The organism is Pseudomonas sivasensis, assembly GCF_013778505.1.
Taxonomy (GTDB): Bacteria; Pseudomonadota; Gammaproteobacteria; order Pseudomonadales; family Pseudomonadaceae; genus Aquipseudomonas; species Aquipseudomonas sivasensis.
Genome location: NZ_JAAOWU010000007.1, coordinates 57,672 through 113,031, shown reverse-complemented (window position 1 = coordinate 113,031; position 55,360 = coordinate 57,672). Strand labels below are relative to the sequence as shown.

The following is a 55,360-nucleotide window of genomic DNA, read 5'->3' as shown; positions in this document are numbered from 1 at the left end:
GAACAATGGCTGATGCAAACCGTGGAGCAGTTGTCTCAAGAAGCAGGTATCAAAATGCCCGAAGTCGGGATTTTCCCTGCTTATGAGGCCAATGCCTTTGCGACGGGCTGGAATAAGAACGACGCGCTCGTGGCCGTCAGTCAGGGCTTGCTCGAACGCTTCTCACCCGATGAAGTAAAGGCAGTACTCGCGCACGAAATTGGTCACGTAGCCAACGGCGACATGATTACCCTTGCGCTGGTACAGGGTGTGGTCAACACCTTCGTGATGTTCTTTGCGCGGATTATCGGTAACTTTGTGGACAAAGTAATCTTCAAGAACGAAGGCGGTCGCGGTATCGCCTACTTCGTGGCGACCATCTTTGCCGAAGTGGTGCTGGGCTTCCTGGCCAGTGCGATCGTGATGTGGTTCTCGCGCAAACGAGAGTTCCGCGCAGACGAAGCCGGCGCGCGCCTGGCAGGCACCAATGCAATGATCAGCGCGCTGCAACGCTTGCGTTCCGAACAGAGCCTGCCAGTGCATATGCCTGACAGCCTGACCGCCTTTGGCATCAACGGCGGCATCAAACAGGGTTTGGCTCGTATGTTCATGAGCCACCCACCACTGGAAGAGCGTATTGACGCGCTTCGTCGTCGGGGCTGATACCTGGTAATGCAAAAAAGGGGCGATCTGATCGCCCCTTTTTTTGTGGGCACAGTTTTATGCCCGCGCGACTCTGTAGACCCGCTCGTCCAAGCCCGTGACGCCGTCCTGCACGAACTTCCAGCTCTCACCCAGAATGTCTTGCTTCTCGATCACCTGCAGGCTCCAGTGTGCTCCCAACAGCACCTTTACCTCTTCATCCGTCACCGCAAACGGTGGGCCTGCCTTTTGCGTCTGGTCGTAGTCGAGGGTGATCAGCAAACCCTGGCAGCCTGGACGTAGCATGTTGTTCAACTGCTCGGTGTATTGCGAGCGCATCAACGGCGGCAAGGCGATCAGAGCGGCACGGTCATAGACCGCAGTGCAATCAGCCAGAACCTCAGCGTCGAGAGCGAAGAAATCGCCGCACCACACTTCGATCAAATCAGCCTGATACACCGTGAACACACCCCGCTGAGTGATTCGCGGCGTCAGGCTCTGCTCGCTGAAGAAGGCTTCAACCGCCTGCTCTGATAGCTCAACGCCGAGTACCCGATGACCCTGGGTGGCCAGCCACATCAGGTCCAGGCTTTTGCCACACAGCGGCACCAGTACCTTGGCGCCCTCCGCGAGCGCCAACGAAGGCCAATGCCGTTCTAAATAAGGATTAACCTCAGGCAAATGAAAGCCGAGCTGGTTTCTCGCCCAGCGCTCCTGCCAAAACTTGGGCTCCATGGAATCACCTCCGATAATTCGATCAAAACGCGCTAAAACTTATATTAGATTTAGATCAATGATCTGACTGAAGATGGCTACATGTTAACGCTCAGGACTCTTCTTATGTTCCCCAGCCTGTTTATCTCCCACGGTTCGCCCATGCTTGCCCTTCAACCCGGCGCCAGCGGACCGGCTTTGCAACGCCTGGCTGCCGAAATGCCCCGCCCTAAGGCGATAGTGGTGGTATCGGCACACTGGGAAAGCCACGATTTACTGGTCAGCGGCAGCGCCGCACCCGAAACCTGGCACGACTTCGGCGGCTTCCCCCGCGAGCTGTTTGCCGTGCAATACCCCGCACCGGGCAACCCACAGTTGGCGGGAGAGATCGTCGGGCTGCTGCGCGCCGACGGCCTGAATGCACGCATCGACGACCAGCGCCCCTTCGACCATGGCACCTGGGTGCCTCTGTCGCTGATGTACCCCGCGGCGGATATCCCAGTCGTGCAGGTATCCTTGCCCAGCCGCATGGGCCCTGCCCTGCAGACGCGAGTCGGGCATGCCTTGACCAGTTTGCGCGAGGAAGGCGTACTGCTGATCGGTTCCGGCAGCATCACGCATAATCTGGGCGAACTGGACTGGCACGCAGGGCCTGAAAGCATCGAACCTTGGGCGCGGGGCTTCCGGGATTGGGTGGTGGATAAGCTCGCTGCCAACGATGAAGCCGCGTTGCACGACTATCGGCGCCAAGCGCCCCACGCCGTGCGCAGCCATCCGAGCGATGAACATCTGTTGCCGCTGTACTTTGCGCGTGGCGCTGGTGGGGACTTCAGCATCGCGCACCAAGGCTTCACCATGGGCGCCTTGGGCATGGACATTTACCGCTTCGGCTAACTCTTTATTGTTAAAACAGCGACGCAAAAAAAATCCCCGAACCAGTCGGGGATTTTTTATGTGTGATCAATCAGCCCAAGGGCGGATCAATCTTCGCGGTAGCGACGCAGCTTCAACTGCTTACCGGCAACGCGAGTGTCTTTCAGCTTGGTCAGCAGCTTCTCCAGACCGTCTTCCGGCAGCTCCACCAGGGAGAAACTGTCACGGACCTGGATACGGCCGATCGCTTCACGTGCCAGGCCACCCTCATTCAGGATAGCGCCCAGCAGGTTCTTGGCAGCGATACCATCACGCGCGCCCAGCGCGGTACGGCAACGAGCACGACCTTCAGCCAATGGAACCGGAGCACGACGCTCACGATCACCACGGTCTGGACGGTCGCCGGTACGCTCTGGACGATCACCGCGTGGCGCGTTGTTCGGTACCAGTGGGCGCTCTTTCTCGATAGCTGCCAGGGTCAGGGCCTGACCGTTTGTAGCCTTGCGCAGCAGGGCAGCAGCCAGGGCACGTGGAGTGCAACCGATATCGGCGGTCAGGCGGTCCAGCAGGTCGCCGTGAGTCGATTCAGCGTCAGCCACCAGAGGCGACAGGCTGTTGGTCAGTTTCTTGATGCGGGCATCGAGAACGGCCTGGGCATCCGGCAGGCGGACTTCGGCAACTTTCTGACCGGTTACGCGCTCGATCACTTGCAGCATGCGGCGCTCACGTGGAGTCACCAGCAGCAGCGCACGACCTTCGCGACCGGCACGGCCTGTACGGCCGATACGGTGAACGTAGGATTCTGGATCGTAAGGCATGTCAACGTTGAACACGTGGGTGATACGCGGAACGTCGAGACCACGAGCCGCTACGTCGGTCGCAACAACGATGTCCAGACGGCCATCCTTGAGGGAGTCGATCACGCGCTCACGCTGGTTCTGGGCAATGTCACCGTTCAGCGCAGCGGCTTTATAGCCTTTGGCTTCCAGGGCACTGGCCAAGTCCAGGGTCGCTTGCTTGGTGCGCACGAACATGATCAAGGCGTCGAAGTCTTCGACTTCCAGCAGGCTCAATACAGCCGAGGTCTTCTGGTCAGCGTGAACCAACAGGTGAGCCTGTTCGATCGCGGTAACGGTCTGAGTCTTGGTCTGGATCTTCACGTGTTGCGGATCGCGCAGATGGCGCTCGGCAATGGCACGGATCGACTGTGGCAGGGTGGCCGAGAACAGTACGGTCTGACGGGTCGGTGGCAGTGCCTTGAAGATGACTTCCAGGTCATCCATGAAGCCCAGCTTCAACATTTCGTCAGCTTCGTCGAGAACCAGGTGGTTCACGGTCGACAGTACTTTTTCGTCGCGACGCAGGTGGTCGCACAGACGGCCTGGGGTAGCCACGACGATCTGAGCGCCATTACGGATGGCTTTCAGTTGCGGGCCCATCGGCGCGCCGCCGTAAACGGCAACAACGGTAACGCCCGGCATTTGCTTGGCGTAGGTTTCAAAAGCGGTTGCTACTTGCAGCGCCAACTCACGGGTTGGCGCCAGGATCAGGGCTTGCGGCTCGCGCTTGGCAGGATCGATGCAGTGCAGGATAGGCAGGGCGAACGCGGCGGTTTTACCGGTACCGGTTTGCGCCTGGCCAATCATGTCTTGGCCGGCCATGATGATCGGGATCGATTGCTGCTGAATCGCCGAAGGTTCTTCGTAGCCGGTCGCAATGACGGCAGCAAGAATGTTCGGGTTAAGATTAAAAGCGGCGAAGCCGCCGGTTTCCTGGGTCATGGGTCTGCCTCTAAGTGCATCCGCAAAGACCCATGCTCCAAAGCTGCGCATGCCGTGTTGAGACTCAAGAGTCGCCCTGGCTGCTTTGTCGGCGGGGATTTGCGAAAACGAATGAATGAAAAAGATTCGTTAAGGAAGAGTCCGCTGTGCGGACATGCAGCCGAAGCTGACTTCGGGGAATTGCGCTACCTAAACGCGGCCCGGTTAAAGGCCGGCGCGTACTATACCGGAAATACTTGAAAAAGGGAGCTTTTTTTATCGCAAAGCACCGATAAACCGTGGTGCGTCACAGTCTTTGCAGATAACCCTGCCAGGGTCTATTTTTCAAAGGCCCGGCCCTGTTGGTCATAAGGCTTAAACGATTCACCCTTAGACCAAGACCTTTGGTCTGAAACCCTTCTCTCCACCCGAGGGCACACCCAATGAATCACGCCAGCAGCAGCCGCGTCAGCCGTGAACTCCAGGGCCATGTCCTGCTGTTGGGCCTGGACCGGGTGGCCAAGCGCAACGCCTTCGACCTGGATTTGCTCAATGAGCTGAGCTTGGCTTATGGCGAATTTGATCGAAACGATGACGCACGAGTGGCCGTAGTATTTGCCCATGGCGACCACTTCACCGCCGGCTTGGACCTGGCCAATGTCAGCGGGGTAATGGCGGGCGGCTGGCAACCGCCGCTGGGAGGCTGTGATCCCTGGGGCGTTTTCGCAGGCCCCAGGGTCAGTAAACCGGTGATCGTCGCCGCCCAGGGCTACTGCCTCACCATTGGTATCGAGTTGATGCTCGCGGCGGATATCAACCTGTGTGCGAGCAATACCCGCTTTGCGCAGATGGAAGTACAGCGCGGGATCTTTCCGTTTGGCGGTGCGACATTGCGCTTTCATCAGATCGCCGGCTGGGGCAACGCCATGCGCTGGCTGCTGACCGGCGACGAGTTCGACGCCCATGAAGCCCTGCGCCTGGGTTTGGTGCAGGAAGTAATGGCCAGTGAAGACCTGCTGCCCCGCGCCATCGAACTGGCCAGTCGCATCGCGCGCCAGGCGCCGCTTGGCGTCCAGGCCACCTTGATGTCGGCCCGCCTGGCGCGTGTGGAAGGCGAAACCGTTGCGGCCGCCGCGCTGCCGCCGATGGTGGATAAATTGCTGAACAGCGAGGATGCCAAGGAAGGCCTGCGCGCGATGGTCGAGAAGCGGCCGGGGCTATTCAAGGGCATTTGAGTCGCCTATACCGACGCCATCGGGGCAAGCTCCCTCCCACATTTGAAATGAGTTCCAAGTGTGGGACGTGCGGTGCGACGATTCGACTCGCCCCCGATGGCGCCGGTACAGGCGACTACGTAGCCGGCCGAATCGCCTTGATCAAGGGCTGCAACGAATACCCCAGACGCGGCGCCAACAACTCAGCCCGAGTAGAAAGGGCATCAAGATCCAGCTCCTGATCCAGCTCCGAAGGTACCAGCAAAATCACATTGCCCTCCTTCACCGGCAGTTCCCAGTAGTGCCGGTGATACAACCCACGCAACAACGCCGCGCCCAGCGGTTTGCCGTCGTCAGTCGCCCACTGATTGATCACCAGCCAGCCGCCGGGGTTGAGTTTCTTCTGGCAGTTTTCCAGGAAGGTCCACGCCAGGTGCCCAACGCCGGGGCCGACATCGGTATAGAGGTCGACGAAAATCAAGTCCGCCGATTCAGCGGTCTCCAGCAACTCCAGGGCGTCGCCGATGCGGATGTACAGGCGCGGATCATCGTCCAGCCCCAGGTACTCAATGGCCAGGCGCGGCACATCGGGGCGCAGCTCGATGGCTTCGACGTCTTCCAGCGGGAGGAACTTGAGGCACGCCTGGGTCAACGTACCGGCGCCCAGACCGAGGAACAAGGCGCTCTCCGGCTGTTCATGGCACAACGCGCCGATCAGCATCGCGCGGGTGTAGTCGTACTCCAGCCAGCTCGGATCTGCAGTGAACACGCAGCTTTGCTCAATGGCATCGCCGAATTCGAGAAACCGGTAATCGGCCACTTCGAGCACACGGATCATGCCGAAGTCATCATGAACTTCGGCGAGCAGGCGCTCGACACGCTCCTCTGTCATCACTACTCCTAACGGGTTTGCTGTACGGCAAAGGCGCGATTGTCGGCCAACCGGCAGCAGCAGGTCACGCACTAATTGCTGATAACATTGGCGCCCGACCGTCAATCAGCCAATCGAGTTCATGATGAGCCAACCCTGGAGCCCCGACAGCTGGCGCGCCCTGCCGATCCAGCAACAACCCCAGTACCCGGACGCTGCACACCTGTTGCGGGTGGAGCAGAGTCTGGCCAGCTACCCGCCGCTGGTGTTTGCCGGGGAAGCCCGCGAGTTGCGTCGCCAGTTTGCCGAAGTGACCCAGGGTCGCGCCTTCCTGTTACAAGGCGGCGACTGCGCCGAGAGTTTCGTCGAGTTTTCCGCCGCGAAAATCCGCGACACCTTCAAGGTGTTGTTGCAGATGGCGATTGTGATGACCTTCGCCGCCGGCTGCCCAGTGGTGAAAGTCGGGCGCATGGCCGGCCAGTTCGCCAAGCCGCGCTCGGCCAACGATGAGACCATCGACGGCATCACCCTGCCCGCCTACCGTGGCGATATCGTCAACGGCATCGGCTTCGACGAAAAAAGCCGTGTACCCGATCCGGACCGCCTGCTGCAGTCGTATCACCAATCCACCGCTACCCTCAACCTGCTGCGCGCCTTCGCCCAGGGCGGTTTCGCCGACCTGCATCAGGTGCACCAGTGGAACCTGGACTTTATCGCCAACTCCGCCCTGGCCGAGAAGTACAGCCAACTGGCAAACCGCATCGACGAGACCCTGGCCTTTATGCGCGCCTGCGGCATGGACAGCTCGCCGCAGTTGCGCGAAACGAGCTTTTTCACCGCCCATGAAGCGCTGCTGCTCAACTACGAACAAGCCTTCGTGCGTCGCGACAGTCTGACCAACGACTATTACGACTGCTCGGCCCACATGCTGTGGATCGGCGACCGCACACGTCAGTTGGATGGCGCTCACGTCGAATTCCTGCGCGGGGTGAACAACCCGATAGGCGTCAAGGTCGGCCCGAGCATGAACCCGGAGGATCTTATCCGCCTGATCGACATCCTCAATCCGAACAACGATCCGGGCCGCCTGAACCTGATCGCGCGCATGGGCGCAGGCAAGGTCGGCGACCATCTACCCAACCTGATCCGCGCCGTGCAGCGCGAGGGCAAGCAGGTACTGTGGAGCTCGGACCCGATGCACGGGAACACCATCAAGGCCAGCAGCGGCTACAAGACCCGCGACTTTGCGCAGATCCTCGGCGAAGTGAAGGAGTTCTTCCAGGTGCACCAGGCCGAGGGCAGCTATGCCGGCGGGATTCATATCGAGATGACCGGGCAGAACGTCACCGAGTGCATCGGCGGCGCGCGCCCGATCACCGAAGATGGCTTGTCGGACCGCTACCACACCCATTGCGATCCTAGGATGAATGCCGATCAGTCGCTGGAGTTGGCATTCCTGATTGCCGAGACGCTAAAGCAAGTCAAACGCTGAAATTTTAGTTGGCAGAATTGACGCCATCGGGAGCAAGCCCCCTCCCACAGGGAAACGTATTCCAAGTGTGGGAGGGGGCTTGCTCCCGATGGCGCCCTAGAAACCAGCGCCGCCATTGAGCATCGCAAGCCGCAACCGAGCGGCGCTCGGGCGCTGGCAATTGAGCTGTACCTGTTCCAGCCCCAACCAATCGGCCATCTGCCGCAGGCTCAGCGCAAGCGCAAGCATCCCTTCATCATTCAACCCCGGCTCTTCCTCGTGCACCGCATGCACCGCCAAACGCCCGTTGGCGCGCTCCGCTCGCAGGTCCACCCGCGCGGCAATACGTTCGTTGTGCATAAACGGCAGCACGTAATAGCCATACACCCGTTTGTCTTGCGGGGTGTAGATCTCAAGCCGGTAACGGAAATCGAACAGGCGCTCTGTGCGGCTGCGCTCCCAAATCAGCGAATCGAACGGCGACAGCAGCGCACTCACCGATACTTTGCGCGGCACTTTCGGTTCTGGCAGGCAGTAAGCCGGTTGCTTCCAGCCTTGCACCTGGCACACCAGCAATAGCCCCTCTTCGACCAATTCGGCCAGACGTCTGCGACTGTCGGCAGGGTCGAGGCGGAAGTAATCACGCAGGTCTTTTTCGGTGCCCACCCCCAAGGCGGTGGCGCTGTGCAACAACAAGCCGCGTTGGGCCTCGGCTTCAGTCAACGGGGCTTGCTTAAGGATGTCGCCAGGGATGACGCGCTCGGGCAAGTCGTAAAGGCGCTCGAAACCACGACGACCGGCAACGGTCACCAGGCCGGCGGCGAACAACCATTCAAGCGCGTGCTTTTCATTACTCCAGTCCCATCAGGGACCTGCGCGCTCTTCGCGGGTGGACAGGCTACCGGCACCGAGGGCGCCCTGTTGTTCGACGGTCTTCAGCACACGCTGAATGATGGACTGCTGCTCCCTTCCGAAACGCGCCATCTGCGAATAAATGCCTTGCCCCTGCTGCGCCCGCGCCATGCGCCAACCCATCAAGGGGTACATCGCCATGGGCAACAGCGAGGCTTCATGCCCCCAATATTCGAAGAGCGAACGCCGCCGGCCCTGGCTCCAAGCGGCCTGCTCAAGCAGTAAAGGAGAATAGCGACCCAGACGGGAAAACAGCGGAAGGTAATGGGAACGCACCACAGCGTTGACCGAATCAATCTGCAATACACCGAGGCGTTCGATCAGTCGATTGAGGTGCGCGGACTTGATCTCTGCAGGCGGCTGGCGCCCGGAAAAACCTTGGGCCGCCAGCGCCATGCGTCGAGCTTGCTTGAGGGAAAAAGACTGGTCGGCGGGCATGGGAATCTCCTTGAAGGCGCGCGACCTACCCTACTGCATCCGGAGTCATTTTCGCAGCGGGTCTTCCCAGAAGTGCAGATGGCTCTCCTGCTCCACATCGGCGCGGCTGAGGCCGATGTCCTTGAGCGCTTCATCGCTCATGCTCGCCAGCATTCGGCGCTCTTCGTGCAATGCTTGCCAACGGGCTACGGTTTGAAACAACCCGGCAAACGGCCACTTCGCCATCAACGCAAAACCATTCTGACCTTTCATCTTCTCGCCCTCCCTTGGGGATGACGTCAGTGTGTGCGTGGCACTATGATCAATCCAACGAATGTTTCTTATGCAATACATCTCTGGGATTGATCAATGTCCAGCTACCCAAGCATCGACACTGAAGTGCTGCGCACCTTCGTCGCCATCGCCGACCAAGGCGGTTTTACCCGCGCTGGCGAACTGGTCAACCGCACTCAATCGGCGGTGAGCATGCAGATGAAGCGCCTCGAAGAAGACGTGTTGCAGCGCAAACTATTCGAGCGCGACGGCAGGCAGGTGCGTCTAACGCCCGAGGGCCAAGTACTGTTGGGATATGCGCGGCGAATTCTGAAACTGCATAGCGAGGTGTTCAACACCCTGCGCGAGCCGCATATGGTGGGGCTGGTACGGATCGGCACGCCGGACGACTACGTAATGCGCTTCCTTCCGGGAATCCTCAAGCAATTTTCCAAAGCGTACCCGCTGATCCAAATCGAACTGCATTGCGAGTCGTCAACGGTGCTGATGCAGCGACGCGACCTGGCACTGACGGTAATCAGCCGCGAACCTGGCAAAGAAATCGGCGAACTGTTACGCACTGAACGGATGGTCTGGGCAGCAGCGCCCTGCTTTTGCGTGGAGGACCACGATGCCGTGCCCCTGGCAGTCTCCGGCGCCGACTGCCTGTACACACAGTGGACCCGCGCCGCTCTGGATGCTTCCGGCCGAGACTATCGCCTGGCGTACCACAGCACCAACGTGGCGGCGATCCAGGCGGTGGTGAGTGCCGGCCTGGCCGCGATGATCTGCATGGAAAGCCTGGTGACTGAAGACTTGCGCGTACTCGGCAGCGACGAGGGTTTCCCACCGCTGCCCTCGATGAATCTGCACTTGCTGCGCAACCCGCAAATCACCTCGCCAATCACCGAGTGCCTGGCCGAGTACATCCTGGAAGGCTTCAGACTTTAAAGGTCAGCATCACCGCACACACCACCAGGAACCCGCAGAACAGGCCACGCAACAGGCGTTCGGGTAATGCGTGGGCAACTTTCACGCCCCAACTGATACTGAGCAGGCCACCGACCGCCAGGGGTATGCCGATCATCCAGTCCACTTCGTGGTGCCAGGCGTAGGTGACGAGGGTCACGCCCGTGCTGGGCAAAGCCAAGGCCAGGGACAAGCCTTGAGCGACTACTTGGGTGGTGCCGAACACACTGGTCAGCACCGGAGTGGCGACCACCGCGCCGCCGACACCAAACAGGCCGCCCATGGAGCCGGATACGGCGCCCAGCACCCCGAGCCAGGGCCAGGAATAACGCATTTGCGCGGTCGGCGGCGCGTTGCGGGTGAACATGCGCAGCAGGTTGTAGCCCGACAACGCCACCAGAAAGGCAATAAAGCCAATCCGCATCGCGCCGGCATCAAGGCCTACCGCCCAGATCGAGCCCAGCCAGGCAAAGCTGAAACCCATAATCCCAAGCGGCAGCGCGTGACGCAGTTCAATTCGGTTGCGCTGGTGGTAACGCCACAGGGCGAGCATCACATTTGGCACTACCATCACCAGCGCGGTGCCCTGAGCAATTTGTTGATCCAGGCCAAACAATACGCCGAGCACCGGGATCGCAATCAGCCCACCGCCAATGCCAAACAACCCGCCCACCGTGCCCAAGGCAGCGCCCAGCACCAGGTACATCGCTAAATCCCACACCGCTTATTACTCCACAATCCCAGGCTCTGCATGCTACGCAGTCGGCCCTGGCGCGGAAACGCACAGCAACGCACAATGGCTGTGCCAATTTTGCACAAGCACTCAGCCATGAACCCCAATACCCTCACTGATCAGTTGAGCCTGTTTCTAGATGTGCTCGAAACCGGCAGCTTTTCCGCAGCTGCACGCCGCCACCCACTGACGCCCTCCGCGGTGGCGCGGCGCATCGACAGCCTGGAAAGCTCAGTGGGTAGCCGCTTGTTCCAACGCAGCACTCATGCGGTAGTGCCGACGCCCGCTGGCCTGGCGTTTGCCGAGCGGGCGCGGCGGATTGTCAGCGAATTGCAACTGGCGCGCGCCGAAGCGGTGTCCCTGAGCCATGCGCCGGAAGGCTTGATCCGCGTGGATGCGCCCGCGGCGTTTGGTCGACGGCATCTGGCACCGGTGATTGCGGACTTTCTGAAGGTCTACCCCGGCCTGGACGTGCACCTGCATCTGATCGACAGTTTTGTGGATATGCAGGGTGCGCACTTGGGCAAGGTCGATCTGGTACTGCGGGCCGGGCATATCGTCGACACCCGGTTGATCGCCACGCCCTTGGCCAGCATCGTGCGCATCGCCTGCGCCAGTCCCGCCTACCTCAAAAGCCGCGGCACGCCGACACATCCCCGAGAGTTGAGTGACCATGACGGCTTGGACTGGGATGGCCTGGCGCCGATGTTCGCGTGGCGCTTCGAGTTGGACGGGCGCCGCGCAACCTATCGCCCGCGGCGCATCCGAATGAGCGCCAACAATGCCGAAGCGCTGCTCTCAGGCGCGTTGGCCGGGTTGGGCATCGCCCACCTGCCCACTTGGCTGGCCAGCGAATACCTGGTGCGCGGCGAGTTGCTGCCGCTGTTTTGCGAAGATGGCCTACCCAGCCCGGAAACCACCGGAATCTATGCGCTGCGACTGGAACAGCAGGCCAACGCGCGCAGCCGCTTGCTGCTGGAGTACCTCAAATCCCGTTTCAGTCCAGTGCCGCCATGGGATCTGGCGCTACAGAGCGGCCTGGTCTGAGCGCCTGGACCGAATTATCTGGCGCATTAAAGATTTGCCCGCTAGATTTCAGCCCATACACGTTTTTAAGGCACCGCCATGAGCAAAAACCCTGATCCGTGCGAATCCCTGATGCTGAATAACCAGCTGTGTTTCGCCTTGCACTCCACTTCATTGCTTATGACCAAGGTCTACAAGCCTCTGCTGCAAGCTCTCGGCCTGACGTACCCGCAGTACTTAGCCATGATGGTGCTGTGGGAAGAGGACGGTTTGACTGTCGGCGAAATCAGCAGCCGCCTGCTGACGGACCCTGGCTCACTGACGCCACTGCTCAAGCGCCTGGAGGCCGAAGGCCTTCTCAGCCGCACCCGCAGCCGCGAAGATGAACGGGTGGTGGTGGTGGAATTGACTGCCGCGGGACGTGCCTTGCAGGACAAGGCAATGGGTATTCCGCAGTGCATCCTCAGGGCCAGCGGTTTGGAACTGGAGCAGTTGCGCAAGCTGCAAGCTGATCTGATTACGTTGCGCAGTAACCTGCAAAGCACCGTTTAGCCACCTTCACGCATTGACTTGCAGCACTCCCCGGAAAACATTTCAAAAATTATCTTGCGCACTAAATATTAGCGCTATACATTTGCCTCACAAACTAATTAGCGCGCAAATATTTTGCGAAACACTAGACCGAGGACGACACCATGCAAACTCTCTACACCGCAGTAGCCACCGCCACCGGCGGACGTGATGGTCGCGCTGTTTCCAGCGATAACATTCTCGACGTTAAGCTCTCCACGCCTAAAGAGCTGGGCGGCGCCGGTGGCCAAGCCACTAACCCGGAACAACTGTTCGCTGCTGGCTACTCGGCCTGCTTTATCGGCGCGCTGAAATTCGTTGCCAGCCAGACCAAACGCAAAATCCCGGACGACGCCTCGATCACTGCCCACGTAGGCATCGGCCAGATCCCCGGCGGTTTCGGCTTGGACATCGACCTGCACATCAGCCTGCCAGGCCTGGCCCAGGATGACGCGCAAAGCCTGGTCGATGCGGCTCACCAAGTCTGCCCGTACTCCAACGCCACCCGTGGCAACGTCGATGTGCGCCTGCATGTAACCGTATGAAAAACACCCGCCCATAAAAAAACCCGACGTGAAGTCGGGTTTTTTTATGGGCGGAGCCAGAATTACTTCTTGGCGCGGCCTTTGTACGAACCGCCTTCGCGGGTGTCGATCTCGATCAGGTCGTCGATTTCGATGAAATCAGCTACTTGCAGCTCGGTACCGTTAGCCAGCTTGGCAGGCTTCATCACCTTGCCCGAAGTGTCGCCGCGAGCGGAGCCTTCGGTGTAGGCAACTTTACGCACGATAGTGGTTGGCAGTTCAACGGAAACCAAACGCTCTTCGAAGAAGATCGCTTCGCAGATATCTTCCATACCTTCTTCCACGAACGGCAGAACGGCTTCAATGTCTTCAGCGTTCAGCTCGTACATGGTGTAGTCAGTGGTGTCCATGAACGTGTAGGTGTCGCCGCTGATGAAGGACAGGGTCGCTTCTTTGCGGTCGAGGATTACGTCGTCCAGTTTGTCATCGGCGCTGTAGACGATCTCGGTCTTGTAACCGGTCAGCAGGTTCTTCAGCTTGGTCTTCATGATTGCGCTGTTACGACCAGACTTGGTGAACTCAGCTTTCTGAACCAGCCAAGGGTCGTTTTCGAGACGGATCACTGTACCGGGTTTCAGTTCTTTACCAGTTTTCATTGCATATATCCGAAATTTGGATGGGATTTACAAAAATCAAGGTGGCGTATCATATCCAACTTTCATAAAACTGTACCAGCGCCGTCGCAAGATCAGCCTGCAAGCCCTGTTCCAGACACCACGTTTCGGCGCGTTGAGTGACTTCCGGCCAGTGCTCCAACAATTTTTTCCACGGCTGTGCCATGTCACCCTCGGTGTTCCAAGCCTGCCAAAGCGCGACCAATGCCGCCTTCGCGGCCGGTGATAAGGCGGCGGTGTACAAATCCAGGAAGGCATCTAGCTTGTCGAGGTGTATGTCTTCGTCCTGGCGGTAGATGTGCCACAGCAACGGGCGCCCCGCCCATTGGGCGCGGACGAACGAGTCTTCACCGCGCACTGCGTTAAAGTCACAGCACCACAGCAGGTGGTCATATTGCTCCTGACGCACGAACGGCAGCACCTGCACGGTCAGAGACTTACGTTGATGAATATCGCCCGCGACGAGCCCTCCTACACCGAGCCAGCGCTGTACGTCACCGAGGATGCGGCCCTCCGGCACCAGTAGATGAGTGGCACGCCCGTCCGTCGATAAGACGTCCAGCCATCCGGCGAGACCAGCGTTTTCGTAGGCAAACAGTGAGAACAGCCGCGCACCATCATGCGGAATCACACCTAAGGTTTGCAGGAATTGTCGCTGCGCAGCGACATCCAGTTGAAAAGCGTGACGCTTTTCCAGCAACCCCGCCTCACGGAGCAAACCGCCAGTACCAGGTCGGAAGCCGGGGAAAAAGAAGTACTTCTGTACTCCCTTGAACTTCACCGACGGCAGGCGATGGCAGCCCACCACCCAGTCCTCGGCACTGAGGTAATCCAGGTTCATCCACAACGGCGTGCGCTCACGCTCGGCCATGGCTTCCATATACTCAGGCGGTAACTGGCAGGCGAAAGCGGCAATCACCACATCTCCGGCAGGAGTTGGCGACCATTGGGCTGGCCAGTGGTGTACATCAACGCCCTCCTGCCACTGTTGCTCCCGCTGCACATCCACCTCGGGGCACATGCGTTCGAAGGCCCGCAGGTCATCAACCCACAAGCGCACCTCGCAGCCATGCTCCACCACCAATTGCCGGGCCAGCCGCCAAGTCACGCCGATGTCGCCGAAGTTATCGACAACGCTGCAAAAAATATCCCAGCGGGCTTTCATTCCGGGCTCCAACGCTCAAAGGCTCGATTGTCCGCATAAATGCGCCGATGCAGAAGGCTTGATCGCGATTATTCTGCACAGTGGCTGTGCGACAATCGCCGCTACGCCGCAAATGCCCGCCAGGAGGCCATCATGTCGGATCAATCGTTGTCGCTGCTCAAGCTGTGCATCGCTATCGCCGTGGGTGTATGGCTGGGGTTTATCGCCATTGCGCTGACCACCTGGCTGGCGTCGAGCTACCTGTTCCCGCAAAGCCTTGCGCCGGTGGCGCAGGCAGTCCAGCAATTAGGCAAGCCGACCGTTGTCGCGCCTGAACCCCCCAACCGTATGTTCGAGCAGTACCAGCAGAACCTGCACAAGCAGGAACAGCAACAAGCCCTGGACCAGGCACGTAACAACGCACGTAACCTGTCCAACCCCAAATGCCAGTTCTGGCTGCAACAGGACCAGAACGCGCCCAATGAAAAGAGCCGGGCCAATGTCCTGCAATTCTGCGAATGATCAAGCACAACCATGAATAAGCACGCCGTCCTCCAGTTGATCCTGGAAAAACTCACTGTCGATCTCGATATCGCCCAGCGCGCCGCGCAGACCGCCTACGAAACCGCGACTCACGAAGAGAACATCGCGGAAAACAAATACGACACCCTGGGGTTGGAGGCTTCGTATCTCGCGGCCGGGCAGGCCAAACGGGTCGAGGAAATCAAGCAAGCGCTCGCGCTGTGCCAGAACCTGCAGTTGCGTGCCTACGATGATCAACGAGGCATAGAAGTCGGCGCGCTATTGGGCCTGGAGGACGAGAACGGTCGCCAGCAATGGCTATTCCTGGCGCCTGATGCTGCAGGCTTGAAGGTGGATGTGGTCGGGCAACCGGTGACTGTCATCACCCCGCGCTCGCCCATGGGCAAAAGCCTGCTGGGCAAGTTCGAAGGCGATGAGGTAGAGATTCTGGTGGCAGGCGCCCGGCAACTGTTTACGGTTACCGAGGCCCGATAAACCACTCAGTGGACGGGCAATTCAACGCCGTCGAACAGCTCTTCCAGCTCCTGTTTGTTATGGCACTGGATCGCCTTGGCCATCACTTCGCGGGTCAGGTGCGGCGCAAACTTCTCGATGAAGTCGCACATGAACCCACGCAGGAACGTGCCACGCCGGAAGCCGATCTTGGTCACGCTGGATTCGAACAACTCGCTGGCGTCGAGAACCACCAGGTCTTTGTCGAGGTTGGTGTCGACGGCCATCTTGGCGACGATACCCACGCCCAGGCCCAGACGCACGTAAGTCTTGATCACGTCGGCGTCGGCGGCGGTGAACACCACTTTCGGTGTGAGGCCGCGATGGCTGAAAGCTTCGTCGAGCTTGGAGCGGCCAGTGAAACCGAATACGTAGGTCACGATCGGGTATTCAGCCAGGGCTTCGAGGGTCAGCTTCGGCAGTTTGGCCAACGGGTGCCCCTGCGGTACCACAACGCAACGGTTCCAGCGGTAGCACGGCATCATCACCAGGTCACCGAAAAGCTCCAGGGCTTCGGTGGCGATTGCAAAATCGACGGTGCCATCAGCAGCCATCTCGGCGATTTGCATCGGCGAGCCCTGGTGCATGTGCAAGGCCACGTCCGGGTATTGCTTGATGAAATCGCGGATCACCGGAGGCAATGCATAACGCGCCTGGGTGTGGGTGGTGGCGATCGATAGAGTGCCTTTTTTCTCGTTGGAAAATTCCTGAGCGATCTGCTTGATGCTTTCGACTTTACGCAGGATCTCGCCGGCAGTAGTGATGATGCGCTCACCAGCCGGGGTGACACGGGTTAGATGCTTGCCGCTGCGCGCGAACACTTCGACGCCCAGCTCGTCTTCGAGCAGGCGTATCTGCTTGCTGATACCGGGTTGCGAGGTGTACAGGCTTTGAGCGGTAGCGGAAACGTTGAGGTCGTGGTGCGCCACTTCCCAGATGTAGCGCAGTTGTTGAAGCTTCATATGTGTCCCTCAAAGCAGATAGACGCCACGGGTATCAGCGACGGTATATAACTATATTAAAGGTTAGACGGATAAATCTAGAACTTTTTATCGTTTTCTACCGGTCATACGTCATCAATGCGTCGACCTTGTAAGGACGGCACCAAGTAAACCGGCACCGTAGACAGCTGCAGCACCCGTGCCGCGGTACGCCCAAGCGGCGCTGTCGTGCCGGTTGCATGGCTGTGGCTACCGACGATCAACAGGTCGACGGACAGCTTGCACAGTTGGTCAAGAATCACCTCGCACGGGTCGCCCTGAATCACACGTACCGAGCGGATCAACTTCAAGTCCTGCTCACCCTCCCCCAACTCCTCGCGGAAACTGTCGAGCACCCGCTGCTCGATGGTCGCCATCACCGTGCTAAGCCCTTGGGTCTGCCATTCACTCAACGCCGCTTCATCAAGGTAGCTCTGCAGCACCGATTCGGCGAACAGCCCAATAGGCTCGACCGCGTGAATCACATACAGGTCAGCCTTGAACGTTCGCGCCAGCGCCAGTGCATGCTGCATCACATAGGGCGCGTACAGACCGAGGTCCGTGGCGTACAGCATCGAACGAATCATAAAACCTCCTGGACTGCCAGGGTGGAGGAGATTGAATGAGCTTAGCAGCGGCCCTAACTCTCGGCCTGAATCCTCACCTCATTACTGATGCCATGGGGCACGTGCCCCGTGGCCACCACCTCCCTGGCTTTCTCGCAATGACCGGCTTGGTCATCGAAAAATACATCAGCGGCAAACGCTTCCAGGAACGCGGACTTCTCCAGACCGCCAAGAAACAAGGATTCGTCCAAGCGAATATCCCACTCACGCAACGTGCGAATCACCCGCTCGTGAGACGGCGCCGAACGGGCGGTTACCAAAGCTGTGCGGATCGGACAGGCCTCTTCAGGAAACTCACGCTGCAATACGTTCAGCGCGGCCAGAAACCCCTTGAACGGACCGCCGTGCAAGGGCTGGCGCGCCGATTCGCGCTCGCTGGCCTGGAACGCGGCTAACCCGCCGGCCTGATACACGCGCTCCGACTCATCGGAAAACAACACCGCGTCGCCGTCAAAGGCGATGTGCAGTTCCTCGCTGGAAGCCCGTCTCGGGCCGCCCGACAAAATCGTCGCCGCTGCAAAGCCGGCATCAAGGGCACTGCGCACATCCTCAGCATGGGTCGAAAGAAACAGATGGCAACCAAAGGCGGCCAAATAAGGATAAGGGCTACGCCCTCCTACGAAAGCGGCGCGGGAGATATCCAGGCCGTAGTGCTGAATAGAGTTAAATACACGCAGGCCAGTGTCGGCACTGTTGCGCGATACGAGCACCACTTCAACCCGGGCACGACCCAGGCTGGCGTTGAGGCTCAACAGCTTTTTGACCAGAGGGAAGGCGTCGCCGGGCTCAAGGATTTCTTCCTCGTGTTCGATCTGGTATTTGCGGTAGGCCTCCACCCCTTGAGCGAGATAGACCTTGTGGCTGTCGCTCAGGTCGAACAAGGCCCGCGACGAAATCGCCAGCACCAGTTTGTCGCCTAATCCCTTCGCCATGCATTTACCCCCCGAATCAGCGGTTATGCCGATCAATAAAACTCAAGGCCTGATACAGCGCCTGCATACGCGGTAATTCGCAGCCCGCGGCTTTGGCGGCTGCCAGAGGGCGAGCATAGATGGCCTCCAGCTCCAGCGGGCGCTTATGTACGTGGTCGTGGTACATGCTCGGCAAGTAATCGTCCATGGTTTCGGTCATGGCAAACATCTGCTCAGCGTAACTCTTGGGGATTTCCTGGCCACAGGCATGGGCACCCTGCACCACTTCAGCCATCAGCGCCTGGATCAGTTGGCGACTGGATTCGTCGGCCATCAGGGCCGTGGTGCCAGTCCCCAACACTACCGAAAGGCCGTTGTAAGGCACGTTCCACACCAGCTTGTGCCAGCGCGCCTGATGCACATTGGCCATGGCCTGGGACTCGATACCAGCCTTATGAAACAACGCGGCGCCTGCCTCGACAATTGCTTTCTGACGAACCTCATCGTTAGCAGCAGAACCGCTGTGATAGCCCAGATTGACCCGGCCCAAGGCTTGATGCTCAACCACACCCGGACCAGAACGGTGCACGCCGATATAGCACAGGCCGCCGAGCAGATGCAGCGACAGCGGCAGGTGTTCTCGCAGGCTGTCTTCTACATCCAGGCCGTTTTGAAGCAGCACCACTTTGGCATCCGGCGCCGCGATTTGGGCAATGGTCGGCGCCAACTCAACATTGCCCGTGGACTTGGTGCCCACCAGCAACCAGTCACACGGCGGCATATCGGCGGCGCGCGCGTAGGCCTGAACCGGGTACAGGTGCAACTTGCCGTGCACCGTGCTGTTGATGTGCAAGCCGTGCTCGCTGACCGCGGCATATTCGCTGCGCAGCAGAAAGTGCACATCGAACCCGGCGCGCGCCAGCATCACACCGTAGAATCCCCCGATGGCACCGGTTCCGATAATGCCAACGCGTGGCGACTGTACTGTCATGGCAAATCCTCTGGAGTACGGATCAACGCTTGATTGATCGCGTCGGCAAGGTCGGCAGATGTAAGACGTGTCTGTAATTGTCCGAGGAATTGACCCTCGCACACGACGAACAACGCGGGCAAATGAAAGATCTGATAGCGTTCAACCGCGCCACCGTTGTGCCCGGCATCCACCCAGCACACACGGTCCACCGGCAAGTGCCACCCGGGCAGTTGCTGGCGCGCCCAACGGCAGCTGGAGCATCCTACGCTGGTGAACACCACGAGCGAAATCCCTGGCAATCCCAGCAATTGCTGGTCAATATCCAGGTCGGTCAATTCCAGTTCCTTCACTATACTGCTGCCACCGCCGTCTACAGAACGGTGCTCGGAGTCCGTGTACATGGGTCGTTTTTTACCTCACCCTGATGATGTCGCTGTCGAGTTAATCCAACGCCCCTCTCCCGCCATACCCCGCCAACGCCTGCTCTCTAACGGCCTGGGTGGCATTGCCTGCAATTGGCCGCGCGCCTGGCGCCAGGGCACGGCCGTTGACTTGCACATTCCATCCCTGGGTGCCACCGCCCGCTACCCAGGCTACGTGGCGTGGTGTCGCAAGGTGGAAAACGGCTACCGCGTCGGCATTTCGTTTACCGATGAACATGCGTTGTTCGGTGCGCGCATGGGCGAACAAGCATGCCGGATAGAGCGCTACTGCCGCCAGCACGAAGATGCTGAGCCTAGCCCTGCGAAAGTCGAAGCCCTGGCCCGCGAGTGGGTGGCGCGACACGCCAGTGACTTCTCCCATGAGGCGTTTGTGCGGCCAGCAGGGGATTAAAGGGGGCTTTGCCCATTGTCGCGGGCCCGTGTTACGCGCTAAGGTTCCTCCCCCCTGCATCCAAATCATGCTGTGCTCCGCCGCACGGGGATAGCTGGCGGCCGGCACCCGTGACCCTGACGAGTAACACGATGGCTGATTTACCGATCAATGACCTAAACGTCGAATCCAACGAGACGCTGATCACGCCCGATCAGCTCAAGCGCGAAATCCCCCTGAGCGACGCTGCCCTGCAGACCGTCACCAAGGGTCGCGAAGTCATCCGTGAGATTCTCGACGGCACCGACCACCGCCTCTTTGTGGTAATCGGCCCATGCTCGATCCATGACCTCAAGGCCGCACACGAATATGCTGAGCGCCTCAAGGTACTGGCGGCAGAAGTGTCCGACACCTTGTACTTGGTGATGCGCGTCTATTTCGAAAAGCCGCGTACCACCGTCGGCTGGAAAGGCTTGATCAACGACCCGTACCTGGACGACTCGTTCAAGATCCAGGACGGTTTGCACATTGGTCGTCAGTTGCTGCTGGACCTGGCCGAAATGGGCCTGCCCACTGCCACCGAAGCGCTTGACCCGATCTCCCCGCAATACCTGCAGGACCTGATCAGCTGGTCGGCCATCGGCGCGCGTACCACCGAGTCCCAGACCCACCGTGAAATGGCGTCCGGTCTGTCATCGGCCGTGGGCTTCAAGAACGGCACCGACGGCGGCCTGACTGTGGCGATCAACGCGCTGCAATCAGTTTCCAGCCCCCACCGTTTCCTGGGTATCAATCAGGAAGGCGGCGTCTCCATCGTCACCACCAAGGGCAATGCCTACGGTCACGTGGTACTGCGCGGCGGCAACGGCAAGCCCAACTATGATTCAGTCAGCGTTGCGTTGTGCGAGCAAGCGTTGAACAAGGCCAAGATCAAGCCAAACATTATGGTCGATTGCAGCCACGCCAACTCCAACAAGGATCCGGCCCTACAGCCGTTGGTGATGGAAAACGTTGCCAACCAGATCCTCGAAGGCAATCAGTCGATCATCGGCCTGATGGTCGAGAGCCATTTGAACTGGGGATGCCAGGCGATTCCAAAAGACCTGGCCGACTTGCAGTACGGCGTGTCGATCACCGATGCCTGCATCGACTGGGCCGCCACCGAAAACACCCTACGCAGCATGCACGCCAAGCTCAAGGACGTATTGCCAACACGCAAACGCACCTGAGCCGCAACTGCACACACAAAAACGCCGGGCTAAGCCCGGCGTTTTTTATTGTCTGCTGATCACTCACAGCTTCGCGGCATGACGCTGATGGCGCTCCATGTAGCGTTCGACATAGGAGCAGGAAGGGATCACCGTGTAGCCAGCCTCTTCGGCAAACTTTAAGGCCTCTTCGGTCAACGCCGCCGCAATGCCGCGGCCCCGCAGTGCGTTGGGCACGAAGGTCCGATAGATATCCAGGGTCTGCTTCCCGAGGTCCATATAGGTCAGATAGGCACGATGACCGTCCACATTGGTCTCGAACTGATGACCAGCCTGGTCATGGTGGATGGACAACGCCTCGCTCATCACTACTCCTCGCGGGTCTTGAATTCTGACCCCTACCTTACCGATGTTTTTCCGGCGAAGGAACATCTACGCCACCCCGTGCCGGTTTCGACAACGAGAAAACCTTGAGCGCTAACAACCAGCACGTAGGGAATAGTAGGCACCAATCCTGAAATTGCTCAAGGCGCACTCGTCATCCCCTGCTGCTGGTGGATATAGAAGGGGCCTCGACCAAACACTGGTCGAAAGCCTGAACATTGCCGGCAGTTGAACCTTGAGACGAACAGGCGCTCTTAAAGTCACCTGTACATGAGTAAAAGATGCCCGGCCAAGCAACGCCAAACGCAACGTAAGTGTCGGCCCGAATATATAAATTTTCATCTATATACAAAGCTTAACGCATGCAGGCCGGCCCTTTCAGCCTGGATCCAATCTTCACCCGTATGAAAAAAATTGGACGGTTTTTATACAAACCTCCAAAAGATTAGCCAAAATAGATTAGGTGCGAGAATTTTTTTTGCTTCTTGCGCTACGTCAGTTTACTTACTACAAGTAATGGGTAGTATGTACGCCGGCTATTAGCTCACTCTGAGAAAGTAGCCATTTAATAGAAAGTCCTTGAAGGGGAACACGATGAACAACGTTCTGAAATTCTCTGCTCTGGCTCTGGCCGCAGTTCTGGCTACCGGTTGCAGCAGCGTCTCCAAAGAAACCGAAGCTCGTCTGACTGCAACTGAAGACGCAGCAGCTCGCTCCCAGGCCCGTGCAGACGAAGCCTACCGTAAAGCTGATGAAGCTCTGGCTGCTGCTCAAAAAGCACAACAGACTGCTGACGAAGCTAACGAGCGCGCTCTGCGTATGCTTGAAAAAGCTAGCCGCAAGTAATAATCCCTCGGGATTGTTATCAAGCCGATCCATTTATGGATCGGCTTTTTTACTGTCTGCGATTCGCACCTGAACGCAGGCAATAAAAAGCCCGCCGCAGCGCAAGGCTGTGGGCGGGCTTTTGATCGAGCAGAGTCACTGCTGAAGATCGATCAGCGAGCTGGACGCTATAGGCGCCCCACCTGGCACGCCGATTTCAGTCGGCAAACCATCTTCCGCGGCCACCACATCACGCACCTGATCCCAATTGACCCGCAGGTTATTGGCCAAGTCTTCACGCTTGAGCAAAGCGTTGATCACCGCCGTGTGCTTGTCGACCACCGATGGCGTTCCATCATCATTCAAAGGCGTATGCGCTTCCAGATAGACCTTGCCGCCGCTGCTGCCGAACTTGTAGGCATCGTTGATGATGCGCACCGACGTACCTACCGGCACCATGCCCGCCATCTCCAGCACATTATTGTTGAACATGCGGAAACAGCCATGACTGGTACGTGTGCCAATACCGAACTTCATGTTGGAGCCGTGGATCAGGTAACCCGGTGTGCCCAGGGTGAACTTGAACGGGCCCAGCGGATTATCTGGGCCAGCAGGCACCACGTTAGGCAAAGGATCACCGTTGGCGGCGTGTTCGGCCTTGATCGAAGCCGGCGGCGTCCATGTCGGGTTCGGCGTCTTGGCGATAATACTGGTGTGGGCAATGGGCGAGCCCCAGCCCTCACGACCAATCCCCAACGGGAAGGTGTAGACCACGTTCTGGCCCTTGGGGAAATAATAGAGCCGGTATTCCGCCAGGTTGATCACGATGCCCTCGCGAGGCCCCGGCGGCAGGATAAAACTCGTCGGCAGCACGATCTCGGTGCCCGCTCCCGGCAACCAGGCATCAACACCTGGGTTGGCCGCGACCATTTCCGAATAGCCCAGGTCGTAAGTGGTGCCCAGGTCGGCAAAGGTGTCTTCGTACTTGGCCTTGATCACCTGGACCTGGCCGACGATGTCTTCACCCGGAGGTGGCAAGGGCAACTGCAAAGCAGATGCAGAACCCGCCGCACAGAGTGCAGCGAGAGACAGGCAGCAGGTGACGACGGAAAGGCGCGACAACATCCGAAAAATCCTTCGCAGAACGACGTGTAGGTAAAAATCGATTGTATACGTGATGTGAGCTTCTAGCTGCAAGCGTGTCGCGGCCCCTAGAGTTCGAAACGCAGCTCAGGCCAGATCGGCGGTGTGCCGCGCTTTTGAGACTCCAAGATGGCCCGGCACAAGGGGCAAAGGCGCTGGTCCTGGAAAATCGAGCGATCAACCCGCGACCAACGTGGCTGCGCTGGCAGTAACGTGCCGCACAGCGTGCGATCAATGGAGCCGCCCAGTTCCAATTGACGCGCCACTAAATGCACCCGCACTTCCTGGCAGGCGAAGAGATCCAACTGCTCGTCCGGCTCGATCAGTTGGTAGTTAAACAGTGACCAGGCAGGACGCGACATCGGGGGCTCCAGATCGGGGGGGCGCCACCTTAGCCGAAAGCCTGCCAGTAGAAAAGCGTCATAGCAGCGGTTTTAGCGTAGGCCAGACATTTTCCAGCAACTTGCCCTGAGCAGCGACAGCCGGGTGCAGCCCGTCAGCCTGCATCAATTGCGAATTGCCGCCGATTCCTTCAAGGAAAAACGGTACCAAAGGCACCTTTTTCTGCTGGGCGACATCGGCAAATACTTTGGCGAAGGCGTCGACATAACGCTTCCCATAGTTAGGTGGAATCTGCATGCCCAGCAACAGCACCTTCGCGCCGCTGTCCTGGGACTTCTGAATCATCGACGCAAGATTTTGTTGCAATTGCGTAGGGGGCATACCGCGCAGGCCGTCATTGCCACCCAGTTCGATAATCACTACCTCAGGCTTATGCTCTGCAAGGGCCGCCGGCAGCCGCGCGAGACCTCCAGCACTGGTATCACCACTGATGGAGGCGTTGACCACTTTATCGTCGAAACCTTCCTTCTTGAGCCGTTGCTCCAACAAGGCAACCCACCCTTTGCGTGTATCCAGGCCGAAACCGGCACTGATACTATCGCCAACGATCAGGACTGTACCCGCCGCTGCGTTCTGGGCCATGCACATCAAGGCCAGGCCAGCACTCAAAAACCACATTCGCATCGGATTCTCCATGGGCGCAAGCATTCTCACCGCGCGGAACCTTAGCAAAGTGGTTCCCAGCGCGGAAGGTGAACTGACTATCCTGCACGAACTGAGCCTCGAACTGAACAAGGGCGATAGCCTGGCTATCGTCGGCAGCTCCGGCTCCGGTAAATCCACCCTCCTCGGCCTGCTGGCCGGACTCGACCTGCCCAGCAGCGGCGAAGTCACCCTCGCCGGACAAGCCCTCAGCCGCCTCGACGAAGACCAGCGCGCACGAATCCGCGCCGAACACGTAGGCTTTGTGTTCCAGTCGTTCCAACTGCTCGACAGCCTCAACGCGCTGGAGAACGTCATGCTGCCGCTGGAGCTGGATGGCCGCAAAGACGCCCGTGAGCGCGCCAAACACCTGCTGGAACGCGTGGGCCTCGGCCAGCGCCTCACACACTCGCCACGCCAACTTTCCGGTGGCGAGCAGCAGCGTGTAGCCATTGCCCGCGCCTTTGCCGCCGAACCGGACGTGCTGTTTGCCGATGAACCCACCGGCAACCTCGACAGCCACACCGGCGAGCGCATCAGCGACCTGCTGTTCGAGCTCAATAAAGAGAGCGGCACGACCCTGGTGCTGGTCACCCACGACGAGCGCCTGGCCCACCGTTGCCGACGCCTGATCCGCCTTGAAGCCGGCCTGATGGTCGCGCCCCTGGAGCCTTGATGGCACGTTTGCCGCTGTTGCGCCTGTTCAGCCTTGCCATGCGTCAATTGCTGCGCGATGCCCGCGCTGGCGAATTGCGCGTGTTGTTCTTTGCCCTGCTGGTGGCCGTGGCCGCCAGCACTGCTATCGGTTACTTCGGTGCACGTCTCAACGGCGCCATGATGTTGCGCGCCACCGAGTTCCTAGGCGCCGACCTGGTACTTGAAGGAAGCTCACCAGCCCGGTCCGAGCAAATCCGCTCCGGGACCGAACTGGGTCTGGATCACGCGCGAGTCGTGGAGTTCTCCAGTGTTATCGCCACAGATAACGGTATCCAGCTTTCCAGTATCAAGGCGGTCAACGAGCAATATCCGCTGCGAGGCGAACTGAAGAGCGCTGCTGCGCCCTTTGGCGATGAAACCCCTGGCGGCGGCCCCAAACCCGGCGAAGCCTGGGTGGAGGCGCGGCTGCTGACGGCACTGGACCTCAAAATCGGCGACAGCGTCGATGTCGGCATGAAAACCCTGCGTCTGGCCCGCGTACTCACCTACGAACCAGATCGCGCCGGCAACTTCTACAGCCTCACGCCAAGGGTGATGATCAACCTGGCAGACCTGGACGCCACCGGCGTGGTCCAACCCGGCAGCCGCGTCAGCTACCGCGAATTATGGCGCGGGCCGCCGGAAAGCACGGTGCTGCAAACCTATCGCGACCTGCTCAAGCCGGGGCTCGCCGCCAACCAGCGACTGCAGGACTCACGCGACGGCAATCAACAGATTGGCGGCGCCTTGGGCAAAGCCGAGCGCTACCTGAACATGGCCAGCCTGGTAGCCGTGCTGCTGGCCGGCGTGGCCGTGGCTTTGTCGGCCAACCGCTTTGCCACCCGACGCTTCGACGCCAGTGCATTGCTGCGCTGCCTGGGACTGTCACGACGCGAAGCCATGTTGCTGTTCAGCCTGCAACTGACCGTACTGGGTTTGCTCGCAAGCCTGGCCGGCGCCCTGCTCGGTTGGCTGGCACAGTTCGGCTTGTTCTATTTCCTGCACGACCTGCTGCCCGCGGATGTTCCCCCCGGGGGACTGTTGCCGGCCGTTGCCGGGATCGGCACCGGGCTGGTGGCTCTCGCCGGTTTCGCCCTGCCGCCGTTGGCAGCACTCGGTCGGGTACCGCCGTTGCGGGTGTTGCGCCGCGACCTGCTGCCAATTCCGTCCAGCACCTGGATGGTTTACGGCGCTGCGCTGTTCGCACTGGGCCTGATCATGTGGCGCCTGAGCCTGGATCTGGTGCTGACCTTCGCCCTGCTGGGCGGTGGCGTGGTGGCTGCGCTGGTCCTCGGCGGCTTGCTTTTGCTGCTGTTGCAAAGCCTGCGGCGCCTGCTGGCTCGCGCCTCCCTGCCCTGGCGCCTGGGCTTGGGCCAACTGCTGCGCCACCCATTGGCGGCGGCGGGCCAGTCACTGGCGTTTGGCTTGATCTTATTGTCCATGGGTTTGATCGCCCTGCTGCGCGGCGAATTGCTGGACACTTGGCAAAACCAGTTGCCCAAGGACGCGCCTAACTACTTTGCGCTGAACATCCTGCCGGCCGACAAGGACGCCTTTAGCGCCCGTCTGCTGGAAGTGCAGGCGCAATCAGCGCCGCTGTACCCCGTGGTGCCGGGCCGGTTGATTAGCATTAATGGCGACCCGGTACAGGACATAGTCAGCAAGGACTCCAGCGGCGACCGCGCAGTACAACGCGACCTGAGCCTGACCTGGGCCGCCGACCTGCCACCGGGCAATACGCTGACTGCAGGCTCATGGTGGTCGCAACGACCCACCGAGGATATTCCTGGCGTCTCGGTAGAAGCCAAAGTTGCTGAAAGCCTCAAGCTCAAGTTGAACGATCACCTGGTGTTCACCATTGCCGGGGAAAATCGTGAAGCGCGGGTCACCAGCCTCCGAACCATCAACTGGGATAACTTCCAGCCGAACTTCTTCATGATTTTTCAGCCCGGCACGTTGAAGGACCTGCCGGCCACCTACCTGACCAGCTTCTACCTGGCGCCAGGGCATGACCAACAAATCGTCGATCTGTCGCGAGCATTTCCGGCGGTTACGATCCTCCAGGTTGAGGCCCTGCTGGAGCAATTGCGCAGCATCCTCGCCCAAGTGACCCTGGCGGTGGAATACGTGCTGTTGTTTGTACTGGCTGCCGGGATGGCCGTGTTGTTCTCCGGTTTACAGGCCACGCTGGACGAGCGCATCCGCCAAGGCGCACTGCTACGAGCGCTGGGCGCGGAACGCAAGCTGCTGGTCAAGGCACGGCGTATCGAGTTTGGCTTGCTGGGCGCCGTCAGCGGTTTGTTGGCGGCATTGGGTACCGAACTGGTGACCTGGGTGCTGTACCGTTATGCCTTTGACCTGGTCTGGCACCCGCACCCATGGCTGTTGCTGCTGCCGATCATCGGCGCCGTACTGATCGGTGCCGCAGGAGTATTCGGCACACGCCGCGCGTTGAATGCCAGCCCACTGACGATATTGCGCGAAGGCTGAAACGCCGATGGCCCGCACTCTTCAAAGACTGCGGGCCATCATTGCCTATTTCACATATTCGATCCCGGTGATCCACCAGCACACTTCGCCACCGGGAGTCTGCACGATGGCCTCATCGTCGACCTCCTTGCGCAACAAGGCACGAGCCATCGGTGAGTCGATAGAAATGTAATCCATCCGGTCATAAATCTCGTCATAGCCGACTATGCGAAAACGCTTGGTCTCTCCCTGCTCGTTTTCAATATTGACCCAAGCACCAAAAAAAACCCTACCTTCCTGCTCGGGCATGTACTCCACCACGCGCATGTCTTCCAGACGCTTGCGCAGGTAACGCACCCGTCGGTCGATTTCTCGCAGCAGCTTCTTGTTGTACTGGTAGTCGGCATTCTCACTGCGATCCCCCAGTGAGGCGGCCCACGTCACCTTGCGCGTGGTATCTGGACGTTTTTCGCGCCACAGATAATCCAGCTCTTTCTTCAGCGCCTCATGACCTTCTTTGGTAATCAGCTTGGTACTCAAACGCATGCATCCCCAGGCAATGTCCATAGATGCCGATAGGCCAGGCAATAACTCCCTGACGTCGGTTCGCTGGGGTTGATGATAAATGAACCCGGGAAAGTAGCCAGGGCAGTCTAACCATCCAGGGTCTGATCCAGCTCAAGCAGCACACCGCGCAAACTCTGGCGTAAACCCGACACTTGCGAAGTCATCACTTTCAGGGCTTCGGTCCGCTGACTGACGGCCAACGATTGGTCATGCAACTGAGTGGTGCGCTGTTCCAATTCGCGGGTCCTTTCATCCAATTGACTCTGCTCTTGCTGCAATCGGGCCTGCCATTGATCAAGGGCTGTTTCGCGTTCCATTGCAGCGAGTTTTTGTTGGGTGAGTTCCTGAGCGACACGAGCAAGGTTGGTCAGCGTACTGTCCACTTCGAACAGGTTGCAGCGGTCTGCTGGCGCCAGTTGCTTTGGCTGCACCGGAGCGTCTGGCTCATTCATTACGGCTGGTGCAGTCCGCAACACGGTCACCGGCTCATTGATTGGCATCTGCCTTGGCTCTTCTGGCGTCTGTTCATTTACGGGCAACTGGGCAGGCTCGGTTGGGTCCGCGTCCCTGGGAGGCGCACTCATTTTCGACGAGAAGCGAATGGAAGGCACAATCAATGAAGCACTTTCGATGGGTGGCATCACCGGAGCAGACATTCCCAGGGTGATCACCTTCATCACCAGGGCCTTCTTGATGGTCACCGAATGATGCTCTTCAGGCCTCGCAGGGGGCAGTTTGCACCCTTTCAAATCGAGAAAATGATAAGAAACTTGAGTGTCGGTAACACTGCCGGTCTTAATACCCGACGCCGATGTAAGAATCTGCTTAAAAACTTGCATTGCCACCTGTAAGTCTTCCTTGGACTCTACCCCATCTAGAAAATACCGATCGAGTTTTTTGCGCAGGGTTGCGATATAGACCCTTGAACTCGCCGGCTCCACCTCTTCATCCAAGCTATAAACAAGAAAGTTTGAGGCAATCTGACCAACAGCAAATCCACAGAGCAACGCCCCGTTGACCGGCGTATCTTGGCCATCGCGTTCAAGAACAAGAGTACGTAGAAGCATCATGATAATCAGGTCTCATTAGACATTCGGAAAATCTCTACAACTCCCAGACAAACACTAGGCAGTTAGAGATTACAAACACAAAACAATTGTTCCAGCGACCTGCCTAGCGTGCACGTAGGACTTTTCCTATTAATGCTTATCGGAGTTCCCAAAAACCACTATTGCTCGTATTCTTTTTCAACATCTTCGCCCTGCGCGCACCATACTAAATGATCAAAATAACCAACCTGACAAAACATCTAAACAAGAAAACAATAATCAACGATTTTTCATTTAGCGCCTGCAAACATGAATGCCTGGGACTATTCGGAGAAAATCCTACAGTTAAAACAGCACTTCTCGATTTAATCTCAGGCTCGACACTCCCCTTCAGCGGACATATCAACATCCAAGGTATCGATACAACCACCCAATCGCATAAAGTAAAAAAGATAGTCGGCTACCAAATTAACAAGTGTGTCAGTCACCCGACGATGCTGGTTAAAGAGTTCCTTGACTACATCGCAGCCATCCGCGGACTTCGCGGCACCGAAAAGCGCGCAAAGGTTGAACAGGCTGCTGCACGATTGGAATTGTCATCGGTGCTCAACGCGCCCCTTGATGCGCTGTCGATCAGCCTTAAGCGCAAAGTCGCCATCGCCCAAGCCATCTTGCACACCCCTACGCTGCTGTTACTCGATGAGCCAACTGAAGGGCTCACACCTGATCAAAAACACAAATTCAGGGCGCTCATCCAGTCGTTGACACAAGACATGACAGTGATCGTCGCCTCCCGCCACTGCGATGAATTATCCGAGTTCTGTACTCGCGCGCTGGTTATCGCAGGCAATCGCCTGGTGGCCGACACCCCAATGCCCGATTTGCAACGCAACTCCCGTCATTTTCAGGCGGTCACCCTCGCCGCAGACGCTCCGTTGGACTTGTTGGCTCTGGCCGTACTGCCAGGTGTGGCAGGGATCGAAGAGCATCGGCATGCACCCGGTACGGTGACCGTCCTGGCCATGCCGGGACACACCATCTACCCCCACATCAATGCACTCATTGCCCATCGCCGATGGAAAATCAACTCACTGAACCTAGAGCCCGGTCGACTGAGCGATGTGGTTCATCATCTGAGCCGTGAGGCCCGTCTTTGAAACTGCTGCCAGTCATTTTCAAGCGTCAACTTCTCCACTACGCCTGCACACCCGGCACTTATCTGAGCGTTGCCATTTTTTCAGTGCTTTACGTGGCACTCGGGTTGCACATGAGTCCGTGGCCTGAACACGACATCAATACCTTGCAGGTTTTTTTCCAGTTGCACCCTTGGCTATATCTATTATTGATTCCTTCACTCGCGACGCAACTTTGGTCGGACGAATCCAATGCAGGCTTTCTCGACCTGATGAAAACAGTGCCCGTCACGACGCACGAATGGGTTGTTGGAAAATTTCTAGCAGCCTGGGCCGTGGTGGGCATGGCCCTGATGTTGGCGTTCCCCCTCGTCATCATTGCCAACTACATGGGTAATGCAGACAACAATATTATTGCCTCGCAATTTATGTCTAGCTGGCTGCTGGCAGGCAGTTATTTATCTGTCGGATTTTTTATTTTCACACTGCTGCCTCAGCGCACTGTCCTTTTCATACTGACAGTAGGCTTGCTGCTCACCTCCAGCGCTCTTTCTTATTTGCTTGATGCACTAGAGCATCAGGCGCCCATCTGGGCAATAGACAGCCTGGCCTCCCTAAGCCCTTTTTCAAGGTTCAGCGCTATTGACAACGGAAAGTTTACGCTTCGCGACATCCTTTACTTCATTAGTATAATAGTCGCCTTCCTCACAGCCACGACAGTAACCCTCAATTACCGACACCGCTGAGAAGGAAAGCCCTCCATGCAACCTACTCTGCGCACAGGCATTACACTCACTGTCATATTGTTATTATTTCTAGCGTTCAACTTAGTTTGGATAGCGAAAATTCCTGATATTCGATGGGATCTTTCGCGACATAAGGTCCACACCCTCTCCCCACCCGCTAGACAATTACTTTCGTCGCTTGAGTCGCCAATGGACTTGTATTACTTCAATACCAATAACGACCCGAAACGAAGCTTCGCCCTAAAGCGCCACGGCAAGCACATAGAAGACCGGTTGCGGGAATACGAAAAAGCAGCGAAGGGTATGATCAATCTGCACCTTATTGATCCCGGATCTTTTTCAGAAGACGCCTACAAAGCCAGGCTTTTCGGTCTCGACGACCAGGCGGGATTTCTGGGGCTAATCGGCACCCGAGCCGGCCACGGAGCGCAACGTATTGAATCATTCAGCCTGGACCGGGAGCCATTGCTCGAATATGAAATCAGCCATCTGATCTATAAGTTGCAGTACCCAGACCGCCCCGTTATCGGACTATTGTCTGGTTTAGCGATGGGAGACTATGCAGGCCAGTTGGTGACGGAAATGCAGCGTCATTTCAACCTGGTCAATCTGGAGGCGACCACCGAGCGCATACCGGAACACGTCAAAACGCTTATGGTCGTGCGTCCTGAAGCGCTGCCCGAACAATCGTTGTATGGGATTGAACAATTTGTGTTGAGGGGCGGTAAATTGATGATGTTTATCGACCCCATGCCTGAGCAAAGTTCGAACATCACGTCCGCCAATACCCGTCTGACAGAGGTGCTTTCCGCTTGGGGCGTAGAGATGCCAGCAAACAAGTTTCTAATCGACCACCGCTACGCGGAATCGGCGGCACCTGAGCTGGGTAAGCTCCCAGTGCAGTATCCGGGCAGATTGAAGCTGCATCGGCAGGCAATGAACACGCACGACATCAGCACTTGGAAACTGAATACTGTGACGGTATCGAGCAGCGGTGCGCTTTTTCATCGCAAAAAAAGCGGCACCACCCTCACCCCGCTTCTGCAAAGCTCCGGGCAATCCAGGTTGCTGGAAACCAACCGATTTACCTCAGCACATGAGATCGACTCAACGGCCGATAACGCATCCACTCGGGCGCAACACCATGTGATTGCAGCTCGTATAGAGGGGCCAGCCTACTCAGCATTCCCCGATGGCATTAAGGAGCAGCCCGCAGGTTTGCAAAAAGCGGCACAGATCCATGTGGTGGTAGTGGCCGACACTGATTTGCTCACGGATCACATCAATAGCTCAGCGCCTGACAGCAACGCAGTCTTTATCTTAAATACGCTGGATAACCTGTCCGCAAGCGATTCACTGGCCAATATCCGCCCGCGCGCACCGATGGACAGATCGAAGAACATGATGGAGCGGATACGCGACAACGCCGAACAAGCCTACGTGCAGAAGGCGACTGAATTGGAACGGCGTCTGTTACGAACGGAACAGGAATGGCAAATGCTGAACCCACCGGCAGCCCCCCTCGGCTCCCAAGCAGTGGACACCACCCCCCAATTGGTGGCGCTCAACAAGGAGCGCCTGCGCTTACCCATGGAATTACACGCTTTGAGGGCTCAGACGCACGCTGAGGTGCATCGCCTGGAGCTCGCGATAAAGCTGTTCGTGACCTTGGCAATCCCGGGCGTGCTCTGTCTGGTCGCTTGGGTGGTTTTTGTAAGGAATAAACGGCGCCGATTACAGGCGAGTGTCGGACTCTCCTGAGCCCTCAACGCCTGGCAATCAGCCCCTGCCGGGCAATACGTGTGAGTTGACGAATCACTTCAGCCGCGTCGCTGGCACTGGGCGCCTGGATAACTGCCAGGTCGAAGCTATTACTCGCAAAACGGGCCAGGGAACCGCCATCTTCGACAAACTGGATCAGGAAAGCCGAAGGCCGCCCGGTGCGACGTGGCCAGCCGTCCAGGTAACGCAACAGCGTGGGCTGGTGCTTACCGCCCAAGAGTATTTTCGGATTGCGTTGAGTAAGGTCCGCAGTGATCGGAGCCAGGCGTATCAGGGGGCGTAGTGCATTCATAGTGTCGTGTCTCTGCCTCAAAAGTCTGCGGGCAGGTGAGAGGCAACACCGAACCAGCGCTTTAGCGGTATTTCGAAGCTGTTTCCTCAGGGGAGAACAGGCTTCTGTCGGGCTGCATCGAGTCCCAGTGGCGCCCCGCAATTAGCTGTTTAAATCGGCGCATGGGCAGCATCCTAGAGAAGCCGGATGGCCGATGTCAAGAATCCCGAGCAACGAAAAGGCCCGCACATGGCGGGCCTCTTCAGGTGTTGTAGAGGGGTCAGTTGGCTATTGCACGGTCGGCAGACAGTTTGCCGGCACCTTCCAGCAGCACTGCCACGGACCCGCCCAACAAGGCTAATGCGAACTCGTAACCGTTGTTGGCCATGAACAGACCGTTATGGATATGCACCGAGAAGATCGCCACCACCGACAGAATGGTCAGGCCCAACGCAGCAGGGCGTACCAGCAGACCGATGATCAGGGCCAGGCCGGCGAAAAACTCGGTTCCGCCCGACAGCAGCGCCATCAGGGTACCCGGCGCCAGGCCGATGCTTTCCATCCATTGGGCGGTGCCCGCCAAGCCGTAGCCGCCAAACCAACCGAAGAGTTTTTGCGAACCGTGGGCGGCGAAGATGATGCCAACAACAATGCGCAGGATGGTCAGACCGTAGCCGGCACGAGTGGACAGTAGGCTTTTGATCATTGGGCTCATGGAGTAAATCCTTTTCGAAGTAGGGGTTGGTTGGCCGCTATATTAATCAGTTTAAGCAATGATAAAAGCCGAAAAAATGCCTGATTAATATCGATAAAATCGATTACTTCCGTGAGGCAATTTTCGGTGCTGGCGGCTCCAGGGACTCACGCTCCCGATCGAACGCCAAGAAGTACTTGTTGACGCTATTAACATAGCTGACGCCGCCCATTCCCACCTGTTCCATGGCAATGCGCTCCACCTGGAAGAACCATTGGTTGGGGTTCAATCCCCGGCGCCGAGCCTCGGTGCGCATACCCTGCACGCGCTCCGGGCCCATATTGTAGGCCGCGAGTACAAAAGCCATGCGTTCACGCTCGTTGAGCTTGGGGCTGGCGAAGAACTTGCGACGGATCAACGCCAGATAACGCGCCCCCGCCTGCACATTACTGTCGAGACTTTCGATATTGTTGACGCCCACCCGCTGGGCCGCTGAGGGTGTGATCTGCATCAAGCCGGTAGGACCACCGCTGTTGCGCGCGCCAGGATCGAAGGCGGATTCCTTGAAAGCCAGCGCTGCAAGGTTAAGCCAGTCCATGCCCTGCTCGCGCGCATGTTTTTGCAGCACTGGCCGCAGCTTTTCCAGGCGCTGGCGGTCGGCGCGGGCCAGTGGGTTGCGCACCTGGTAGAGGCGTCGATAAATGCGTTGAAACGCCACGTCCTGGTCGGAAGGCGTGCGATAGGTCTTGAGAAAGCGATCAATACTTGCACGCAGCATCGAAGCGTCCTGGCGAACAAACCAGTATTCATCGCCAGGTTCGCTGATGACGACTTGTTTGTCGAAGCGCAACTTGGGCAGGATCTTCGACCAGCGTTCGGCAATCGGTTTCTCGACAATGGTGAGATGGAAAATCCCCGCCTGCACCATTTCCAGAACGTCCTCCACTGCCAGGGTCGGGTCCACCCATTCCACCTTCACCGGTGGCTGCTTGTGCAGGGCCAGCTTCTGATTGACCTGGCTGATGGCATCCGCTGCCGCACTGCCAGTGGTCAGCGCCAGCGTTCGTCCTGACAGTTGCTCCAACTTGGTAAAACGCCGCTCTCCCTTCACCCCCACCAGCCACAACGGTACAGCGCTGGCAATCGGGCTACTGGTGCTGATTTTGTGAGCAGCTTTCACATCAAGCAACTCCCCAGGAGCAACCAGATCGCCTTCACCACGGGCCAGAGCGCCGAGCAATTGATCCTTGGCCTTGGGGATTATCTTGAGGTTTATTTCCTGGCCATCACGGGCGTGACCGTTGAGGTATTGCTCGAAGGCGCGTAGGCGGTGGTATTCAACTCCGATGGCCTGGCCCTGCACTTCGCCGGAACTGTTGCGACTTTGGTTGACCAATACCCGAAGGGTGCGACTTGAACGAATCTCCGCCAAGTCACGGACCTTGCCAGGCTTGGTCACTTCCAGCGGCCCGTCCAGACGCGCAACCGCCGCCAAAGGCAACAGTAACGCCAGGCACAACATAAGCAACGCCGAGGGTCGGATCATCCGCTCTCCGGAAAGAATACTGGCCAACGCGCTCGCGAAAAACGACGCGGTGGAGGTCAGAAACAGAGCGCTTTATGCGCAGGCTTTGCGTGCAACGGTGGCACAGTGCAGGGCGTTCAGCCAAACACGATGTCACTTGCGACGTTCAAAGACAGCTATAACTCATTGTAGTTCTTCGTTTTTCTTATAAATCTACAGCTCTGATATGCTTTCCGGCCGCAGGCGGAGATAGCACCATGCAACTCATTGATATCGGCGTCAACCTGACCAACCCCAGTTTCGACGACAAGCACCAGGCCGTTCTCGACCGCGCCTACGCCGCCGGCGTGCAGCAATTGGTACTCACCGGCACCAGCGTCGACGGCAGCGAACAGGCTCTGGAACTGTGCGTCAACCTCGACGAAAGCGGCCAACGCCTGTTCAGCACCGCAGGCATCCACCCCCACTCCGCCAGCGACTGGAACGGCGACAGCGCCCAGCGTTTGCGCGGTTTACTCAGCGAAAGCCGCGTACGTGCCGTGGGCGAATGCGGCCTGGATTTCAACCGGGATTTCTCACCGCGCCCGCAACAGGAAAAAGTCCTGGAAGAACACCTGGCCCTGGCCGTCGAGCTAAAGCTCCCGGTATTTCTCCATGAGCGTGACGCTAACCAACGCCTGCTGGAGATCCTCAAGGACTACCGCGACCACCTCCCCGCCGCCGTAGTGCATTGCTTCACCGGCGAACAGGCGGCGCTGTTCAGCTACCTCGACCTCGATTTGCACATTGGCATCACCGGCTGGATATGCGACGAGCGCCGTGGGACGCACCTGCACCCACTCGTCAAAGAAATTCCCCGGGGCCGCCTGATGCTGGAAAGCGATGCGCCTTACCTGCTGCCGCGCACCCTGCGTCCCAAGCCGAAAAACGGTCGTAACGAACCGGCTTATCTGACGGAAGTACTGCGCGAAGTCGCCCTGCACCGCAACGAAAGCGCGCAAGACTTGGCCGACCACAGCACTGCCTGTTCACGCGCTTTTTTTGGGTTGCCGACCTTGGATTGATGCGGCGCATTGACCCATGTCAAAACCGGTTTTCTGAGTAGCGGCACAATAATGGCACCTTGCCAATGCTGTTTCCGCTATCAGAGAAAACCTTCCATGGGTGCCTGGCTTAGCAATATCTCGCTGAAGTACAAATTCTGGGCCGTCAACGCGGTCGCCTTCATCACCACACTGCTGCTGGTGCTGTACGCCGTGCAACTCGAACAACAAGCGCGCAGCACAGCCTCCCAGGTTTCGGCGCAGGCCCAGGGCCGATTGCTGGGGGCCTGGCCAACCAACCAGCCGCTCCCCAAGGACGCGCATTGGCTGACGTTTTCCCGAGGCCAAGTCCCACAGTTGGGCGATTTGGATCTGTCAGCCCTGAGCACCACCACCGGCTGGGTCGAACTCAATCACATGCCGCTGTTTGGCGAAAATCCATTGATAGGCGCTGAAGTCATTACACGGCCGGATGGGCAATACATTGGCGTACTTGCCTACGCGCCAAGCTTGAGCCAGGTCTTCAGTGACCGCTTCGCTAATTACGCTGTGGCTGTCGCAATCCTGATGCTTGTGATGCTTGGCGCTTCGCAACTGCTGATCCGCTTCCTGCTCAGTCAGCTCAACACGCTCAAGGATGTCATGCTGCACGTGGAGAAAACCGGCGACCTGTCGGCCCGCGTCCCCCTGGCCTGCAAGGATGAAGTCGGCCAGATGGCCAGCGCGTTCAATGCCATGCAGGCTGGCTACCAGCGAGTGGTCAGCACCGTGGCGCGCACCGCTCGGCAACTGGACGAAGGCGCTGCACGTCTGGCCAGCAGCATGAATGAGGTGCAGCACGGCATGCTCGGCCAGCAAAGCGAAACCGACCAGGCCGCCACGGCCATCAACGAGATGACCGCCACCGTCTACCACATCGCCCAACATGCTGGCGCCACGCGAGATTTGTCCCAATCCGCCGACACCCTCGCCGGTAGCGGCCAGGAAGTGGTGACTCGGGTAAGACACTCGATTGCCGGACTCTCCAGCGGCGTGCAACAAACTGCCGTAATGATCCAGAAGCTTGCTGAAGACAGCCAGAAAATCAACGGTGTGGTCAGCGTGATTCACAGCATCGCCGAACAGACCAACCTGCTCGCCCTCAACGCCGCCATTGAAGCCGCACGCGCTGGAGAAATGGGCCGTGGCTTCGCAGTGGTCGCCGACGAAGTGCGCAATCTGGCCAAGCGCGTGCAAAGCTCCACCGACGAGATCACCCGTATGGTTTCGGCGCTGCAAGCCGGTACCCGCGACGCGGTGGACTTTATGCAGGAAAGCTCGTTCAAGGCCGACGACTGCGTGCAACAAGCCCAGGAAGCCGGTGCCGCACTCGCCGAAATCACCGGTGCCGTGGCGCAGATGCGTGAAAGCAACACTCAAATCGCCGTTGCCGCCGAACAGCAAAGCCATGTGGCCGAAGAGATGAACCGCGCAGTGGTCAGTATCCGCGATGTGACCGAGAACACCGTGCAACAAACCGTGGATTCGGCAACGACCAGCAATGAACTGGCGACGTTGGCAGGGGAGTTGAGCAAGGCGATTGGGCAATTGAAACTGTAGGACTGGCTATGAGCCCCATAGCGAGCCCCAATTCGCCCACGCGCCCGCCCCCACCTAAACTCTCTCCATGTTGTTTCAACGGACAGAGGAATCACCATCATGGGCAAACGTCATCCCAATCTCCCCGCCTGGCAATGGCATAGCTACCCGCAGACGCACCAGCACCCAACGAACCTGGCCTTGAACCTGATCGCCGTGCCGCTGTTTATCGTTGGCTTTCTGTTGATCGTTTCTGGGGCCTTTAGTCTGAGCCTGGCCAGTTTCGCCGTTGGCGTAGTCGGCATTCTGGCCGGCCTGGCATTGCAGCGTCATGGTCACAGCCTGGAAGCCCAGGCGAGTCAGCCGTTCAGTGACCGCAAACATGCGGTGAGCGCCTGGTAATTGAGCAGTTCGTGACCTCTGCGCGCGTTGTGTCAAGCAGTGGCAGGTGGCGCGCCTGGCGCCAGCGCCATCTGCACTGATGCTTAAGCGAATACCACAACAGTCTGGCGGCTGATAGCAATCAACTCGCCGGTAGGGCTCCACAGCGCAGCGGCAGCATGGCCGTAGCCGTCGCGGGCGTGTTCGATGTTGACGCAGTACTGGCACCAATCGAGGGTGGTCAGATCCTGCAACGGTTGGATGAATTCGATGGTCCAGGTCAGGGTGCTGCCCGGTGCCGGTTTCTTCAGGTGCGGCAGCAATGCCGGTGGCCAGGCGTCGACCAGGGCGAGGATATGCGCCTCGGTCAACGGCTCTTCTTTCACATCCCCACGCAAGCGAACCCAGCCCCCCATTTCGCGGGACTTATTACCGGTGAATGGCAGGCCGCCAACGCTCCAGCGCATTGCCAAGTGACGCATAAATTCAGGCGTCACACCCTTGATATAGGGCAACTCCTGGCACTCGTCCCAGTGTTTGAACACCGGCGCCGCGTCGCTTGCCACATCTATCTCTGACTCACGGGATGCGCCAAAACTGGCTTGCACCAGGGTCGCCACTTCACCGTTCTGAACGACGCGGCCTAGCAACTGACTGACTGCCTTGCCTTCGCGCAACACTTCGACTTGATAACTGGCGGGCACATCGGGCGCCACCGGCCCCACGAAGGTTATTGCCAACGACCGCAATGGTCGATCCGCAGGCACTTGGGCACGCAGTGCTTCGTATTGCAAAGCGGCGACCAGCCCGCCAAACGTCGCGCGACCTTGGGCCCATTCGGCGGGGATGGTGACATCCAGCGGGTGGCTACGGGCAGCGTCGAGCAAATCACTAAAGCGCATGGCGACCTCAGGTCAAAGGAAACAGATGAGGGATCTTAACCATCGTGCAGGTGAGGTACAGCGCCTATTCCGGCCAAAAACCGGACCGATTCAGAAACAATCCGCGCTGAGCTTGTCCAGCACCCGATCCGCCTGTCCCTCGGCTTTAGCCATGGTTTTGTGCCATACCGCCACACACGGTTGCAGATCCGCTTGATGTTCAGCCTGGGCCAACCACTGCCAGCAATCATGCCAATCGCCCAGGGCACCTTGGGCTTTCTTCAGGCGCGACATGGCATTGGCGGGCAGTTTGTCCAGTTCCGGATACGCCTCGGCCGCATAACGCACGCGCTTGATCAACAAACGTAGACGGTGGCGATCATGGCCGGGATCCTTGAGGGCTTCACCGAGGGTTTTCCATTGCTTGGCCAGCCGCTTCTCGATGCGCGAGCGCAGGCCTTTGAGCAATTTCTGATGTTGGGAGGCGCGAATAAAGCGTGGGAAAGCATCCAGAATCTGCAGCAAGTGCGCCAACTCCGGACTTTGCGCTACCTGGCGATACGCATCGGGCTGTAGGCGCAGACGCCGATCTGCCGCTTCGTGATGACCATGCTGATGCAGATAAGCAGCCAGCACTTCACGATCACGCAGGGGGGTGGTCAATCGGCCAACGGTGCTGGCAGCCAATTCGAGCTGTTCGACGCCTGGCAACCCACGCAAGGGTCGCAACAGGCTGCGCAGGCGCCGCACGGTGGTGCGCAAGTCATGCAGCGCTTCATCGTCGGTGACGGCGGCGAGGCGAGCCTGGCAGCTCAGCAACCCTACTTCCAGGCCAATGACCTGAGCGACTAACTGATCAACCAACGCTGACATCCTGCCCCCGCCTTTTGATGAAAAATCCTACTTGCTGCCCATGGCTCAACGCCCGGCGCGCGACTCACGAATATAGAACCGTGCCTTCTCAGCCTTGTTGGAGCAGCCTTCAAACGCTTCAAACTGTTGCTGTGTCTTCGCACCGGTCAAGAGGGACAACGCCTTGGAATAGCTGACGGTACCGGCGAACCCTTCGGCCTTGGCCAGGTCCAGTTCTTTCCAGGCAGCGTCCAATTGCGCGCCGCAACTATCGCGGTAAGCGGTTTTCCCGGCACAACCGGCCAGGGCCAACAGAATCACAGGCACACACATCCAGGCTTTCATCAATGACACCTCAAAATAAAGAAAAACAGTCGTACGGTTGTAGACGTTGCCTACAACAAAAAGTGCCTTGTCCTTAGCCTGAAATCGATAGTACCTATTGCCAGAGCATACCCGAGCCTACTCGCTATTCTGGAAAAATATTACGCAGTTCAGCGAAGATTGAAGCGGCCCCCTCAATGGGTGCATTGTGAGGACCTGCCGATCAAAGGATATGGACCATGAAGAAACGTGTTGCCTTGGTGCTGGGCTCCGGTGGAGCCCGGGGCTACGCCCATATCGGAGTGATCGAAGAAATTGAACGGCGCGGCTATGACATTGCCTGTATCGCTGGCTGTTCCATGGGCGCGGTGGTGGGTGGGATCTACGCCGCGGGCAAGCTGGACGAGTATCGAAACTGGATTGAAAGCCTTGATTACCTCGACGTGCTGCGTCTGGTGGACGTGAGTTTTCGCCTGGGAGCGATTCGTGGCGAGAAGGTCTTCGGACAGATCCGCAAGATCGTCGGCGAGATCAATATCGAGGAGCTGCGCATTCCCTACACGGCCGTGGCCACCGACCTCACCAACCAACAGGAAATCTGGTTTCAGGAAGGCTGTCTGCACCAGGCCATGCGCGCTTCGGCCGCAATTCCCAGCCTGTTCACCCCAGTGATGCAAGGTAACCGCATGCTGGTGGACGGCGGCCTGCTTAACCCACTGCCTATCGTGCCGGTGGTGTCGAGCCATTGCGACTTGATCATCGCAGTCAACCTCAACGCCACCAACCAGAAACACTACCAATTGCCGGTGATCCAACGTCCGCCGGCGTTCAAGAGCCGCTTCAACAGCTTGGCGAAATCACTCGGCTCGCACCTGCCGTTTCGTCGTAAGCAAGCCGAGCAGTTAATGAAGCTGGAGCAGGAAGCGTTGCAGGCCCAGGCGGCCGACATCAACCCTTGGCTGGATTCGGCTGAGCCCGAGTCCCAACAACCCGCCGCTGCGCCGGAAAAACCCGGGGCGCCGAAGTCGGCGACCGGTTCGTTCATCATTGATAACGTGGGGCCGGCGTCGTTGCTGGATCTGATCAACCAGAGTTTTGAAGTGATGCAGACGTCATTGGCTCAGTACAAAATTGCGGGCTATCCGCCGGATGTATTGATCAACGTGCCGAAGCGGGTGTGCCGGTTTTTCGAGTTCTACAAGGCGCCGGAGTTGATCGCTTTGGGGCGCGAAATTGCCAGCGATACGTTGGACCGCTATGAAAGTGAACAGCCCTGAGTGCTTCGACAGGCGCCAGACTCTAACCGCCTAACAACCGATACCCGACCCCCGCCTCGGTCACGATAAAGCGTGGCTGAGTCGGATCGTCCGCCAGTTTCTGGCGCAGATGGCCCACCACAATCCTCAGGTAGTGACTGTCCTCGGTATGGGTCGGCCCCCAGATATCCTTGAGCAGTTGCTGCTGGGTGATCACCCGTCCCGAGTGCCGCGCCAACTGCGCCAACACGGCATATTCCTTTCGAGTCAGCGCCACTTCGACACCGTCCAGCAGCACACGGCGATAGGCCAGATCGACCGTCAGCGGGCCGAAACTCAACGCCGCTTCCTGCGCCTCACCTGCGGGCGCCTGGCGCAGGAGCGCGCGAACCCTGGCGAGAAACTCCTGGATTCCAAAAGGCTTGGTCACATAGTCATTGGCGCCGCCGTCGAGGGCTTGGACCTTTTGCCCTTCGCTGGCGCGCACCGACAGCACCAATACCGGCACCGTCGACCACTCGCGAAACTCACGCAGCACTTGCTGGCCGTCCATGTCAGGCAAGCCTAGGTCGAGCACCAGCAAGTCCGGCTTGCTCAAGGCCGCCTGGGCCAAGCCTTCGTTTCCGGTGCCCGCCTCAATCACTTTGTAACCCTGAGAGGCCAGGCTGATGCGCAAGAACTTGCGGATCTGCGGTTCGTCATCAATGACCAAAATCGTCGCGGTCTGGCTCATGGTGTCCCATCAAAATCCGTGGAGAAAAGAGGGTAGCTCACGACTCAGGCTCCAGGCCAGGCTGTGCAGGCAATGGAAGGAACAAGGTGATGCAGGTACCGCGCCCTTCAATGCCATCGGCCACGCTGATATGCCCACCGTGCGCCCCGACCATCCCCTGGCAGATCGCCAAACCCAGGCCGGTGCCCTGCCCGCCCCGATCACCGCGCGCAGCGGTGTAGAACATATCGAAAATCTTCGCGCGCTCATCCTCGGGGATGCCCGGCCCCTCATCGGCTACCGCGAAAAACAGTTGCTTATCCGACACGCCGGCACTCAATTGCAAACGTCCCTGAGGGGGTGAAAAGCGTGCGGCGTTCTCCAGCACATTGACCAGCGCCTGTTCGATCAGCGCCGCATGCACATACAGCAACGGCAACTCAGGCGGCACCTCGGTGCTCACCTGCAATGGCGCCAGTACCGCACGCAAACGGCCAAGGGCGCTGCCGACGATATCGCCCGGCGACACCCAATCACGCGCCAGCTTGAGAGCGCCATGGCCCAAGCGAGTCATGTCCAACAGGTTCTGGATATAGCGATCGAGGCGCTCGGCTTCATCACGCGTGCCTTCCAGTAATTCGCGACGGTCCTCCAGGGGAATGGCTTCACCCAACGCCAGCAGGCTGTCGATACTGCCGCGCATGGACGTCAGCGGCGTACGCAAATCGTGAGACACCGACGCAAGCAAGGCACTGCGCAGTTGCTCGGTTTCGCCGTGCAGGCGTGCGGATTCTAGCTCCTGCGCCAACTGCGCACGGGCCAGGGCCTGGGCCAGAGGTTGACTCAGAGCAGTAAGCAAGCGGCGGCGCTGACCGCTCAACGCCTGGCCCGGTTTGGCACTGACACCGAGCAAGCCCAGCGGACCTTCCTCGCCCGACAACGGCCACCACCACCAGCGCCCAAACGGCAACGTGCCGGTGCCCATGCCCGCGGGTTGGTCATGTTGCCAGGCCCAATCGGCGGCGGCGCGTTCGGCTTCGCTGAAGGTCAGCGGGCCGCCGGTTTCGATCTTCCAACCACCCTGTCCATCGCGATTGACCAGGCACAGGTCCAGGTCGTTCCAACCTTCAAGGTGATGGGCCGCCGCGCTGACCACGGCCTGGCGGTCAGTGGCGGCGGTGAGTTTGCGTGACAGGTCAAGCAGCTCGCTGGTTTCCTCCTGGGTATCGCGCAACGCCTGCAACTGTCGACGCTGGCGCGCCGCGAGGTTGCCGGTGAGCGCTGCCATCAGCAGGAAGAACAGCAGGGTCAGCACATCTTCTTCACGCTGGATGGAGAAGGAAAAATTCGGCGGAATAAACAGGAAGTCGTAGGTCAGAAATGATAAAGCCGCGCAGACCAGGGACGGCCCCAGGCTACTGCGTACCGCGACCAGCAATACGGCAGCAAGAAACACCAGCGAGATATTCGGCAACGGCAACACACTGGACACCGCCCAGGCCACGCCGGCAGCAATCACCGTCGCCACCACTGCCAAAAAGTAGTCGAACCACACCAGCCCGCGCACCTGCGGCAAGCGCGGCGCCGCGGGAATATCGTCACTGTCGAGCACGTTGATTTCCAAGCCGCGCGCATTGCGCAGCAAACGCGCCGCCAGGCCTCCACCGAATAAACGACGGCGCCAGCGCATCCGTGACTGTCCCACCAACACCAGGCTGGCGCGGCGTTCGCCGGCGTGCTGGATTAAGGTCTTGGCCACCTCCCCCGCCCGCAGCAACACGACTTCCCCGCCGAGACGTTCGGCCAACTGCTGGGCGTTTTGCAGGCGCAGACGCGACTGCTCATCCCGTGCCCGGCCGTTATCGATATGCACCAGGCTCCACGGCAAATGTCGACGCTGCGCCACACGACTGGCATGCCGCACCAGGCGTTCGGCCTGCGCGTCGCCATCCACACCCACCAACAAGCGGCCGCGCACCGCCGGCGCGGCCTGGCCGAGCTGGCGATAGCCCTGGGCCAAGTCGTCATCGACATGGGCTGCGGCGGTCTGCATCGCCAGCTCGCGCAGGGCCATCAGGTTGGTCTGGGTGAAAAACGCATCGATGGCCGCACGGGCCTGTTCCGGGACATAGACTTTGCCGTCGCGCAGGCGCTCCAGCAACTCGCGGGATGGCAGGTCGATCAGCAGCAGTTCGTCGGCTTCTTGCAGTACCCAGTCCGGCAGCGTTTCACGCACCTGCACGCCGGTGATCCCGCGCACTTGGTCGTTGAGGCTTTCCAAGTGCTGAACGTTGACCGTGGTAAACACGTTGATGCCCGCAGCGAGCAGTTCCTGAATATCTTGCCAGCGCTTTTCATGGCGGCTGCCGGGCGCGTTGCTGTGGGCCAGTTCGTCCACCAGCACCAGCTTGGGCTTGGCGGCGAGCAAGCCGTCGAGGTCCATTTCTTCGAGCATCACACCGCGATATTCGCTGCGCAGCAACGGTTGCTGTGGCAGGCCGGCGAGCAAGGCTTCGGTCTCGGCGCGGCCGTGGGTTTCCACCACACCGGCGACCAACTTGACGCCTTGGCGCAGTTGGGTGTGGGCCGCCTGCAGCATGGCGTAGGTCTTGCCTACGCCGGGTGCGGCACCGAGGAAGACTTTGAGCCGGCCACGACCATTACGGGGTAGATCGGCTAGCAGGGCATCGGCGCGGCCGGAGTCGCTCATGCGGGCAGTGTCCTTCAGGTGATGATGTAATCGGGCAAGTGAAGATCAACTGTGGGATCAGAGTTTTTCCAGCGCCATGTTCAGCGCCAGTACATTCACTACCGGTGGCCCCACCAATGGGCTTTCGATGTGCTCATCCAACAGCCGTTGCAAGGTCGACACCGGCACATTCCGCGCCGCCGCTACCCGCACCAGTTGATAGGCAATCGCCTGGGGTGGCAAGTGTGGATCAAGACCGCTGCCAGAGGTAGTCAGCGAGGCCAAAGGTACCGGGCCCTGACCTGGCACCAGCTGTTTATTTGCGTCATCGAATACGCGGGTGGCTAACGCTGGGTTACTCGGGCCAAGGTTACTGGCGCTGCTGGACACCGTCGCAAAGGCGCCCGCCGATGGACGCGGGTGAAACCAGCTGTCGCCGGTAAAATCCTGGGCGATCAGGCTGGACCCGCGCACCTTACCATCGGCGTCGCGTACCAGGCTGCCGTTGGCCTGATCGGGGAATGCCACCTGGGCGACGCCGGTCACCACCAATGGGTAGGCGACGCCGGTGATCAGGGTCATGAGCACTAAAAGGCTCAGGGCTGGACGGATGATGTTGGACATTTCAGTTTCCTCAATTCGTTGGATACAGCGACCTTGGTCGCAGTGGGGCTGCTTCGCAGCCCTGCGCGGGGCAAGCCCGCTCACTACAAGGTCTGGCTTATACGAGGTGCAGGGCGGTCAACAGCATGTCGATGGCCTTGATACCCACGAACGGCACCAACAACCCACCCAAGCCATAGATCAACAGGTTGCGCCGCAGCAACGCCGCTGCACTCGCTGCCTGCACGCGCACACCGCGCAATGCCAACGGGATCAACACCACGATGATCAACGCGTTAAACACAATGGCCGACAGGATCGCGCTCTGCGGACTCTGCAAGTGCATGACGTTGAGCACGCCCAGTTGCGGATAGATCGAGGCAAACAGCGCCGGCAGAATCGCAAAGTATTTGGCCACATCGTTGGCGATTGAAAAGGTGGTCAGCGCGCCACGGGTCACCAGCAATTCCTTGCCGATCTGCACCACGTCCAGCAGCTTGGTAGGGTCGCTGTCGAGGTCCACCATGTTGGCGGCCTCACGGGCGGCTTGAGTGCCGTCGTTCATCGCCATGCCCACGTCGGCCTGCGCCAGTGCCGGGGCGTCGTTGGCGCCGTCGCCGCACATTGCCACCAGGCGCCCGTCGTTCTGCTCATGACGGATACGTGCGAGCTTTTTCTCTGGCGTGGCTTCGGCCAGCACGTCATCCACGCCCGCCTCAGCGGCAATCGCAGCAGCCGTCAGCGGGTTGTCGCCAGTGACCATCACGGTGCGGATGCCCAGTTTGCGCAGCTCGGCGAAACGTTCGCGGATGCCGGGCTTGACCACGTCCTTCAAATGAATCGCACCAAGCAGCTTGCCATCGGCGCACACCAGCAAAGGCGTGCCGCCGCTCTGGGCGATCTTGTCGATTTCCCGCGACAGCGCAGGTGCAAGGTCCTGACGCTGCTGGCCGATAAATGCCAGCAGCGAATCCACCGCGCCTTTGCGGTACACGCGGCCCTGGTAGTCAACGCCGGACAAGCGGGTTTCAGCGCTGAACGGCACGGCGGTCAACTCGTCCTGGGAAGGCTCGGCCTGAGGGTGCAAGGCGCGCAGGTATTCAACGATGGATTTGCCTTCCGCCGTGTCGTCCGCCAGGGACGCGAACAGCGCGCCTTCGGCCACCTCGCGGCCGCTGACGCCGGGCGCCGCGACCACCGCCGCACACCGGCGATTACCAAAGGTGATGGTGCCGGTCTTGTCCAACAGCAACACATGTACGTCCCCGGCTGCTTCCACAGCACGGCCGGACTTGGCGATCACATTGAGGCGTACCAGGCGGTCCATGCCGGCAATGCCGATGGCCGACAACAAGCCGCCAATGGTCGTGGGAATCAGCGTCACAAGCAGTGCGACCAGAAACACCAAAGGCAAGCTGCCATTGGCGAAGTGGGCGAACGGCTGCAACGTTACGACCACCAGCAGGAAGATCAGCGTCAGGCCGATCAGTAGGATATCCAGCGCGACTTCATTGGGGGTCTTCTGGCGCTTGGCACCTTCTACCAAGGCAATCATGCGGTCCAGGGTGGACTCACCGGGGTTGGCGGTGATGCGAATCATCAGCCAGTCCGAGACCAGCCGGGTGTTGCCGGTGACGGCCGAGCGGTCGCCGCCAGACTCACGGATCACCGGGGCGGATTCGCCAGTGATCGCCGCTTCGTTAACCGCCGCGATGCCTTCGATCACCTCGCCGTCACCGGGGATCATTTCCCCTGCAGCAACCCGCACCACATCACCCTTACGCAGGCTGGTGGCCGGCACGACCTTGAAGCTGCCATCGGCTTCCTTGCGCCGAGCACTCAGACCTTCACTGCCTGCCTTGAGGCTGTCGGCGCGAGCCTTGCCTCGCCCTTCGGCCAAGGCTTCGGCGAAGTTGGCGAACAGCACGGTGAACCACAACCACACGGCGATCTGCACGGCAACGAAGGTCGGCACGGAAGTGTCGGGCACGAAGCACAGCACCGTGGTGAGGATCGCAGTCAGTTCGACCACCAGCATCACCGGCGAGCGTTTCAGTTCGCGCGGGTCCAGCTTGACGAACGCCTGGACCAGCGCCGGGCGCCACAGAGCAGAGATAGCGGTTTTGGCAGGCTCCTGGGGTTTGACCGGGGCCGCGTTTTTTGCAGGCATATTCATGTTCATATCCCTTCTCAGAAGCCCATGCTCAAGTGTTCAGCGATCGGACCCAGCGCCAGCGTCGGCAGGAAAGTCAGGCCGCCCACCAGCAAGATGGTTACGGTCAACAGAGTCACGAACAGCGGGCCGTGGGTGGGGAAGCTGTTCTGGCCAATCGGTGCGCTCTTTTTCATCGCCAGGCTGCCGGCCAGGGCCAGTACCGGCAGGATGTAGCCAAAGCGACCGATCAGCATGCCCAGGCCGAGCATCAGGTTATGGAACGGCGTGTTGGCACTGAAGCCGCCAAACGCAGAGCCGTTGTTGGCACTGGCGGAGGTGTAGGCATAAAGCAACTGGCTGAAGCCATGGGGACCAGGGTTACTGATAGCGCCGGCCGGGCCTGGCAGGCTGGCGGCAATGGCGCCGAGCACGAGCACGCCGACTGGCATCACCAGCAAGGTCACGACGAGCAACTGTACTTCCTTGGCCTGGAGTTTCTTGCCCAGGTATTCCGGCGTACGGCCGATCATCAGGCCAGCCAGGAACACCGCGATCAACACGTTAAGCAACATCCCGTACATACCGGCGCCGACGCCGCCAAAGATCACTTCGCCGACCATCATGTTGACCAGCGCCACCATCCCGCTGAGGGGGCTGAGGCTGTCCTGCATGCCGTTGACCGAACCGTTGGACGCCGCGGTGGTGGTCACTGACCACAGCACCGTGCCAGTGGTGCCGAAGCGCGCTTCCTTGCCTTCCAGCGGCGCGGTTTGCTCTACGGCCGGGTTGTTCAGGGTCGGATTGGGCTGATACTCGGACCACAGTGAAGTCGCGCCGCCGATCAGGAACAGCGCCAGCATGCAGCCAAGAATGGCGCGGCTTTGGCGCAGGTCTTTGACGTAATGGCCGAAGGTGAATACCAACGCCACCGGGATCAGGATGATGGACGCTACCTCAAACAGGTTGGCCCAGGCAGTCGGGTCTTCAAAGGGATGCGCCGAGTTGACGCCGAAAAAACCACCGCCGTTGGTGCCCAATTGCTTGATCGCGATCTGGCTGGCCGCCGGGCCCAGGGGGATCACCTGATCCACGCCTTGCATCGTCACGGCATCAACGTAATGGGCGAACGTCTGCGGCACGCCCTGCCACACCAGGAACAACGCCAGCACCAGGCACAACGGCAACAGGCCGTAGAGGGTAGCGCGGGTCATATCGACCCAGAAATTCCCCAATGTCTGGGCAGATTTGCGACCGATCCCACGGCACAAAGCGACCAGAACTGCCAGTCCAGTGGCCGCACTGACGAAGTTCTGCACCGTCAGGCCAGCCATCTGGCTGAGGTAGCTCAGTGACGCCTCACCGCTGTAGGACTGCCAGTTGGTGTTGGTCATGAAACTGACCGCAGTGTTGAAGGCCAGCGTCCACTCCTGCCCCGGCAATTTCTGCGGATTGAGCGGGAGATAGTCCTGGAACATCAGGATCGCGAACAACAGCAGGAAACCCGCGAGGTTGAATGCGAGCAACGCCAGCATGTACTTCTGCCAGCTCTGCTCCTGCTGCGCGTCGACACCCGACAGGCGATAACAGGCTTTTTCGACAGGCCCGAGCACCGGGCTCAGCCACGTGCGCTGGCCTTCCATCACCTTGTAATAGAACCGCCCCAGGAACGGTGCCGGCACCAATACCACGGCAAAGAAGGCGATGATCAGCCAATAGTCATAACTGTGCATGGCCAGCTCCTAGTTCCGATCCGCGCGTAACAGCGCAACCAGCAGATAAATAAACAGCGCCACGGCCAATAGCAGTGACACTCCGTCCAGAACACTCATGGAAGTCTCTCCGTTCAGCGGCGAGTGCCGCGTGTGGGGCAATTGTCCGCAGGAGTGGCGTAAAGGAACGAGTGCGAGGGTACGGGCGGGGCGTAAAGAAGGCGTAAAGAGTGGCTTTATGCGGGTTTTACACTGCGGGCTTCCAGCGTCTGGGCGGGCGCTATCGGGAGCAAGCCCCCTCCCACACTTGACCGAGTTGTCATGCCGAGCGCCAGTCAACCTGTGGGAGGGGCTTGCTCCCGATAGCGTCGGCACCGTCACCGCCGCACCTATCTGGTGCGACACCGGCAAATTTCAAACGCCAAACCATCCCCCAGACGACAGTTGCGCGCCTTTACGACAATGATTCTCAAGCTGGCATGGCCGCTGCAACACCTTGAATCATTCCAAACCGTTCAGGGAGCAGCACATGAACACACAACTCAAACCCACCCTAGGCACCCTGCATTTATGGGGCATTGCCGTCGGGCTGGTGATCTCCGGTGAATACTTCGGCTGGAGCTATGGCTGGGGCGTGGCCGGAACCTTGGGCTTCCTGGTGACCTCGTTGATGGTCGCCGCAATGTACACCTGCTTTATCTTCAGTTTCACCGAGCTGACCACCGCGATTCCCCATGCTGGCGGACCGTTTGCCTACAGCCGTCGTGCATTTGGGGAGAAAGGCGGTTTAATCGCCGGTCTTGCCACCCTGATCGAATTTGTCTTCGCGCCACCTGCCATTGCCTTGGCCATCGGCGCTTATCTGAATGTGCAGTTCCCTGCGCTGGACCCGAAGCACGCTGCCGTCGGTGCCTATATCGTGTTCATGGGCCTGAACATCCTTGGCGTGAAACTCGCCGCGACCTTTGAGCTGGTCGTGTGCGTGCTCGCCGTCGCAGAGCTGCTGGTGTTTATGGGCGTGGTCGCCCCGGCATTCAGCTTCAGTAATTTCGCCCTGAATGGATGGGCCGGTTCCGATACCTTTGGCGCCCCAGCGATTGCCGGGATGTTTGCCGCAATTCCGTTTGCGATCTGGTTCTTCCTTGCCATCGAAGGCGCAGCCATGGCGGCTGAAGAAGCGAAGGATCCGAAGCGCACCATTCCGAAGGCCTACATCAGCGGCATCCTGACCTTGGTGATCCTGGCCATGGGCGTGATGTTCTTTGCCGGCGGAGTGGGTGACTGGCGCACCCTGTCGAACATCAACGACCCGCTGCCGCAGGCCATGAAAACCGTGGTGGGCGAAAGCTCCGGCTGGTTGCACATGCTGGTGTGGATCGGCCTGTTTGGCCTGGTAGCGAGCTTCCACGGCATTATCCTAGGCTACTCGCGCCAGTTCTTCGCCCTGGCTCGCGCCGGTTACTTACCGTCTTTCCTCGCCAAACTGTCGCGTTTTCAGACACCGCACCGGGCCATCATCGCCGGCGGTGTGGTCGGCATCGCCGCCATCTACAGCGACGGTCTGATCAACCTGGGCGGCATGACTCTGACTGCAGCGATGATCACCATGGCGGTTTTCGGCGCCATCGTCATGTACATCATGAGCATGCTCAGCCTATTCAAACTGCGTAAAACCGAACCGCTGCTGGAACGCACCTTCCGCGCGCCGGGTTACCCGATCGTGCCAGGCATTGCGTTGGTGCTGGCGGTGGTGTGCCTGGTGGCCATGGCGTGGTTCAACACACTCATCGGCTTGATCTTCCTGGGCTTTATGGCGGTAGGTTTCATCTACTTCCAACTGACCGCACAAGACCGTGCCGATGCGCCAGCGGACGCAATGTTGACTGGGCTCTAAGGTTTACGAGGCAGAACGGGCTTACACTGAACTACTCAGAAAGCCCGTAACTCAAAGCAGTTATTACCGTGGGAAAATTCTCCCACAGCAATCTGCCTCAAGGAGAGCCTTATGCCGTGGTATGCGTGGTTGATTATGGTGGTCGCGATTGGGTCGATCGTCGGTGGGCTGATGCTGCTGCGAGACAGCGCCAACAAGGTGGAACTCACCGACGAGCAACGCAAACGCGTGGCCGAACGCAACGCCCAGGCGGACGCCAAGGATTCGCAGGATCGCTAGTTAGGCTTACTCCCAATCCGCCTTGGCAATATGCAACCCGTGCTGCCCTTTGTAGGCAGCACGCTCCGGCTGGCTCCAGCCGCTCAGCAATTGATCCTCCAACTTGTAGATCTCGACGCCCAGCGGACGACATACCGTCAGCGGATCCTGTGCGTCCGGCCCCCACATCGGCAGCGACAGATCTCCACCCGGGCAGGTCGACAGTGCACACAGCAAATCAATCTCGGCAAAGAACTCCAGGTAATCACCCTTCTGCGCCGGACACGCCTTCATGAAGTACATGTCGTCGTGATTCAGGCCGGTGCACTGGAAAATATTCAACACGTCATGCACGTCGAATTCCGTAAGACCGTGGGGCAGCACCGCGCGAGTGAGGTTCGAATGGCAGTGGTGATGGAAATCCTCACCGGTCAGCATCCGGTTCACGTAGGGATCGCAGCGCGTGCCGAGTAAGTCGTGGAGGCGCCCGCCGTGCTCGTCGATACCATAACTGGCCAGGCTGTCATCGGTGATGGTCACCAACGGTCGCAGAAACGGCAGGTTCGACCACAGTCGGTCATGGGTGCTGACATGGGCGCCCTGCAATTGGCGGGTGCGCGCCGCCCAAAGACGTTCCCGCGGGTCGTGGGCGTTCCAGACATTAAAGTCACCCACCTGCGGCCCCACTGGCGTAGTAACACGAAACACATGCCCCGCCGGCACCTTCCAGGCCCTGCCTGTTCGAATAGGCACCTCAAACTGTTCGATCAAGGTGCGTTGATCCGCCCGGTCACGAATGCGCTCGTAAAACGCCGTGTCGACCTGCAGCGCCGAGCCTTTGCTGACCTGATAAGCGGCCGGATAATCTTTGTACATGGTGCAAATCCTCGATCAGGGGTGGGTAAACAACGCCAACGACAGGCGTTCGGAATCTTCCAGGTACAAGCTCATCGCCTCCCCTGCCGCGGGTTTATTCGCCTGGACCAATAACGCGTAAATCTCGCGGTCACGCTCAAGCCAAGGTGACTGAAAACGCTGCTCATCGGGCGCCGCACAAAACACGAGGCGTAGCTGGGCGATGACCCGGGCGAAAAACTCATCGAACAAGGGGCTGCGCATCAACCCGACGATGTGCTGATGGAACAACAAACTGTGGGTGGCCACGGCACGCCAATCTTCGCGCTCACGGGCCAGGGTGGTGGCGTCGATGGCGTTTTGCATGCGTTCAGATTGATCGTCCGTCAACGCTTTGCTTTGTGCGATGGCCTGCAATTCCAGTGTGCGGCGGACAACAAACAGATCGCGAACTTCCTCCCGCTCCAATCGCCGGACCATCACACCCTTGTTGCGCACATAACGGGTCAAGCCCTCCTGCCCCAAACGGTGGAGGGCTTCGCGAATCGTATTGCGCGACGCACTGTAGGCAGTGACCAAATCCGCCTCGACCAGGGCCATACCCGGCAATAACCGCCCGCTGATGATGTCGGCACGCAGCTCCAAAGCAATCTGGTCTGCTAAAGACATATTGGGTGTCATCATCGCCTCATGATTGTTGAACAATCTTCTGTCTGGAGGTAATCACGTTTCATGCCAACCTCCAGAACGGGCGATCTGGGTATAAAAAGTTAAGGTTGGTTAAAATGCCAGCCTGTGGCTGGGGCCGCCGTATACGTTATTTACAACACCACAAAACCCAAATTCACCCATGCATCATCAAGGAAGCGCCCGGCCTTCACAGATCAGCTGCGGACCTGGACGCCCATCGCGACAACCTGTTCAGTCAGCAAAGACCGCTGGATGCATTTGTCGACAACTACCTGTCGGAACGGCACATGTCCTCCCCCGGACCACGGCTTCCCGCTGCCAACAATGTTTTCCGAGATAGATCTGAGCGACCAGCCCAGTGCGATAACGAACCCTATCGACGTAAGACTTGAGCAAATTGAAACGGCGCTGGGAGATGGGCGTTGCGGCGCAGAGAGGCTGGGGAAGATGTCGACACTGGTAGGCGCATAAGTCCTTGCCAGGAGAGTCTAAGACCCACAATTGGTGAGGTGGAACATAGACGTGGTGCGGGGGAACGTGAAGCGCGGAACTCACAGAAGAAAGAGGCCGATCAATGACCGGCCCCTTGGGGTTTAGTTGATCACCAGCCTGTCGCGGTTCTTCTCCAACAGCGCCTTGCCGATACCCTTCACTTCCAGCAACTCATCCACCGCCGTGAATGGGCCATTGCTTTCGCGGTAGGCGATGATTGCCTTGGCTTTGGCAGCGCCAATACCGAACAGATCCCGACGCAGGGTCTCGGCGTCTGCGGCGTTAAGGTTGACCTTGGAGGATTGCTCGGCCTTGGCCATCTGAGCGCTGATAGGGGTTGGGGCTTCAGGCTTGATGGAAGGGGCCGCGGTGCTGGCGACGGAGAGGGTTGTAAGAACGGCGAAAATCAGCGAAGAGATGTAGGTGTTCTGCATTGGTGACGCTCCATGACATCGTTGAAAGAAAAGCAGCTTTTCCGAAGCTGCTTTTCAAACGTAGGTGATGTTGGAAATTCGTCAAAAACGGTTGAGTAACAGAGTATTAAATCAAGGCTCGAGACGGCGTTGCTGGTAAATCCAATCGACGATCTCTCCGTCTGGGGAGTAGCCGCTGACGGTGTCGCGCAGGAGTTGACGGACGCGGGCGTAGTCGTCTTGATCCACGGCAGCCAATAAGTCCGAGAGCTTGCCTTTAAGCACTTCCCAAGACAGATGATCTTCGTTGGCGCTCATGATCATGGGGTGTTGAGTGGCGACCACGTTGTCGCCGATGAGTAACTCTTCGTAAAGCTTTTCGCCGGGGCGCAGGCCGGTGAACTCGATCGAGATGTCACCTTGAGGGTTCTCGTCAGAACGCACACTGAGCCCGGATAGATGCACCATCTTTTTTGCGAGCTCGACAATTTTCACCGGCTCGCCCATGTCCAACACGAATACATCCCCACCCTGCCCCATGGACCCAGCTTGAATGACCAGTTGGGCCGCCTCCGGGATCGTCATGAAATACCGCGTGATTTTCGGATGGGTAACCGTCAGGGGACCACCGGATTTGATCTGTTTGTGAAACAACGGAATGACTGAGCCCGAGGAGCCCAGAACGTTGCCGAAGCGAACCATAGTGAAGCGGGTTTTGTTGACGCGGGAGATATTCGCCTTATCACCGAACAATACCGGGGCGAGTTCTCGACTCAGGGCTTGCAGCGTCAATTCCGCCAGCCGTTTGGTGCTCCCCATGATGTTAGTTGGACGTACGGCCTTGTCAGTCGAAATCAATACAAAGTTGGCCACGCCAGACTGAAGTGCAGCTTGCGCCGTATTGAGCGTGCCGATGACATTGTTCAACACACCTT

General features: G+C 59.0%; 57 protein-coding genes and 2 pseudogenes (2 of these 59 only partly in view). 24 read left to right on the top strand and 35 right to left on the bottom strand.

Features of this window, described 5'->3' with window-relative positions; translation table 11 throughout:
- Positions 1–642, top strand: the 3' portion of a protein-coding gene (gene htpX / locus G9Q84_RS14260) for a protease HtpX (protein WP_181643568.1). 246 nt of this gene lie to the left of the window's left edge; 642 of the gene's 888 nt are visible here — the last part of the coding sequence; its start codon lies beyond the left edge, outside the window; its stop codon occupies positions 640–642.
- 57 nt (positions 643–699) lie between these two features.
- Here htpX and G9Q84_RS14255 read toward each other — a convergent pair whose 3' ends face one another.
- Positions 700–1,356 carry a thiopurine S-methyltransferase gene (locus G9Q84_RS14255; RefSeq protein ID WP_122680118.1) on the bottom strand — a complete coding sequence of 219 codons (657 nt, stop codon included), beginning with the start codon at positions 1,354–1,356 and terminating at the stop codon, positions 700–702.
- Positions 1,357–1,461: 105 nt separating this feature from the next.
- Between G9Q84_RS14255 and G9Q84_RS14250 the strand changes: the two genes are divergently transcribed.
- Positions 1,462–2,229 (top strand): DODA-type extradiol aromatic ring-opening family dioxygenase, encoded by a 768-nt coding sequence (locus G9Q84_RS14250; protein ID WP_032889047.1) that lies wholly within the window; start codon positions 1,462–1,464, stop codon positions 2,227–2,229.
- Between the two features lie 86 nt (positions 2,230–2,315).
- Here the strand turns inward: G9Q84_RS14250 and G9Q84_RS14245 are convergent, their stop codons facing one another.
- Entirely contained in the window at positions 2,316–3,989 is a 1,674-nt protein-coding gene (locus G9Q84_RS14245; RefSeq protein WP_027606997.1) for a DEAD/DEAH box helicase, read from the bottom strand.
- A gap of 422 nt (positions 3,990–4,411) precedes the next feature.
- Here G9Q84_RS14245 and G9Q84_RS14240 point away from each other — a divergent pair, with 422 nt between their 5' ends.
- Positions 4,412–5,203, top strand: a complete 792-nt coding sequence (locus tag G9Q84_RS14240) for a crotonase/enoyl-CoA hydratase family protein (protein ID WP_181643567.1) — start codon at positions 4,412–4,414, stop codon at positions 5,201–5,203.
- Between the two features lie 115 nt (positions 5,204–5,318).
- Here G9Q84_RS14240 and G9Q84_RS14235 read toward each other — a convergent pair whose 3' ends face one another.
- Positions 5,319–6,074, bottom strand: a complete 756-nt coding sequence (locus tag G9Q84_RS14235; RefSeq protein WP_032889040.1) for a spermidine synthase — start codon at positions 6,072–6,074, stop codon at positions 5,319–5,321.
- A gap of 124 nt (positions 6,075–6,198) precedes the next feature.
- Between G9Q84_RS14235 and G9Q84_RS14230 the strand changes: the two genes are divergently transcribed.
- Positions 6,199–7,545, top strand: coding sequence for a class II 3-deoxy-7-phosphoheptulonate synthase (locus G9Q84_RS14230; protein ID WP_032889037.1), 1,347 nt, complete (start codon positions 6,199–6,201; stop codon positions 7,543–7,545).
- A gap of 96 nt (positions 7,546–7,641) precedes the next feature.
- On the opposite strand, the pseudogene G9Q84_RS14225 reads toward G9Q84_RS14230, so the two are convergent.
- A pseudogene (locus tag G9Q84_RS14225) lies at positions 7,642–8,874 on the bottom strand (winged helix-turn-helix domain-containing protein).
- Positions 8,875–8,919: 45 nt separating this feature from the next.
- A complete protein-coding gene (locus G9Q84_RS14220; protein WP_233896991.1) occupies positions 8,920–9,126 on the bottom strand; it encodes a DUF1127 domain-containing protein in 207 nt (68 codons plus the stop codon).
- 96 nt (positions 9,127–9,222) lie between these two features.
- On the opposite strand from G9Q84_RS14220, the gene G9Q84_RS14215 reads away from it, so the two are divergent.
- A complete protein-coding gene (locus G9Q84_RS14215; protein ID WP_032889029.1) occupies positions 9,223–10,077 on the top strand; it encodes a LysR family transcriptional regulator in 855 nt (284 codons plus the stop codon).
- On the opposite strand, the gene G9Q84_RS14210 is transcribed toward G9Q84_RS14215, so the two are convergent.
- Entirely contained in the window at positions 10,067–10,816 is a 750-nt protein-coding gene (locus G9Q84_RS14210; protein WP_032889026.1) for a sulfite exporter TauE/SafE family protein, read from the bottom strand. The genes G9Q84_RS14215 and G9Q84_RS14210 overlap by 11 nt on opposite strands.
- Positions 10,817–10,924: 108 nt before the next feature.
- Here G9Q84_RS14210 and G9Q84_RS14205 point away from each other — a divergent pair, with 108 nt between their 5' ends.
- From G9Q84_RS14205 to G9Q84_RS14195, 3 genes are all read left to right on the top strand, one after another.
- Positions 10,925–11,875, top strand: a complete 951-nt coding sequence (locus G9Q84_RS14205) for a LysR family transcriptional regulator (protein WP_032889023.1) — start codon at positions 10,925–10,927, stop codon at positions 11,873–11,875.
- A 78-nt stretch (positions 11,876–11,953) separates the two neighbouring features.
- Complete coding sequence (locus G9Q84_RS14200) at positions 11,954–12,406, top strand: MarR family winged helix-turn-helix transcriptional regulator (protein ID WP_122755792.1); 453 nt, start codon at positions 11,954–11,956, stop codon at positions 12,404–12,406.
- Positions 12,407–12,549: 143 nt separating this feature from the next.
- Positions 12,550–12,969 carry an organic hydroperoxide resistance protein gene (locus G9Q84_RS14195; protein WP_010176159.1) on the top strand — a complete coding sequence of 140 codons (420 nt, stop codon included), beginning with the start codon at positions 12,550–12,552 and terminating at the stop codon, positions 12,967–12,969.
- 62 nt (positions 12,970–13,031) lie between these two features.
- Here the strand turns inward: G9Q84_RS14195 and G9Q84_RS14190 are convergent, their stop codons facing one another.
- Both G9Q84_RS14190 and earP read right to left on the bottom strand, forming a co-directional pair.
- Complete coding sequence (locus G9Q84_RS14190) at positions 13,032–13,604, bottom strand: elongation factor P (RefSeq protein WP_032889016.1); 573 nt, start codon at positions 13,602–13,604, stop codon at positions 13,032–13,034.
- Positions 13,605–13,653: 49 nt separating this feature from the next.
- Entirely contained in the window at positions 13,654–14,787 is a 1,134-nt protein-coding gene (gene earP, locus G9Q84_RS14185; protein ID WP_181643566.1) for an elongation factor P maturation arginine rhamnosyltransferase EarP, read from the bottom strand.
- Between the two features lie 132 nt (positions 14,788–14,919).
- On the opposite strand from earP, the gene G9Q84_RS14180 reads away from it, so the two are divergent.
- Together G9Q84_RS14180 and G9Q84_RS14175 are read left to right on the top strand one after the other, a co-directional pair.
- Complete coding sequence (locus G9Q84_RS14180; RefSeq protein WP_099601460.1) at positions 14,920–15,288, top strand: hypothetical protein; 369 nt, start codon at positions 14,920–14,922, stop codon at positions 15,286–15,288.
- Positions 15,289–15,300: 12 nt separating this feature from the next.
- Positions 15,301–15,783 (top strand): GreA/GreB family elongation factor, encoded by a 483-nt coding sequence (locus G9Q84_RS14175; protein WP_032889009.1) that lies wholly within the window; start codon positions 15,301–15,303, stop codon positions 15,781–15,783.
- Positions 15,784–15,788: 5 nt separating this feature from the next.
- On the opposite strand, the gene cysB is transcribed toward G9Q84_RS14175, so the two are convergent.
- The 5 genes from cysB to G9Q84_RS14150 all read right to left on the bottom strand — a co-directional run bounded on the left by cysB (position 15,789) and on the right by G9Q84_RS14150 (position 19,692).
- Entirely contained in the window at positions 15,789–16,763 is a 975-nt protein-coding gene (gene cysB, locus G9Q84_RS14170; RefSeq protein WP_003189876.1) for an HTH-type transcriptional regulator CysB, read from the bottom strand.
- A 104-nt stretch (positions 16,764–16,867) separates the two neighbouring features.
- Positions 16,868–17,368 carry a universal stress protein gene (locus tag G9Q84_RS14165; protein ID WP_181643565.1) on the bottom strand — a complete coding sequence of 167 codons (501 nt, stop codon included), beginning with the start codon at positions 17,366–17,368 and terminating at the stop codon, positions 16,868–16,870.
- A gap of 53 nt (positions 17,369–17,421) precedes the next feature.
- Complete coding sequence (locus G9Q84_RS14160; protein ID WP_032889004.1) at positions 17,422–18,339, bottom strand: 5'-nucleotidase; 918 nt, start codon at positions 18,337–18,339, stop codon at positions 17,422–17,424.
- Positions 18,340–18,355: 16 nt separating this feature from the next.
- Positions 18,356–19,309 (bottom strand): putative 2-dehydropantoate 2-reductase, encoded by a 954-nt coding sequence (locus G9Q84_RS14155; RefSeq protein ID WP_032889002.1) that lies wholly within the window; start codon positions 19,307–19,309, stop codon positions 18,356–18,358.
- A complete protein-coding gene (locus G9Q84_RS14150) occupies positions 19,306–19,692 on the bottom strand; it encodes a thioredoxin family protein (protein WP_181643564.1) in 387 nt (128 codons plus the stop codon). Before G9Q84_RS14150 ends, G9Q84_RS14155 begins: the two co-directional genes overlap by 4 nt.
- Here G9Q84_RS14150 and G9Q84_RS14145 point away from each other — a divergent pair.
- Together G9Q84_RS14145 and G9Q84_RS14140 are read left to right on the top strand one after the other, a co-directional pair.
- A complete protein-coding gene (locus G9Q84_RS14145) occupies positions 19,691–20,125 on the top strand; it encodes a pilus assembly protein PilZ (protein ID WP_032888998.1) in 435 nt (144 codons plus the stop codon). The two genes, G9Q84_RS14150 and G9Q84_RS14145, sit on opposite strands and share 2 nt — an antisense overlap.
- A 131-nt stretch (positions 20,126–20,256) precedes the next feature.
- Positions 20,257–21,333, top strand: a complete 1,077-nt coding sequence (locus G9Q84_RS14140; protein ID WP_032888996.1) for a 3-deoxy-7-phosphoheptulonate synthase — start codon at positions 20,257–20,259, stop codon at positions 21,331–21,333.
- Between the two features lie 63 nt (positions 21,334–21,396).
- Here G9Q84_RS14140 and G9Q84_RS14135 read toward each other — a convergent pair whose 3' ends face one another.
- Positions 21,397–21,678: a GNAT family N-acetyltransferase gene (locus tag G9Q84_RS14135; RefSeq protein ID WP_003189869.1), complete on the bottom strand. Its 282-nt coding sequence runs from the start codon at positions 21,676–21,678 to the stop codon at positions 21,397–21,399.
- Positions 21,679–22,290: 612 nt separating this feature from the next.
- On the opposite strand from G9Q84_RS14135, the gene oprI reads away from it, so the two are divergent.
- Positions 22,291–22,542 (top strand): outer membrane lipoprotei OprI, encoded by a 252-nt coding sequence (oprI, locus tag G9Q84_RS14130; protein ID WP_003172710.1) that lies wholly within the window; start codon positions 22,291–22,293, stop codon positions 22,540–22,542.
- Positions 22,543–22,677: 135 nt separating this feature from the next.
- Here oprI and G9Q84_RS14125 read toward each other — a convergent pair whose 3' ends face one another.
- The 3 genes from G9Q84_RS14125 to G9Q84_RS14115 all read right to left on the bottom strand — a co-directional run bounded on the left by G9Q84_RS14125 (position 22,678) and on the right by G9Q84_RS14115 (position 24,690).
- Entirely contained in the window at positions 22,678–23,646 is a 969-nt protein-coding gene (locus tag G9Q84_RS14125; protein WP_181643563.1) for a L,D-transpeptidase family protein, read from the bottom strand.
- Positions 23,647–23,732: 86 nt separating this feature from the next.
- Positions 23,733–24,026, bottom strand: coding sequence for a hypothetical protein (locus tag G9Q84_RS14120; protein ID WP_010211879.1), 294 nt, complete (start codon positions 24,024–24,026; stop codon positions 23,733–23,735).
- 58 nt (positions 24,027–24,084) lie between these two features.
- The gene (locus G9Q84_RS14115; RefSeq protein ID WP_032888992.1) at positions 24,085–24,690 is read right to left on the bottom strand and encodes an arylesterase; all 606 of its coding nucleotides are present in this window, start codon (positions 24,688–24,690) and stop codon (positions 24,085–24,087) included.
- 10 nt (positions 24,691–24,700) lie between these two features.
- On the opposite strand from G9Q84_RS14115, the gene G9Q84_RS14110 reads away from it, so the two are divergent.
- Together G9Q84_RS14110 and G9Q84_RS14105 are read left to right on the top strand one after the other, a co-directional pair.
- A complete protein-coding gene (locus G9Q84_RS14110) occupies positions 24,701–25,384 on the top strand; it encodes an ABC transporter ATP-binding protein (RefSeq protein WP_032888990.1) in 684 nt (227 codons plus the stop codon).
- Positions 25,384–27,894, top strand: a complete 2,511-nt coding sequence (locus G9Q84_RS14105) for an ABC transporter permease (protein ID WP_181643562.1) — start codon at positions 25,384–25,386, stop codon at positions 27,892–27,894. The genes G9Q84_RS14110 and G9Q84_RS14105 overlap by 1 nt, the downstream gene beginning before the upstream one ends.
- Positions 27,895–27,939: 45 nt before the next feature.
- Here the strand turns inward: G9Q84_RS14105 and greB are convergent, their stop codons facing one another.
- Together greB and G9Q84_RS14095 are read right to left on the bottom strand one after the other, a co-directional pair.
- On the bottom strand, positions 27,940–28,413 hold the full coding sequence (gene greB / locus G9Q84_RS14100; RefSeq protein ID WP_032889294.1) for a transcription elongation factor GreB: 474 nt from the start codon (positions 28,411–28,413) through the stop codon (positions 27,940–27,942).
- Positions 28,414–28,526: 113 nt separating this feature from the next.
- Entirely contained in the window at positions 28,527–29,510 is a 984-nt protein-coding gene (locus G9Q84_RS14095) for a hypothetical protein (RefSeq protein ID WP_099601456.1), read from the bottom strand.
- 209 nt (positions 29,511–29,719) lie between these two features.
- Between G9Q84_RS14095 and G9Q84_RS14090 the strand changes: the two genes are divergently transcribed.
- The 3 genes from G9Q84_RS14090 to G9Q84_RS14080 are packed head-to-tail and all read left to right on the top strand — an operon-like array spanning position 29,720 to position 33,129.
- Positions 29,720–30,646 (top strand): ATP-binding cassette domain-containing protein, encoded by a 927-nt coding sequence (locus tag G9Q84_RS14090; protein ID WP_181643561.1) that lies wholly within the window; start codon positions 29,720–29,722, stop codon positions 30,644–30,646.
- Positions 30,643–31,368 (top strand): ABC-2 transporter permease, encoded by a 726-nt coding sequence (locus tag G9Q84_RS14085; protein WP_181643560.1) that lies wholly within the window; start codon positions 30,643–30,645, stop codon positions 31,366–31,368. The genes G9Q84_RS14090 and G9Q84_RS14085 overlap by 4 nt, the downstream gene beginning before the upstream one ends.
- 15 nt (positions 31,369–31,383) lie before the next feature.
- Positions 31,384–33,129 (top strand): Gldg family protein, encoded by a 1,746-nt coding sequence (locus G9Q84_RS14080; RefSeq protein WP_181643559.1) that lies wholly within the window; start codon positions 31,384–31,386, stop codon positions 33,127–33,129.
- Positions 33,130–33,133: 4 nt separating this feature from the next.
- Here G9Q84_RS14080 and G9Q84_RS14075 read toward each other — a convergent pair whose 3' ends face one another.
- The 3 genes from G9Q84_RS14075 to G9Q84_RS14065 all read right to left on the bottom strand — a co-directional run bounded on the left by G9Q84_RS14075 (position 33,134) and on the right by G9Q84_RS14065 (position 35,661).
- Positions 33,134–33,442, bottom strand: a complete 309-nt coding sequence (locus G9Q84_RS14075) for a hypothetical protein (RefSeq protein WP_032888977.1) — start codon at positions 33,440–33,442, stop codon at positions 33,134–33,136.
- A 259-nt stretch (positions 33,443–33,701) separates the two neighbouring features.
- On the bottom strand, positions 33,702–34,136 hold the full coding sequence (locus G9Q84_RS14070) for a DoxX family protein (protein WP_032888975.1): 435 nt from the start codon (positions 34,134–34,136) through the stop codon (positions 33,702–33,704).
- 103 nt (positions 34,137–34,239) lie between these two features.
- On the bottom strand, positions 34,240–35,661 hold the full coding sequence (locus G9Q84_RS14065; protein WP_032888973.1) for an MltF family protein: 1,422 nt from the start codon (positions 35,659–35,661) through the stop codon (positions 34,240–34,242).
- A 236-nt stretch (positions 35,662–35,897) separates the two neighbouring features.
- Here G9Q84_RS14065 and G9Q84_RS14060 point away from each other — a divergent pair, with 236 nt between their 5' ends.
- The 3 genes and pseudogenes from G9Q84_RS14060 (at position 35,898) to G9Q84_RS14050 (ending at position 38,743) form a co-directional block, all read left to right on the top strand.
- Positions 35,898–36,704 (top strand): TatD family hydrolase, encoded by an 807-nt coding sequence (locus G9Q84_RS14060; protein WP_122752689.1) that lies wholly within the window; start codon positions 35,898–35,900, stop codon positions 36,702–36,704.
- Between the two features lie 96 nt (positions 36,705–36,800).
- Positions 36,801–38,282, top strand: coding sequence for a methyl-accepting chemotaxis protein (locus G9Q84_RS14055; protein ID WP_122680135.1), 1,482 nt, complete (start codon positions 36,801–36,803; stop codon positions 38,280–38,282).
- A 99-nt stretch (positions 38,283–38,381) separates the two neighbouring features.
- A pseudogene (locus G9Q84_RS14050) lies at positions 38,382–38,743 on the top strand (terminase).
- Positions 38,744–38,746: 3 nt separating this feature from the next.
- On the opposite strand, the gene G9Q84_RS14045 reads toward G9Q84_RS14050, so the two are convergent.
- The 3 genes from G9Q84_RS14045 to G9Q84_RS14035 form a co-directional block, all read right to left on the bottom strand.
- A complete protein-coding gene (locus tag G9Q84_RS14045; protein WP_095184211.1) occupies positions 38,747–39,544 on the bottom strand; it encodes an acyl-CoA thioesterase in 798 nt (265 codons plus the stop codon).
- A gap of 90 nt (positions 39,545–39,634) precedes the next feature.
- On the bottom strand, positions 39,635–40,396 hold the full coding sequence (locus tag G9Q84_RS14040) for a CHAD domain-containing protein (RefSeq protein WP_095184210.1): 762 nt from the start codon (positions 40,394–40,396) through the stop codon (positions 39,635–39,637).
- 45 nt (positions 40,397–40,441) lie between these two features.
- On the bottom strand, positions 40,442–40,720 hold the full coding sequence (locus G9Q84_RS14035; RefSeq protein ID WP_032888964.1) for a hypothetical protein: 279 nt from the start codon (positions 40,718–40,720) through the stop codon (positions 40,442–40,444).
- A gap of 218 nt (positions 40,721–40,938) precedes the next feature.
- Between G9Q84_RS14035 and G9Q84_RS14030 the strand changes: the two genes are divergently transcribed.
- Positions 40,939–41,976, top strand: a complete 1,038-nt coding sequence (locus G9Q84_RS14030; protein ID WP_181643558.1) for a patatin-like phospholipase family protein — start codon at positions 40,939–40,941, stop codon at positions 41,974–41,976.
- 22 nt (positions 41,977–41,998) lie between these two features.
- On the opposite strand, the gene G9Q84_RS14025 is transcribed toward G9Q84_RS14030, so the two are convergent.
- The 6 genes from G9Q84_RS14025 to kdpF form a co-directional block, all read right to left on the bottom strand.
- Positions 41,999–42,688, bottom strand: a complete 690-nt coding sequence (locus G9Q84_RS14025; protein WP_032888961.1) for a response regulator — start codon at positions 42,686–42,688, stop codon at positions 41,999–42,001.
- Positions 42,689–42,725: 37 nt separating this feature from the next.
- Positions 42,726–45,377, bottom strand: coding sequence for a sensor histidine kinase (locus G9Q84_RS14020; protein WP_122680138.1), 2,652 nt, complete (start codon positions 45,375–45,377; stop codon positions 42,726–42,728).
- Positions 45,378–45,434: 57 nt separating this feature from the next.
- Positions 45,435–45,980: a potassium-transporting ATPase subunit KdpC gene (kdpC, locus tag G9Q84_RS14015; protein WP_095184208.1), complete on the bottom strand. Its 546-nt coding sequence runs from the start codon at positions 45,978–45,980 to the stop codon at positions 45,435–45,437.
- A 97-nt stretch (positions 45,981–46,077) separates the two neighbouring features.
- Positions 46,078–48,135, bottom strand: coding sequence for a potassium-transporting ATPase subunit KdpB (gene kdpB, locus G9Q84_RS14010; RefSeq protein ID WP_177326448.1), 2,058 nt, complete (start codon positions 48,133–48,135; stop codon positions 46,078–46,080).
- Between the two features lie 14 nt (positions 48,136–48,149).
- Positions 48,150–49,844, bottom strand: a complete 1,695-nt coding sequence (gene kdpA, locus G9Q84_RS14005) for a potassium-transporting ATPase subunit KdpA (RefSeq protein ID WP_032888953.1) — start codon at positions 49,842–49,844, stop codon at positions 48,150–48,152.
- Positions 49,845–49,853: 9 nt separating this feature from the next.
- Positions 49,854–49,943, bottom strand: a complete 90-nt coding sequence (gene kdpF / locus G9Q84_RS14000; protein ID WP_003218754.1) for a K(+)-transporting ATPase subunit F — start codon at positions 49,941–49,943, stop codon at positions 49,854–49,856.
- 409 nt (positions 49,944–50,352) lie between these two features.
- On the opposite strand from kdpF, the gene eat reads away from it, so the two are divergent.
- Positions 50,353–51,717, top strand: coding sequence for an ethanolamine permease (gene eat / locus G9Q84_RS13995; protein WP_095184207.1), 1,365 nt, complete (start codon positions 50,353–50,355; stop codon positions 51,715–51,717).
- Between the two features lie 111 nt (positions 51,718–51,828).
- Positions 51,829–51,996 carry a DUF2897 family protein gene (locus G9Q84_RS13990; protein WP_181643557.1) on the top strand — a complete coding sequence of 56 codons (168 nt, stop codon included), beginning with the start codon at positions 51,829–51,831 and terminating at the stop codon, positions 51,994–51,996.
- A gap of 6 nt (positions 51,997–52,002) precedes the next feature.
- Here the strand turns inward: G9Q84_RS13990 and G9Q84_RS13985 are convergent, their stop codons facing one another.
- The 4 genes from G9Q84_RS13985 to G9Q84_RS13970 all read right to left on the bottom strand — a co-directional run.
- Positions 52,003–52,851: an urea carboxylase-associated family protein gene (locus tag G9Q84_RS13985; protein WP_095184206.1), complete on the bottom strand. Its 849-nt coding sequence runs from the start codon at positions 52,849–52,851 to the stop codon at positions 52,003–52,005.
- A 15-nt stretch (positions 52,852–52,866) separates the two neighbouring features.
- Positions 52,867–53,511: a GntR family transcriptional regulator gene (locus G9Q84_RS13980; RefSeq protein WP_099601447.1), complete on the bottom strand. Its 645-nt coding sequence runs from the start codon at positions 53,509–53,511 to the stop codon at positions 52,867–52,869.
- A 602-nt stretch (positions 53,512–54,113) separates the two neighbouring features.
- Positions 54,114–54,446 carry a ComEA family DNA-binding protein gene (locus tag G9Q84_RS13975; protein WP_181643556.1) on the bottom strand — a complete coding sequence of 111 codons (333 nt, stop codon included), beginning with the start codon at positions 54,444–54,446 and terminating at the stop codon, positions 54,114–54,116.
- A gap of 111 nt (positions 54,447–54,557) precedes the next feature.
- Positions 54,558–55,360: the 3' end of a polysaccharide biosynthesis protein gene (locus G9Q84_RS13970; RefSeq protein WP_032888943.1), read on the bottom strand. It continues 1,192 nt past the right edge of the window; only the last 803 of its 1,995 coding nucleotides appear in the window; the start codon falls outside the window, past its right edge — the gene reads right to left on this strand; its stop codon occupies positions 54,558–54,560.

Excerpts from the sequence above, each read along its gene's own strand:
- G9Q84_RS14255 (WP_122680118.1), bottom strand. The coding sequence starts at position 1,356 with ATGGAGCCCAAGTTTTGGCAGGAGCGCTGGGCGAGAAACCAGCTCGGC.
- G9Q84_RS14250 (WP_032889047.1), top strand. The coding sequence starts at position 1,462 with ATGTTCCCCAGCCTGTTTATCTCCCACGGTTCGCCCATGCTTGCCCTT.
- G9Q84_RS14245 (WP_027606997.1), bottom strand. The coding sequence starts at position 3,989 with ATGACCCAGGAAACCGGCGGCTTCGCCGCTTTTAATCTTAACCCGAAC.
- G9Q84_RS14240 (WP_181643567.1), top strand. The coding sequence starts at position 4,412 with ATGAATCACGCCAGCAGCAGCCGCGTCAGCCGTGAACTCCAGGGCCAT.
- G9Q84_RS14235 (WP_032889040.1), bottom strand. The coding sequence starts at position 6,074 with ATGACAGAGGAGCGTGTCGAGCGCCTGCTCGCCGAAGTTCATGATGAC.
- G9Q84_RS14230 (WP_032889037.1), top strand. The coding sequence starts at position 6,199 with ATGAGCCAACCCTGGAGCCCCGACAGCTGGCGCGCCCTGCCGATCCAG.
- G9Q84_RS14220 (WP_233896991.1), bottom strand. The coding sequence starts at position 9,126 with ATGAAAGGTCAGAATGGTTTTGCGTTGATGGCGAAGTGGCCGTTTGCC.
- G9Q84_RS14215 (WP_032889029.1), top strand. The coding sequence starts at position 9,223 with ATGTCCAGCTACCCAAGCATCGACACTGAAGTGCTGCGCACCTTCGTC.
- G9Q84_RS14205 (WP_032889023.1), top strand. The coding sequence starts at position 10,925 with ATGAACCCCAATACCCTCACTGATCAGTTGAGCCTGTTTCTAGATGTG.
- G9Q84_RS14200 (WP_122755792.1), top strand. The coding sequence starts at position 11,954 with ATGAGCAAAAACCCTGATCCGTGCGAATCCCTGATGCTGAATAACCAG.
- G9Q84_RS14195 (WP_010176159.1), top strand. The coding sequence starts at position 12,550 with ATGCAAACTCTCTACACCGCAGTAGCCACCGCCACCGGCGGACGTGAT.
- G9Q84_RS14190 (WP_032889016.1), bottom strand. The coding sequence starts at position 13,604 with ATGAAAACTGGTAAAGAACTGAAACCCGGTACAGTGATCCGTCTCGAA.
- earP (WP_181643566.1), bottom strand. The coding sequence starts at position 14,787 with ATGAAAGCCCGCTGGGATATTTTTTGCAGCGTTGTCGATAACTTCGGC.
- G9Q84_RS14180 (WP_099601460.1), top strand. The coding sequence starts at position 14,920 with ATGTCGGATCAATCGTTGTCGCTGCTCAAGCTGTGCATCGCTATCGCC.
- G9Q84_RS14175 (WP_032889009.1), top strand. The coding sequence starts at position 15,301 with ATGAATAAGCACGCCGTCCTCCAGTTGATCCTGGAAAAACTCACTGTC.
- cysB (WP_003189876.1), bottom strand. The coding sequence starts at position 16,763 with ATGAAGCTTCAACAACTGCGCTACATCTGGGAAGTGGCGCACCACGAC.
- G9Q84_RS14165 (WP_181643565.1), bottom strand. The coding sequence starts at position 17,368 with ATGATTCGTTCGATGCTGTACGCCACGGACCTCGGTCTGTACGCGCCC.
- G9Q84_RS14160 (WP_032889004.1), bottom strand. The coding sequence starts at position 18,339 with ATGGCGAAGGGATTAGGCGACAAACTGGTGCTGGCGATTTCGTCGCGG.
- G9Q84_RS14155 (WP_032889002.1), bottom strand. The coding sequence starts at position 19,309 with ATGACAGTACAGTCGCCACGCGTTGGCATTATCGGAACCGGTGCCATC.
- G9Q84_RS14145 (WP_032888998.1), top strand. The coding sequence starts at position 19,691 with ATGGGTCGTTTTTTACCTCACCCTGATGATGTCGCTGTCGAGTTAATC.
- G9Q84_RS14150 (WP_181643564.1), bottom strand. The coding sequence starts at position 19,692 with ATGTACACGGACTCCGAGCACCGTTCTGTAGACGGCGGTGGCAGCAGT.
- G9Q84_RS14140 (WP_032888996.1), top strand. The coding sequence starts at position 20,257 with ATGGCTGATTTACCGATCAATGACCTAAACGTCGAATCCAACGAGACG.
- G9Q84_RS14135 (WP_003189869.1), bottom strand. The coding sequence starts at position 21,678 with ATGAGCGAGGCGTTGTCCATCCACCATGACCAGGCTGGTCATCAGTTC.
- oprI (WP_003172710.1), top strand. The coding sequence starts at position 22,291 with ATGAACAACGTTCTGAAATTCTCTGCTCTGGCTCTGGCCGCAGTTCTG.
- G9Q84_RS14125 (WP_181643563.1), bottom strand. The coding sequence starts at position 23,646 with ATGTTGTCGCGCCTTTCCGTCGTCACCTGCTGCCTGTCTCTCGCTGCA.
- G9Q84_RS14120 (WP_010211879.1), bottom strand. The coding sequence starts at position 24,026 with ATGTCGCGTCCTGCCTGGTCACTGTTTAACTACCAACTGATCGAGCCG.
- G9Q84_RS14115 (WP_032888992.1), bottom strand. The coding sequence starts at position 24,690 with ATGCGAATGTGGTTTTTGAGTGCTGGCCTGGCCTTGATGTGCATGGCC.
- G9Q84_RS14110 (WP_032888990.1), top strand. The coding sequence starts at position 24,701 with ATGGGCGCAAGCATTCTCACCGCGCGGAACCTTAGCAAAGTGGTTCCC.
- G9Q84_RS14105 (WP_181643562.1), top strand. The coding sequence starts at position 25,384 with ATGGCACGTTTGCCGCTGTTGCGCCTGTTCAGCCTTGCCATGCGTCAA.
- G9Q84_RS14095 (WP_099601456.1), bottom strand. The coding sequence starts at position 29,510 with ATGATGCTTCTACGTACTCTTGTTCTTGAACGCGATGGCCAAGATACG.
- G9Q84_RS14090 (WP_181643561.1), top strand. The coding sequence starts at position 29,720 with ATGATCAAAATAACCAACCTGACAAAACATCTAAACAAGAAAACAATA.
- G9Q84_RS14080 (WP_181643559.1), top strand. The coding sequence starts at position 31,384 with ATGCAACCTACTCTGCGCACAGGCATTACACTCACTGTCATATTGTTA.
- G9Q84_RS14075 (WP_032888977.1), bottom strand. The coding sequence starts at position 33,442 with ATGAATGCACTACGCCCCCTGATACGCCTGGCTCCGATCACTGCGGAC.
- G9Q84_RS14070 (WP_032888975.1), bottom strand. The coding sequence starts at position 34,136 with ATGAGCCCAATGATCAAAAGCCTACTGTCCACTCGTGCCGGCTACGGT.
- G9Q84_RS14065 (WP_032888973.1), bottom strand. The coding sequence starts at position 35,661 with ATGATCCGACCCTCGGCGTTGCTTATGTTGTGCCTGGCGTTACTGTTG.
- G9Q84_RS14060 (WP_122752689.1), top strand. The coding sequence starts at position 35,898 with ATGCAACTCATTGATATCGGCGTCAACCTGACCAACCCCAGTTTCGAC.
- G9Q84_RS14055 (WP_122680135.1), top strand. The coding sequence starts at position 36,801 with ATGGGTGCCTGGCTTAGCAATATCTCGCTGAAGTACAAATTCTGGGCC.
- G9Q84_RS14045 (WP_095184211.1), bottom strand. The coding sequence starts at position 39,544 with ATGCGCTTTAGTGATTTGCTCGACGCTGCCCGTAGCCACCCGCTGGAT.
- G9Q84_RS14040 (WP_095184210.1), bottom strand. The coding sequence starts at position 40,396 with ATGTCAGCGTTGGTTGATCAGTTAGTCGCTCAGGTCATTGGCCTGGAA.
- G9Q84_RS14035 (WP_032888964.1), bottom strand. The coding sequence starts at position 40,720 with ATGAAAGCCTGGATGTGTGTGCCTGTGATTCTGTTGGCCCTGGCCGGT.
- G9Q84_RS14030 (WP_181643558.1), top strand. The coding sequence starts at position 40,939 with ATGAAGAAACGTGTTGCCTTGGTGCTGGGCTCCGGTGGAGCCCGGGGC.
- G9Q84_RS14025 (WP_032888961.1), bottom strand. The coding sequence starts at position 42,688 with ATGAGCCAGACCGCGACGATTTTGGTCATTGATGACGAACCGCAGATC.
- G9Q84_RS14020 (WP_122680138.1), bottom strand. The coding sequence starts at position 45,377 with ATGAGCGACTCCGGCCGCGCCGATGCCCTGCTAGCCGATCTACCCCGT.
- kdpC (WP_095184208.1), bottom strand. The coding sequence starts at position 45,980 with ATGTCCAACATCATCCGTCCAGCCCTGAGCCTTTTAGTGCTCATGACC.
- kdpB (WP_177326448.1), bottom strand. The coding sequence starts at position 48,135 with ATGAATATGCCTGCAAAAAACGCGGCCCCGGTCAAACCCCAGGAGCCT.
- kdpA (WP_032888953.1), bottom strand. The coding sequence starts at position 49,844 with ATGCACAGTTATGACTATTGGCTGATCATCGCCTTCTTTGCCGTGGTA.
- kdpF (WP_003218754.1), bottom strand. The coding sequence starts at position 49,943 with ATGAGTGTTCTGGACGGAGTGTCACTGCTATTGGCCGTGGCGCTGTTT.
- eat (WP_095184207.1), top strand. The coding sequence starts at position 50,353 with ATGAACACACAACTCAAACCCACCCTAGGCACCCTGCATTTATGGGGC.
- G9Q84_RS13990 (WP_181643557.1), top strand. The coding sequence starts at position 51,829 with ATGCCGTGGTATGCGTGGTTGATTATGGTGGTCGCGATTGGGTCGATC.
- G9Q84_RS13985 (WP_095184206.1), bottom strand. The coding sequence starts at position 52,851 with ATGTACAAAGATTATCCGGCCGCTTATCAGGTCAGCAAAGGCTCGGCG.
- G9Q84_RS13980 (WP_099601447.1), bottom strand. The coding sequence starts at position 53,511 with ATGACACCCAATATGTCTTTAGCAGACCAGATTGCTTTGGAGCTGCGT.
- G9Q84_RS13975 (WP_181643556.1), bottom strand. The coding sequence starts at position 54,446 with ATGCAGAACACCTACATCTCTTCGCTGATTTTCGCCGTTCTTACAACC.